Below are 57,671 nucleotides of genomic sequence, written 5' to 3' on the forward strand. Positions count from 1 at the left end.
GGGTTCCCGGCAGGCGCTCAGGCCGCGGCCGGCATGCATAAACAAGGCGAGCTCCGTGCCGTTGACGCCGGCAGGCTTGCCGCTTTGGCCCATTTTTGCAATCCGATGACCATCCTCGTTGTCATCGGAACCGGCCTGCTGCATAAACCGGAAGCCGGTTATCTGCTGCTGATCGTCCACTGGATATCCGGCCTGCTGGCCGCATGGACATTCAGTCTATTCAGCAAATCGCCCTCTGCAGAAGCCGGGAAGCAGGGCGCACCCGTCGATAATGACCGGATGAACGAATGGGCGAAGCGTCCGATTCTTCGACGGGCAGCCTCCGCCGCGCTGGACGCCCATCGACGGGATGGGCGAAGCTTCGGCAAACTCCTTGGCGAATCCGTTACCCGTTCGGTGCAGACCTTAATGATGACGGGCGGCTTTATCTTGTTCTTCGCCGTTCTTACTAGAGTATTGACCGGCCAGCTGCTGCCCCAGCTTCCATCCTATCTTGTGCCAGGGATATTGGAAGCCCATCTGGCCGCCCAATCGATCAGCTCCTCGGTGTTTCAAGCAGGGGCTCTGCAGCTGGCAGTCCTGTCCGCCGCACTGGCATGGAGCGGAATCAGCGCCCATCTGCAAAGCCTGTCGCTGATGCGGGAAGCCGGTCTCTCCTGGCGTTACTTTATGGCAAAGCGATTCCTGCATTCGATACTCGCCTTTGTCATTACATTGGCCATATGGAAACCGGTCAGCACCCTTTCCGCTGGCATCGTGCCGGCATTCCGAACGGAACCGATCGATCATGCCGATACGGAACAATTCTTCAATTTTTGGAGCGGACTGCCTTCTTTCCTGCAGGTTCAAGGCATGATCTGCTTGTTATTAATAGCGGCTTTCTGGCTGTGCTCCCGTTTTATCGGGCGTGATCCCCGCTGAATTTGCGGCGCAACGCCGCATCGACCTCGGGGCTGACCAAATCTGTAGTGTCGCCGTTAAAATGCGCGATTTCCTTCACAAGACTGGAACTCAAGAACGAATATTTCGGATGCGTCATCATAAAGATGGTCTCCGCATCCGGATTCAGCTTATGGTTGGTGGATGCCAGCTGAAGCTCATATTCAAAGTCGGTCACGGTCCGGATCCCGCGTACGATGACCTGGGCGTTCTTCTGACGGATATAGTTCGCCAAAAGGTCGCGGAAGCTGTCGATTTCCACATTCGGCAGATGCGCGGTCGCCTGTCTCAGAAGGTCCTTACGCTCGTCCACCGTGAAGAGCGGGTTCTTGCTTAAATTATTGAGAACGGCCACGATCAGCAGATCAAACTGCTTCGAAGCACGTGTGATGATGTCCATGTGTCCCATGGTGACCGGATCAAAACTTCCCGGGTATACGGCAACGCGGTATGTACTAGTATTCTCATTTGTCATCGTGTAATTCCTCCTCATCAAGCTCCGTCGCTTGATCTTGCGCTGTGTCATAACGGTATATCGATATGGCGGTTTCGCCGTATTTCGCGGTTCGGATACAATGAAAATCGCCAAATTCCTCAGCATAATTGTAACTTGATTCGTATTCCAATACCACCAAGGCTGAATCCTGCAGCAGCCCTCGCTCGGCCATATCCAGCATCAGTTCATCGCCGTTCTTGAACCTGTACGGCGGGTCCAAGAAGACCAGATCGAAGCCATAGCCTCGCTTTTCAAGCGCTTTAAGCGCCCGTGCCGCATCGTTGCGATATACCTCTGCGCTTTCCTCAAGCCGGGCCGCTTTCAAATTATCCTTGATCGTGCTAATGCTTTTCGGCTCCACATCAACAAAAACAGCACGATCCATCCCCCGGCTTAACGCCTCAATGCCAAGGCCTCCCGTGCCTGCGAACAGGTCAAGCGCGATTCCTCCCTCAAAGTAAGGGCCGATCATACTGAATATGGATTCTTTCACTTTATCCGTCGTCGGACGGGTGCTTGTACCCGGCACGCTTTTGAGCGGCCGGCCTTTTGCACTTCCGGATACTACTCTCACTGCTTCATTCACCCGTTTCATTATCTATAAATTAGATGCCCAGACAACGCCATGGACAGTGATTATCGTAACACAATCATCCCATATATGAAAAATGAAACGTAACAGCTCCCAACTTTTTTTCAGAGCAAGGTATATTTCTGCACCAGCCGGGCATCCTTGAAATATCGACATCAATGAATGTCGTAGACAACCGCGGAGAAGACTTACGTTTCCCCATAAGCTCTTCGTCCGGTTTCTCCTCTCCCATGAGGGAGTCACTTCGGTGGCTCCCGAACAAAAGCCCTGTAATATCAACATTCTGTTACGGGGCTTTTGTTCTTTTTTTATGTTCAGCCGCCAACCAAGTTGAGTGGCATTGTGTCATGTCAATCTGTTCCTTCCAATCAGACGAAGCACTTACCTGTGTAAAAAGCATAACCAATCCCTCTCAGCGAACGTTCTAACAATAAAGGGCATGGTGGGGGGAACACGTGATGAACCTGTTTTTATATGCAGGATTGGCTTGCCTGGCGATTGCAGGGCTTCTATCCGGAGCGTTTATTACTACGGATTACCAACAAAGAGACTACTTCTTTACTGAACCCCAGGACGACCGCGCATCCAGGGAGAAAGTATCCATGTGGTTCTTACTAGCGGGTTTTGTATTTCTTGCGGTCGCCGGTATTGTGTATTTGTTCCGCTAAGTTGACATTGTGAACATTTACTGCACTCTCCGCCGCGGACGAGTAAAGGCACAGAAGCATCTGTCTCTAGGGGAGGTTCTGATTCATGAATTTTTTTGTTAGCCATGAAGATACAGGAGTAGAACGAACGAAAATGAAATATGCCTTGATCGTTTTAATCTCGGTTCTTACGTTCAGGAAACTCGCCAAAATCGAAACGTTGAAGAATGATTTATATGCGGCTCTATTGCTGTTGAAGGGAACTGATCTTACTTAATCAAGTTTCTGCCACCTATATTCCCCTCGGTAGTCCCTTAACTAAACTCCATTAGGTCGAGACAGTTCATCGAACTATCGCGAATTCAACCGGACAAGACGTCCCCGGATATCGGTGGGCGTTTTTTTGTTCCTTTTTAATCAACGCTCCCCTAAATCTTGCAGGAATAACGCCTATTTTGTCGAAAACAATGAGGTTGTTTGAAAATTATTCCTATTTGTACAGTGAAGAGAGGTCATGTAAGTGAAAAGAACGTTGTATGTTCTCCTGTTGTTCAGCATGCTCGCAGGGCTTGGTTTTGCAGGGACGACGCAAGACATCGCTTCTGCCGACGGGGCCGAGCTCCGGATCCAAGACATTGCCGGAAGAAACACCTATCTGATGAGCGACGGCTCCATGTGGTCCCTGATTGACGGGCGCCACGCCATTCGAACACCAGGTAACGTCGCAGCCATCAGCGGTTATGAATACGGCGGCATCGGCATGACGCAGGAGGGCCGCTTAGTAGAGTGGGACATCGGCAAGGGGCCCCAGGTCGTTCCGGGAACAAGCGGCGTGAAGCAGATAGCCGGTTCCTACTGGCTGAAGTCGGACGGTACCGTATGGGCCGGCGATGAAAAAGCGAAGAACCTCAGCGGCATATCGCTGATCTCCAATGCGGATCAGGAATTCGCTGCATTATCCTCCAATGGAGAGCTGCTGCTCCAGGATAACTACAAAAAGGGGCAGTTCAAAAAGCTCGGGATCGTGGAAAACCCGGCAGCCGTCAAATCCATGACGGTACACAGCGGACGCGTTGCCCTGCTGCATGACAACGGCGACGTTGTCGTGTACGAAACGTCCAACTTCGACGATAACGGGCGGATCATACCGGTTACCGTGGCCCAGAATGCAGCTCATATCGTCTATGCATCGAGTGAGCCGACGGATCTTCTCATTGTAACGCTCCAGGACGGAAGCGTATGGACTACCGGCGAGTATAAAGACCGCTGGAAACTCAAAGAGCAGATTACCGGACTTAGCGGGATCGTAAAAACATCCATCTATGGGGATGCAAAGGATTTGTCGGAAGGCTTTTATGCGCAGCGGAGTGATGGGAGCTGGGTACATCATAAGGAGGGACAGAATAAGAACATCGATGTACCGGTAGTCAAGAATTTGTCCGTTGCCATATCCGATGCGACGCCTTATGTAGGAGAATCGCTGGAAGTGAGCATCCAGGAAACCTATACGAACGGGGCGAAAATCAAGGTACCGGTTAAAGACGCCGTCATCGATATCGAGAAGCCGTATTTGTTGAGTATGCAGAAGAATGGGATGCTGAAATCTGCCGGCGTTGGCAAAACGCAGATTACGGTAAGCTCCGGCGGCCAGTCCAAATCGGTGACGGTATCGTCCAGCCTGCGCAACAATTTGAAATATGCAAAACAGGTCAACGGCAACGTCATGATACCGTCTAAATCCGTCATCCAGGCACTGGGCGGCACCTACTCGGCTAAAAACGGAAGCGTGGAGGCGAAGTTCGGCCAGACCCTGCTTTCGTTCAAAGCAGGCAGCAACCAGGCCAAGCTGAATGAAAGCACCATCCGACTCAAAGCCGCACCCGTGAACGACAAGGGCGAGCTGCTCATTCCGGCCTCCGTGTTATCCGATGCTCTGGGAGCTAAAACCACCTGGGATGCCAAGTGGAAGCAAGCGCAAATCTCCCTCGGCGCGGATGCGGCCATGACCGTCGTCTCCAGCGAAACGGCTGGATTGATCAAAAAAGCGATGCAGGGCAATTTGGTTAAGTATATCGGCCGAACGTATTGGGTGAACGAATTCGAAGATTTGGAACGCTTCTCGAAATTGACCGTTACCGACATTTTGCCTGACGACAAGGGCGAATTCAACGTAATCTTCAAATCGGCAACGGGGAAAACTATAAAAAGTTATCCTATGCGGTCTTCGGAAGTGACGCAGCTGTTTGCGGACCGTTCCTCGTTACTAACTTACGATCCCTATAAAAAACACAAATGGTCCGCTTCCGTCTGGAAGCAGATCAAAGCCGGGCAGGTTTCCCTCGGCATGACGAAAGAGCAGGTACAGCTTTCATGGGGGAACCCGGCTGCCAAAGACATTACCTCCGGCGGCGGAAAAACCATTGAAACTTGGGGGTACTCCAATTTCAATATCGTATCTTTCGTAAACGGGAAAGCCATATTGATCATGATGTAGCATGAAGGAGACACAAATTAATAAAGCTCGTTATTCATAAAAAAGACCGTCCTAAGAAGCAGCAATGCCTCTTAGGGACGGTCTTTCCTTGTGACTGCTCATGGTGCCTGGTATTCTCTTATTGATTCATTGGTTTTGTTCGCTCAAAAGATGGATTAGATAAATGCGCGAGTAATGATCACCAACAAGATGAACAATACCAAAATAGCACCTACAGAAGAGCCATATCCATAGCCGCCGCCGTAGCCTTCTCCTACTCCGCTCACAACAATCCCTCCTTTTTTGAACATACCACATGTTATGTCGTTTCCGCTAAAATGAACTGGGCTGCCGCCTGTTCGCGATAAGAATAGTGAACCCGCCCAAATGCGCGCATCTGCGGGTCTCTATACGCCGATGTTCCATGATTCCCATATGAAAGAGGCGTGGTGGAACCGTCGTTCAACCACGCCTCACTATAATTACTGTATTTTCTGCAGCTGCGGAACCTGTACTTTCTCATTCCGTTCGTTGTCATGGTCTGGATGCACGATTCGTCTGCGGCGATCGACCAAGCCTTCTTCTCCCAGCTCCCGATATTTGCGCATCCACACTTTCAGCCGTCCGATGTCTGATATTTGTAAGGCGGATGCCACTTCTTTCTTCGTCATGCCTTCCAGCCGCATGGCGACTGCCTTTTTCTTTGTTTCGAAACTGTAATGATGGAATGTCTGTCCCTTTTTCGCCATGATTATCACCTCTTTACTACCTATATCGGTTATCACCTGGCTACTTTCAATACCTGCGACCTATTCCGACATGCGCATCCTTTTAAGGTCTATAGAACCGACTGCATTTCCCCCTAAATAAATCCATGATATGGTATAATTTGGGCTAATACATTACAAGGAAATAGAGGGATTTATTTGTTTAAACTCATTGTTTTCGGATTTTTGTTTTACATTTTCGGCAATCCGATAACGGCGATTCTGGTGCTGCTTCTTATCGTGTACGTGCTGGATCGCCGTTTTGTCGGGGTATTTCCCAGTGTGACGAAGCCGTTCAAGCGTGCAAGGGCTATATCCAAGCTGCGCAGACAGATTGCGGTCAGCCCCAGCGACGTATCATCCCGGCACGAGCTTGCCCGATTGCTGCTGGAGCGTCGCAAGTATGGAGAGGCCCTAAAGCTCCTGGAAACCATGGAATCCAGTTTAGAGGATTCCGCCGAATTCTGGGACGATATCGGAAGCGCGCGTCTGCATACCGGCAGCATCGCTCAGGGAGAGGCGGATATCGTCCGGGCCCTTCAAATCAATCCGAGGGTCAAATATGGCCGGCCTTACCTTAGGCTTGCCGAGGCGTTTCGGGATTCGGATCGTGAGAAGGCACTCCACTATTTGGAGCAGTTCCATGCCATCCACTCTTCCTCCAGCGAAGCCTTTTATTTGCTGGGGTATATGTATCAATCGCTGGGAAGGGCCGAAGATGCCAAGAAATCCTATCAGGAATCGATGGACGTGTATCGCTCGCTGCCCAAATACAAAAAACGGCAGGAACGCAAATGGGCGGTTCGAAGTTGGTTCAGGAACTTATTCTAAGCGTTAATAATGGCTTAAACCAAAAGGACGTCCGTTAGAGGTCATGGGACCCGGGGACGTCCTTTTTTTGATGAGAATTTCCGTTTCTTATGCAAGTGGCTTGTACCCAAGCCGGTTTAACTGTTCCGCGATCACCCGGTACCCTCGGCCATTCGGGTGTAAACCGTCCACCGACATCAGTTCCTTCTCTCGGCCAGAAAATTGTGCGTAAATATCCGCAACGCGAAAATAGCCGTCGCTCAACCCCATCAAATGCCGATTGAACCGAATCACGTATTCCGTTGCCTCCGTCCAGGCCGGATATGGATTATACAGACCGATAGCGCGAATAAAATAAGGCTTGCTGGCCGGTGACTTTATTTTGCGGATATGTTTGACGATATTAGCCACATGGTTCTGGCATCGATACAAGGCGGTGTCCAGCACCTCCCGATTCGGTCGACCTCCCGTGGACTTCACCGCACGAATCAGGTCATTGCCGCCGATCGACATCGTGATAATCTGGGCCTGCTGCAAATGATAGCGATACGTTGGAAGCTGAACGACCCGATCGTATAATTCATCCGAGGTTAATCCATTGACCCCGAGATTCTCATGGGCCACGAATTGGCGAAGCTTCTCCTCCGCCATCCGACGGTATAACGGAACAAAACCGCTGCCAGGCATCGCCCCAAACCCAAAGGTCAAGGAATCGCCGACAGCGGTATAATGGTACACCAACATGTTCACCCCCTGCCCCGCTCGTTACGACATTATATGAGGAATGCCTCCTGTGCGAAACGGGTATATGAACTTGAATGGCAATTTTAATTCCAATCGGAGACGCAACATGCATCCATAGGAATGACTATTCTTCGGATTCCTCCACCTCATAAATGCAGCGGAATCTTTCGACGCCCGGGTACTTCTCTCCCAGGCTGTAAACCTCGAAACCGATACTGCGGTAGAAGTTCACGGCCTCTTCGTCCGTTTCCGCAATGACTCGTTCCGGTTTAGGCTGCACCTCGAGGAGCAGCTCCAAAATCAACCCGCGTCCGTATCCCTTCCCCCGATTCTCCGGCAGGACCGCTAAATGCCGGATGATAAGCTCGTCCTCCATCACATCAAAACCGATGACTCCCAGAAGAAGTCCGTCCTCCTCGTAGCCGAACAACCGGCTGTCGCCGCCCTGATAAAATGCAGCTGCCTCGTCCACCGCCTCCGGATCAGGGAAAACCGAGTAACTGAGCAGCTCCTTGATTTCGGGCTGCGACGCTTGCATCGTTATATCTTTAAGCATACCTATCTCCAATCTAAACTCATGTAGGACTACAGCATCTTCTCTGCGCTGATCCCCAGCTTGCGCAGCAGCATGGCCGCCTGCGCTCTTTCCTCGTCAGACAATCCGCTAAGCACCTTCACCATCAATTCCTGATGCTGAGGAAAGATGGCTTCGAAGAATTCCTTCCCCTCTGCGGTCAGCTCGGCATAGATCACGCGGCGGTCCTCAGCGGAAGCCCGGCGAACAAGCAGGTTTTTCTTCTGAAGCTTATCGACCACGTATGTAATGTTACCGCTGGAGATAAGCACCTTCTCCCCTATTTTTTGCAGCGGCTGCGGACCTTTGTGGTACAGCACATCCAATACCCCAAATTCGGTGGAATTCAAACCGTGGCTGTTGATGCTTCGATGCGAATGCGTCATCACTGCGTTATAAGCTCTGGCCAGGACTACCAGCAAATGCAGCGGGTAATCCTCGTGTTCTTGAAAATCCGACATACTTCACCCTCCGAAAGATATCATGTATTTAAGGTTAATGAACGCCGGATCAACTGTCAAATGTATTCTTGGCCTGCATGCTCGCGGAATGCAATATCCGTACCGAACCGTCCCGGCAGCCGATAATCGCTTGGTCGGCCATGCCGATGAACAGACCATGTTCAACCACGCCGGGTACAGTGCCTAAACGGGAGCTCAATTCCTCCGGCCCCGAGATTTCCCGAAACCGGCAATCAGCAATATAATTCCCGTTATCCGTTACATACAACCCTTCATCCGGCTGACGGCGCAATTGGACCGAACAACCAAGCTGTGCCAGGGATCGAATCGTCCACTCATAGGCAAAAGGGACAATCTCAACCGGCAGCGGAAAAGCACCCAGTTGTGGTACCGCTTTTGCCTCATCCGCCACAATCACGAGCCGTTCGCTGTGATAAGCCGTGATCTTCTCGCGAAGAAGGGCTCCGCCTCCTCCCTTGATTAACCGCAGCTGATCATCCAGCTCGTCAGCCCCGTCGATCGTCAAATCCAGGCGATCGATCTGGTGTACGGGCGTCAGGGGTATTCCTTGTTCCATCGCCAGCTTCTCCGAAGCGTCAGAGGTAGCCACGGCCTGGATCGAGAGACCGGACCTGACCATCTCCCCGATTTTGAGAATGGCGTAATAGGCGGTGGAGCCTGTGCCCAGACCGATCTTCATCCCGTCCTGAACATACTTGGCGGCATGCTCAGCCGCTATTTTCTTCATATTCATTTCACTCGTCATAGGACCCGCTCCTTCGTCTTAAGCTGAATCAAATGTTATAATATGGGGTACAGTGATCATTTTCATGCCAAAGGAAAGGATTATGCCATGCGAACAGAGAACCAGATCAAATCCAAAATCAATGAACTTTCGATGCAAAAGAAAAAACTGCAAACCCGACTGGCAGCTCTCGAAGAGAACAGCCCTGAGCGCGCTTCCCTTCTCAATCAGGATGCCCGTCTTGACGACATGATTACCATGCTGGAATGGGTGCTGTTTGAACCAAGCGGTTCCTATCATATGTAATAAACGGCGAATAAACGGCAGGGGCGCACATTTGCGCCCCTGCTTTTTATTAAGGTTATAGAATACACCATGTTACAGCAGAGCTGAACACTTCTATAATCACAAGGTTTTTTCTTAAGATCTCAGAAAGTATAAACATCGAAGCATGGGCCTTCCTGATATCGCAAGAAAAACGTCCTATACATGCGGTCTGTCTTCTGAGAATGTACGTCGATAGAGGTTTTTCTTTAGATCTCAGAAAGTATGAACTTCGAAGCATGGGCCTTCCTGATATCGCAAGAAAAACGTCCTATACATGCGGTCTGTCTTCTCAGAATGTACGTCGATAGAGGTTTTTCTTATACTTGCGCCTCCTTCTCCTGCGTGAACCGCTCCAGCCAACGGACATAGAGCTCTTCATTCTCGGGAGAAAAGCAAACGAAATCAATCCGCTCCAGCCGGTTATCCGGCAGATCTTCCTCAAGCAGCTTCGTGACCGCCTTTAACGCCACGTCACATGCCGGAGCTTTAGGATACTCGTAGATACCCGTGCTTATATTAGGAAAGGCGATGCTTTTGGCACCGACCTCGATTGCAAGCAGGAGACTGTTGCGGTAGCATTCCGCCAGCGTATGCTCCTCGCGCCTTCCGCCGCCCTCCCAGATCGGGCCGACGGTATGAATGATATGCTGGGCAGGCAGCCGGCCTGCTCCTGTAATCACGGCGTTGCCTGGCGGGCAGCCGCCTTGCTGCTTGCGAATTTCCATGCACTGCTCCATGATCTCCGGCCCTCCGGCGCTATGAATCGCGCCATCCACGCCTTTTCCGCCCAGCAGTCCCGAATTTGCAGCATTGACGATAATGTCGCCCGTCCATGTCGTTATATCGCCTATAAAGACGGAGACCGATGTCCTTCCGATTTTAAATGTTTTCATTTCGGAAAATCTCCTTTCGGTCTTTTATTTCTCTATTACCCCGCAAGAGGGTGGATTGACCCGGTTCGACCTATTCTGTCCTCGCCTTTTTTTTCGCGGCTGCAGACAGACGGTCGGTTAAGCTCTTCTCCTCCGGCCCCTGCAGCGCTTCCTCCACGGTCCGATAAAACATCAGCGTGCCGGTGTCCCTGGCCTTGGTCAGATGATGAAGAAACACGTTGCCGGCTTGCTCCAGCTTCAAGTCTTCGGATTCATTTCTGACCCGGCAAAGATATACCTTCATCAAGCCTTGCGGATCGCGAAATTCCATGACGCCGATCGGACTCAGCGTCCTTTTGTCCTCCTCGGTGAATTGAGGCGTCATATAAACGGTATATTCCGAAGCAGGCGGAGGAATGTATGCTTCCCGCTTTTTATCCGCAATTAATTTGGAATTCATAAACGCGATGTAACCCGCTGCCGCGAACAATAGGATGCAGGCAGCGATTGCGATATTCTGCATGAATGTCTCTCCTTGTACATAATCAGTCCATGAGGCATCAACCTAAAAATCTTCTGTTATATAAACACCCGCAATACGGCAATAGCCAGTAAATGCAGCGGATAAAACGAACGCCATACCCAGCGGCTCACACGGACGGACTCCAGTTTTCTCCATACATGAGGGCCATAAGCTATCACGGCCGTCGGGATCACGCTCCACATCTGCAGCTCCCAATCATTAAGGAACCAGAACAGCAGGTTCAATAACATATGAAGCGGAACGAGCCAGCCGGCCTGAGCATATCGGAAAATCAAGATCAACAGCAAGCCGTAGGCTCCGTAATCAAACGGAAACTCACTCATCAACGCACAGGCTGCAACAACCACCATCCATGATAGCAGCCGGGAATCCGATCGTTCCAGCACATAAAGAACCAAGGCTCCGGCCAACAAGGTTACGACCACGTTCAGCCCTTCGGGATCCAGCGCAAGCTGGTACGGAATTTGGGAGACCGCTGCAATAACGGCCAGCCGTGCGATATACTTGGGTCTCGATGAAGTGTAGCGGTGTCCCTGCACGAGAGCGTAAACATAGATTGGAAATGCGATGCGGCCGATGATTCTCCACATCTCCTGATGCGGAAAAAACACAAGCCCGATATGATCAATCAGCATCGTCAGCATGGCGATCCACTGCATGATAACCCCCTCCTCGCGCGGTAAGATGAACATTCGTTATGTATGTGGAATCGATATATCTATTATGGGTTGCAAACAGGGGACTTGCAAGCGGAGAAAAGATGAAGAATTGGGTATCCGGCATCCATGTCCGATATCCTATATAATAAGAACAAAGGCAGCTTGAGGACGAAGGAAACGCTGGTTTGAATCCTAGTATCAACATCTTCTCAGATGGAGGTGACTGCCCGATGGAAAAGAAAAAAAACAACATGGCCTTAGGCATATGCATGGGGATCGGCGTGGGCGTGGCGATTGGAGTGGCAATGAATAATATTGCTATTGGCATAGCAATCGGTGTTGCCATCGGCATATCGTTCGGCTCCGCCATGACAAACAAGAACAAAAGGCCGCCCCAAGAATAAACGAAAACGCCAAAGAACAAGGAATAGACCACCCGGCTAGAATCGGGTGGTCTATTCGGTTTCCGTCAAACTTACCTCATGACTGCAAGAATGGACCGGATGTTTCCGTTACGGACTTCATGGGCCCACTTTCCCGTAAGGAGGGGGCCATCAACCTCGAAGGTGTCTCCTCCCGCCGTCGTCAAGGTGAACCGCTGAATCGCAACGCCGTCCTGTCCGAACGTATTTGCCGCGCGCTCGCTGCGATACGTTACCTTGACGGAACCGAGGAAGGTGAACGACACCTCCTGCCGCTCGTCAAACAGCCAAGCCGGAAGCACCGGGTTCAGATGAAGCTGAAGCTCGTTGTCCTCATAACGGAATACTCTTTTTCCGGCCATCATCATAATCCACATGCTTAAGAATTCGGCCGTCGATCCGCTCAGCCTTGCCACAAAACCGCGTCCGTGCACATGGGGATCCGGATTGACGCTGCTGGCGATGAACGATGAATTTTCCAGGGTGCTGCGTCCATAAACGGCCGGGTCCAGAAATGGGATAAGCGATGTTTTGATTTCCGAGAAAAACTCGTCGTACAGTCCCGCTTTTAATAAGGAAAGCAAGTATTTATAGGTCATATGCAAAAATACGGATTCCCGCTCCAGCCAGCCGGCCGTGAATGCGCGGATGCGTCCGATTTCATCGCCTTCCCCTTCCAGGCTGACGGACGTCTTATACATCCCCAGCGCGGCATCATATAAATCGGAAGCCTTGATCCGATCATACATCGCTCTCGCCTGGCCTTCATTGGCGAGCTTCATTCCACGGGCCGGGGCTTCGAGAAAATGCGGAAGCGCATATGCTTTGAATTCCAACACTTTGGCGGCAGGCAAGCCATAGCGGGTGATGACCGGGCTGCCCTCCGCATCCCGGATTTCTTCGAACCGCTCCGCTTCAAAGCGGAAGTACGTTGGAACGATTCCGCCTCCCAGCTGCTCGGCACGCTGAATCCCTTCTTCAATCTTGTCCAGGAAAGCCGCGTATATCCTCTTTACGTGTTTCACCGGAATCTCGACCTCCAGGCCGCTGATGCCGTATCGGACGGATGCCCGATAAGACTCGCGCTGCCCAGCTACCCGATCCCAATATCGGAAGGAGTCCAAAACGCCGGTTTGATATTGCTGCACGGCATCATATACGCCCTCTAAATAAGAGGCGATTTCCTCCGGCACCATCACCGTATGATGACCGAACCGCTCGGCAGCCTCCACAATGAATGCCACCATACGCTTCAATTCCATCGTTTCGCTCATCCCGGAGCCGAACAGACCCGGCAATCCGTTCATCGCGTCATTCCAGCCCGGCTTGTTTGCCTCCATCTCAACGCCCATCCCGTAAGGATCGAGCGTTGCCATTTTATTGAGGGATAACGAGATCATTTTGACAAACAGATTCGTACGGTAAATGTCGCCTTGTCCGCCATTCACCCGCAGCCATTCCGCCGCGTTCCGCTTTCTGCCGAGCTTATTCAGCTTCTCCTCGTCCTCCAGCAGCGCGCCGTACTGGCGAACCTTGCCCCGGCTGATCACGACCTTCTCGCTCCGTGGGAGCACATATACCGGGCTGTCAAAGAATGTATAGGCATTCTCGCCAAACAGCAGCTCTTCATATCGGTCGGGATAAATATCCAGGAAACCATCAACCAAATCCATGTTATAGGTCCAGTGGTCCGACCAGAAGCCTTCGCCGAACGAAGCCGCAAAATGCTGTTCGGATATCGTCAGCAATCCCGATAAGAACCGTTCCTCGTCGATCGCCAGCCGAATGCCTTGATCCGATATCGCGTTAATGATTTTGCCCGGGGTGAAATCCCCGGCGCATGCCTTCGCGAGCTTATCGTAATCCTCCCGAGCCGCGGAGGCTTGCAGCAACTTTTCCAATTCCCCCTCCATGCCTGGGGCTACTCGAAACCTCGTGCCTTCTACGCTAAGGGGATTATAACCGTCGGCTTGAATGAGGCTGAAGAACATCCGGATGTTGAACGTGCCCACCTTCGGATTGAAAAACACATCATTTCGGCGGTTCTGATTCATGTCCCGGAAATTGCCGTTCCCTTGTGAATAATATTCCGGGGCCAGCGAGAAAAAGTTATAGTCCCGCTCCGGATCCCCGTGCTTGCGGGAATAGAGGTGGACGACCGCGCCTTCTTTCCCGTTATCGAATATGAACGGATAACCGCCCCGCAGGAAATTGTCCAAATAGGACTGCCGGCTGTATTCATCAAATACAGGCAACCCTGTTTGGGTAGCTACGTCATCGGTTAATTCCCGGGTCAATGCCGATGCCTCCTTGCGTTTATCGAGGATATAGGCAGGCGAACACAAATCTTTCGAGCGTTTGTTGATTTTGCCGATATCGTTCACATGACCAACCAGCGTATACACCGTTGCCGTCTCCCCAGGCTCAAGCCGCGCCGATAATCCGCTGAAGCCGCATGGCACTTTGTTCACAGGATACGGCGTGGCTTGCGCCAAGGATTCGATCGAACCCGCGGCAAATCGATCGGGGTGGATCAATGAAGTGTTTCCGCCGAATATCAGCTCAAAATCTACGATCGGTTTGATCAAATTCCCGTGCTGATCAAACGACAGATAGAAATGGCCGTTCGTAACTTCGGTAACCTCCGCCTCATCATGCGTACTGGAGCGAACCTTATAGAATGGTATGCCCCGGTCCAGATTCTTCACTTCCATCCAGCTTCGCAGCAGATTGCCGACCTCCTTGTACCCGCTGTTCTCGACGCCGTAAGGCAGAATCTCCGGCATACCGTCCAGCAGTTCAAGCGATTCCGTCCGGGCCCCGATATTCGTCACGCTGACCTGGCGGACGAGCGCGGCAAAATCTTCACCGGGCAGCTGGAAATACGACACCGATGTTCGAAGCCCTTTATCTGCATGCTCCTCCTCGATGACCAGCTCATTCTGACGAATCAGCATCGTTCTCCGTGCCTTCGTGTCCGGCTGAAAGGATTGGAACGGCTCATATACGGCCGGCGTCCCGGCCATCTTGATAAACGTGCGGAAGCCGGTGGCGGATACGTTCTTATACGAGATATTGGCCGGCGAGAATTCCATGATCGGCGAATTCTTGTCGCGTATGCCGAAACTGCTTATCCCTTGGCCCCGATTGACGTAAAAGGTCCACATCGGTATCCCCTTCAATCCGGCAATCCCCGGCAGGAAGCTGGAAAACGGCTTGGCGAGATCATACTGCTCGATAACAAAGGCATCCTTCTCAAAACGATAATTGGACATGTTCAAATCCTCCTTAAATGAGTGCATCATTCGCTGAAATCAAGAATCCGCCCGTTTCGAAACCGGTTTCGAAACGGGTTAAAAATGAACCCTGCTCTTTAGGTTCACCTTAGGTGACCGGGCGGCAGGACTCCCGGATCATTAATTCGACTGGCAGCATAACCGACTTCACGGCGGTATCCCGCTCTTCGATTGAAGAAAGAAGGATCTCCGCGGCAACCTTGCCTAGCTGCTCCGTATCCTGGCGGACCGTCGTTAATGCAGGGGTAATGTAGCGGGACATTTCAATATCGTCAAATCCGATGACCGACACGTCTCCCGGCACGCTCAGGCCATGGTCCAGCACGGCTCGAATCGCTCCAAGCGCGAGCAAATCCCCAGCGGCGTAAACGGCTGTCGGCCGATCCGCGAGCGCAAGCAGCCTCTTCATGGCTTCGTATCCGCTCTCGGTGGAGTAAAAATCGCTGCCGGTTATGTACTCTTCCCTTAGGTTCAGATCCAGCTCACGCAGCGCTGTTTCATAGCCATGTTGGCGCTGCTCGCCTGCAAACGTATTCAATCCGCCCGAAATATGGGCAATGCTGCGATGTCCAAGCGAGTGCAAATACCGGATTGCCAGCATGCTGCCTCCGATATTGTCGGAGTAAACCGAATGCACGTGCTCCGGTGACGAATCCAGAATGACGCACGGAATGCCGCTATCCAGCAGCTCCTGGAAATCGGGATCATCATTGCTCGACAGGATGACCACAACGCCGTCGACGCACCTGATTTTGCAATGCTCCACGTAACTGCTTCTTCGGCCGCCGACATCCTTGGAAATGAACATCAGGTCATACCCTTTGGATACGGAGATTTTCTTAAAGCTTTCGATGACGGCTCCAAAATAGGGATGCCGAATTCCGGCTCCCGTGGCTTCAACAAAAAGAATGCCGATAGTCCAGGATCGCTTGGTCGTAAGTGACCTGGCATTGGCGTTTGGAAGATACCCCATTTCCTTCGCGGTTTCCAGGATCTTGACCCTCGTCTTTTCCCGGACGTCCGGATAATTGTTGAAGACTTTGGATACCGTCGTAGGCGAATAACCTGTTTTCTTCGCAATATCGTAAATCGTTGTCAACCTTGGAATCAGCTCCTGCCCTTCGCCGACATAATCTAAAACCATCTCTCTGGTATTAAATTCTACCTGTGCCGGCAGGCACTCGTCAATGTTATTCCGCACATCCGGGCAGGAGCTAAAACTCCCGGTTTTCCAAATGACAACGGCTAGGACAAGCTGGCGGAGGCGTTCTGCGATTTAGCGGAATGATCCGTTTCCTGATGCCGAATCATCAGCATGCAGATCAGCGCAAGCAGCATGCTGCCGGCGGCGCAATAAAACAGGATCGAATACCCCATTCCGTCAATAAGCTTGCCCAGCAGAGGCGGCGACGATATCGCCGCCAGCGAAGATACCAAATAGTACATTCCTGTCCGCGTTCCGATGCTGTCCTCCGATCCGGTCGATACGATGAAAGGGTAAGAATTGATATTGATGCAGGCCCAAAACAATCCGCCAACGGTCAGCAGTACGCGAAGCAGCAGCAGCGATTCTACCCATGGGACGAGCGCAAAGACAATCAGCAGCCCGCTGACGCCGATCAGGATCAGCCGTTTCTTCCCGAATTTACCGCCAAGCCATCCGCTGGGAATCGCAAACAGAACGAAGGCGAGCGAAAAAAACGTCAAGGAAAAGGACGCCTGCGATTCCGTCAGCCCCATCTCATTCTTCCCGTACAGCGTAAACAGCGTCTCAACCCCTTGGTACGCCACGAACCAGAAGAATATGGCCGCCAGCAGCAGCACCGTCGTTCGATTGATTTGGCTTTTAAAGGATATTTTGGCCCTGGCGGCCGTCTGGGCTTGATAGCCCGGAGCGTCGCGTTTCTCTTGGATGAACGTCTTCAGAATGAACAAAGAGACAAGCGTTACGCCGGCAGCTGCAATAAAAGGCAGCGACGCATGGGCGCTGTACAGCACCGAGCCCACGCCGAATGCCAATATGGACCCCAAGCCGCCCATAAAGTTAATGATGCCGTTGGCTCTGGTGCGCCGCTTCTCTTCCGTTATATCCGGCATCAATGAAACGGTTGGCGAACGGTACAGGCTCATGGCCAGGTTCATGAGGACCATGAACAGCAACAACGTCGCCATTCCGTTATGAAACGGAATTATGGCCGTAAACAAAGCGCCTAACGGCATTCCGATAAGCAGGTAAGGCATTCTTCTGCCGTACCGGGTGTGGGTACGGTCGCTTCGGCTTCCAATCCATGGCTGCAAGAACAAGGCAAAGTAATTGTCGATCGTCATAAAAAAACCGATCCATGCGACACTGGATATGTAATCCTCCAGAAAGTAGGGCACAAACGCATTGTACAGTGCCCAGGTAATGCTAATGCTGAAAAAGCCGAATCCCAGCAGCCATGTTTTCCTCACAAAGTCACGCTCCCTTGGTTTGCAGCAGTCCGTTCAGCACATCCGGATAATCCGTAATGATGCCCGCAACGCCCGCATCCATCAACTCTTTCATCCGTCCCTCGTCATTCACGGTCCACGGATGATAGGCGACGCCATGCTGCTTCGCTTCCGTTACCCACTCCGGCAGAACCGCCCGATGGTATGCGTGCAGGGCATCCGCTTTAGCCAATTTGGCGTATTCCCACGGCTGGTACAGCCCTTCGCCGTACAGCAGCCCGGTACGAATTTCTGGATCAATAAGTTTGCATTCCACCAGGGAATAATGATTGAAGCTCGAAATGACGATTTGCTCCGCCATGTTGTAATGCCTTACAGCCTCAATCACGCGCTTTTCCAGCTCGGGATATTGGATCGTTCCGTTCTTCAGCTCGATATTAACAATCGTGCCGCGGTTTTGGGTTAATTCCAGCAGCTCTTCCAGCAGCGGAATCCGTTCGCCTTGGAAATCGGCACCAAACCATGAGCCTGCGTCCAGCTTGGCCAGCTCGTCGTATGTATAATCCTTGACAAGCCCCTCGGCCCCCGTCGTGCGGGCGACGCTCTCGTCATGGATCAATACCAGCTTTCCGTCCTTCGTCATTTGGACGTCGGTTTCGATCCCGGTAGCTCCCTGCTCCAAGCCTTTGGCAAAGGCAGCCATCGTATTCTCGGGGCATATGGCCGATGACCCGCGGTGCGCGAAATTGATCAATTGTGACATTTGTACTTCCTCCTGAGTGATTAAGTTTTGGTTTTGTACTATAAATATAGCTCGCAAATGTTAGAGCTATGTTATCATTCCATTTTTCATATTCCACATCGGTTGATGAAACCCTGTCATGTCCTAATTAATTTTTCAAATGATTGACCAATTTGCATGTCAGGCATATAATTGTTTAGACAAGTATTTTTGAAAACCTGAAATGAAAGGTGTGACTTTTTCTTGAAAATACCTAAACGCAACCCTTCCATCGGTTTTCATCTGGGTTACACCTATCGGCGCGCATCCCAATTGTTTGCCAATGCCCTGAAGCCCTATGACATCACCCCCGAGCAATGGCTGGTTCTGTACCACATCGGCGAGCACGAGGGCCTGAATCAGAAGGAAGTTGCCGCCAAAGCGGACAAAGACCAACCCACGACAACCCGTATTCTGGACCTGCTCGAGAAAAAAGGATACACTCGCAAAGCCGTATCGGTTAACGACCGAAGAGCTTTTCAGCTCTTTTTGACAGATACAGGCAAGGAACTGATTGAAGCGACCACAGCCATCGAAAGTCAATGCGGAAGCCAATTAATCGAGGGCATTGACGAGAAGCAATTGGAGATGTTCTGGGACACACTCTCGCGCATCAATGCCAACATACACAACTTACACAACAACAGGAGAGATGTTCCACATGAATGATATCAACACGAAACAACCGCTATGGACCAAAGAATTCATCACGTTGATGGTCAGCAACCTTTTTCTGTTCCTGACCCTGCAGATGATGCTGACCACGCTGCCCGCATACGCCAAGGAGGCGTTCACGGCAAGCCCCTTGCAGGTGAGCCTCATAACCAGCCTGTTCGCCTTCAGTGCGATCGCGTCCCGCTTCGTATCAAGCAAAGCGCTGGAAAAAGGAAAGCTGAGGCTGCTGCTGTACGTCGGGCTGCTGATTTCCCTGGCAGCCACGCTCGGTTATTACTGGGCGAGCGGCATAGCCTTACTGCTGCTGATGCGCATATTGTTCGGCATCGGCTTTGGGATGACAAGCACCTCGTTTCCAACCATGGCATCGGATGTCATTCCAATCAAACGCTTGGGCGAGGGCATGGGGTATTTTGGGCTATCCACTACGCTTGCCATGTCGATCGGTCCCATGATCGGCTTGACGCTGCTGCAAAGCGGCGGTTTCACTCCGCTCGTGTTCATCACGGTCTTCATCAACCTTCTGATCTTCCCTCTCGCCTACCTCCTGACATCAAGAGCGGCTAAACGGAACGCGGAGCGCCCTGCAGCGGTTCAACCCCGAGTTGAGGATAAACCGAAGGGCTCCTTCAACAAAAAGCTGATCCTTCCCAGCGTCCTCAACTTTTTGATGTCGATTACGTACGGCGGATTGCTGAGCTTCATGGCATTGTTCGGAGCGGAGGCTCACCTCCGGAATCCCCAGTATTTTTTCTTGTTCAACGCCATTGCCATCATTCTCGTACGGCCGTTCTCCGGCAGAATTTATGACCGGTATGGACATAAGGCGCTTGTTATACCCGCTGCGATTCTGATGGTATCCGGTTTGCTCCTGCTTACCTTCGCCACATCGACGGGATCCATGCTGTTATCGGCACTTTGCTACGGCATAGGCTTTGGGGCGATGCAGCCGTCCATCCAGACCTGGATGATTCAGGAGGTTCATCCGCTGCAGCGCGGCATGGCCAACGGCATGTTCTTCAACTCCCTGGATTTCGGCGTGGCCATCGGCTCGATCGCGCTCGGCGCCATCGCCAAATCTACATCCTATGCCATCATGTACCGATACTCGGCGATTGCGCTCGTGCTGTTGATCCTGATTTATATCATCATGCAGGCAGCCGGCAAGTCGCGTTCCCAATCCACCACGGCAGTCGAGGACACCGAGGCTACCGCGGCAGGTTAACGAACAAAGCGATAACGAAAAAGCTTCGTCAGCTGGAATGCACGAAAACCGGGATGATGCTTGGCCATAAGGAAAGGGATCGGCCATCCAAACTGACCCGGCCATATGAGAAAAGGTCTTGTCCATTATTTATGGACAAGACCTTTCTTTTTCAATCCTTGCGGTTTCTTGAAATCGACCCGGTATGAATTCCCTCCGGAATCGTCCTCTTTTGCCTCCGGCTTCACCGCGAACAACGTAAGCAGGCCGCCTACAGCCGCCACAGCTGCCAGCGTGCCAAACATCACCCAGTGGTTCGCGCCCAGCAGGAGAGAAACGACCGGCGGCCCCAGCGATACCCCGATAAAACGCATGCTGCTGTAAAGCGAGGTGATGGTGCCGCGCTGCTCCTTCTCCACGCCTTCCGTCAGCAGCGTATCCATGCACGGCAGCACCATGCCGATCCCGATACCGCCAAGCGTCATCATTCCGACGACAAAATAGATCTGTTCGCTAAAGCCGGTGACGATCAGGGAAGCCGTCAAAATAACCATGCCGGCGAAACCGGTCCACTTCTTTGCCGCTTTGTTTTTGCCCGTAAATTTACCGGCTAAATAAGAAGATAGGCATAATAAAGCCAGTGGAATTGCAAGCACCAATCCTTTTACTACGCCATGTAATTTGTAAGTGCTTTCCAGCGTCTCCGACAAATAAAAAAGAACGCCGAATACGCCAAACATTGCGATGCCGCCGATGGCGAATATCGCATACAACCATCTTCCCTTCTCATGCAAAACCCCCTTGGTCGTTTTCAAAAACTCACGCAGAGATTGTTTATCATTGTTATTCGACTTTGGCGTCTTCACGAGAAAAATGACGAGCACGAGTGAAATCAGGCATAGAACCGGAATCGATATAAAGGGCAAGAACCAGATGAAGCTTCCCAGCAGCGCACCCAATATCGGACTGACAACCTTACCGAACGTGTTGGAGGTTTCAATGATTCCCAGGCTTTTGCTAACCTCTTCTTCCTCTTTGAACATGTCGCCGACAAGCGGGATGACGATCGGGAAGGCCCCCGCTGCGCCGATTCCCTGTAGAAACCGGCCGGCTAATATGACATAATACGCCCCTGTCCCGCTTAACAGCCAGGCAGCTACCGCGGACACAGCTCCGCCTAACGCCGCAATAATCAAGCTCGGGATGATGATCTTCTTTCTTCCATACCGATCCGACAAATACCCGGCGATCGGAATCAGCAAGATGGCTACAACAGCATATACCGTTATCAGCATACTCACTTTGAAGGAGCTGATCCCTAAAACTTTGGAAATTTGCGGCAAAATGGGAATCAGCATGGAATTGCCTAACGTCATGATGAGTGGTATGGATGCTAGGGCAACCAGATCCCATTTCTTGTTTTCCATGAGAGAAGACCACCTTTGCGTTATCTGTCATCCATATTGTAGGTTCTTTCGCCCAGAATATGCATGACGGCAAGGTGGCCGTTTTTTCCCATATGCAATTTTTCCTTAATTATACTTTAAAGCCGGACATCAACTGACGAAGCTTGCCAGACATCACGTTAAGATCTTCAACGGAATTTGTGATTTCTTCCATGGACGCCAGCTGCTCTTCCGTTGCGGCACTGACGCTTTGCGTACCGCCTGCCGTCGTCTCCGTGACCTCCTGGATTCGACGGATCGCGTGAACGAGCTCCCCGGCTCCCGAATTCATCTGTTCGGTTGCAGCGGTGACGCTTTGAATCTGCCCGTTCAATTCGCCGACCGACTGCTCGATCTCCTTAAAGGCTCGCTCGGCTCCTTGCGCCACGTTCATGCCTTCGGTTACTTCGCGGGTTCCCTGTTCCATCACGCCGGCCAGATTCACGATGTCTTGCTGCAGCTCGTGAACGAACTGTCTGATTTCGACGGAGGAGTTCGATGCCTGATCAGCCAAATTCCGGACCTCTGCGGCGACGACCGCAAAACCTCTGCCATGCTCGCCAGCCCGAGCGGCCTCAATGGAGGCATTCAAGGCAAGCAGTGAGGTCTGCTCCGCAATTTCGATGATGATCTGTCCCATCGCCCCGATGTTGGAGGCCTTCTCTCCGAGCGCACGCACGGATTGCGCAGATTGGTCCACGCTGGTACGGATGCCTTCCATCTGGGTTAGCGTATGTACAAGTGCCTGTTCCCCTTCAGCCGCAAGCTTGTTCGCCGCTGCCGCCAGCCCGGAAACGTCTTGGGCTGCAAGCGCGATATGCTTCATGCCTTCCGCCATATCCGTAACGGTCGCCGTAGTTTCCTCCGTATCCTGCAGCTGGTTCTCTACCCCGGCAGCCAGCTCTTCCATAATCCCGGACGTTTGGTGGGAAGCTTGACGGATTTCCTCTGTCGTCGAATGCAGCGTCGAAGCAGCGATACCCACTTTACCTGCAGTATCCTGCACTTGGACGACCAGCTCCCTGAAGCCATCGACCAATTTATTATAAGCATCGGCTACATCCCTGATTTCATCTTTCGTTGTAATGTGTAATCGGGTAACCAGATCACCCCCGCCTTCGGCAATCTTCAGAAGCTGACTGCTCATCTGGTTCAACGGACGGATCGAACGGGTCAGGAGATAGCCCTGTATGGCAAAATAAACGACGGCGGCCGCTCCGATCAGCATGATGATCAAATTCTGAAACCGGCTGCTGGCCGCAATCTGATCAGCCTGCTTCGCCAGGGTTTCATTTTTATGTACCGTAAACTTTGCGATCAGCTCGCTAAATGACTTGCGCACTTCCCGCTCCTTGTTAAAGGCAGCTTCGTACACCCGGAAAGGGACCGCCTTGTAAAAACCGGTGTCATACCCCAATTTGTTCAATACCTCGGCTATGGCCTCGGAGTATACGACATAACCGGCTTCAATCTCGTTAAATACCTTCTGGTCTTCTTCTGCCGTCATTAAGCCTTTGGTTTCGGCCATGAGTTTGACGACGGACTCCTGTTTCGATTTCAATGAATCTGCAAAGGTCGAATCACCGGTCAATAAGTAGCCCCGCTCATCATTGGAAACGCCAGTCAACAGGGTCTCCAATTGCGTCAGGTTATAAATGACCTTCTGGTCCTCTTCAATAATCTTGCTGAACCTCTTCTCCGTCATATTCGATGTGATAAACGCAATGATTACGATAACCGCCGTAACCGTCGCAAGTATCGTAGACGAAAGAATTAATTTTGTTTTTATCTTCATCCGCAAGCACCCGACCTTTGATATAAGTAATATACCCCCATTCCTTTTTTCGTCAAATTTGTGTCAAGAGTGAATAGGCAGGACTACCGTGAAATCGCTTAACTCGAAAATAATTGAAAAAAATTTATTAATCACCGGTCAAATGTTGATAACTCCCTCCTTATGGTATAACAAATGCCATAAATTTCTTACAATACTACATTCCATTTTTTACCTCCACTATGAAAACGGGTTTGACTTTCATATAGTCATCATGCAAAAAGAGGCCCGCCTGAGACGGGCTCAGGCAGACCTTTTTCCTTTAAGCTTGATCGGAGATAAAGTGACTCTTCTCCCCGATATGATAGACATGCAGTTTATGCATGGCACGCGTACATGCCGTGTAGAACAGCTTACGATCGCTTTCCCGGTGGTACACGTCCTCGGCGCCGTTATAGATAATCACCGCGTCAAACTCCACGCCTTTGGCCAAGTAGGCGGGAACCACCAGCGTTCCCTTTTCAAAGGCCGGCGTGGTTTTGGTGATTAAGCGGGCGGAGATATCCGCCGACAGCTGCTGATGTACGCGCCTGCTCTCCTCTTCTGTCCGGCAGATCACCGCAACGTATTGGAATCCCTGCTCATGAAGCTCGCGGATATCGGATACGATCGCGCCATGAAGTTCTTCTTCATCGTTCACCCGAACGGCTCGAGGAGCTTCGCCTTGACGGTTGAAAGGAACGATCCGCTCCCCGCCCGGTATCATTTGTCGCGTGAAGTTAACGATTTCATACGTCGACCGGTAGCTTTGGGTCAGATTAATGACCTCCGTATCCTCTTCGCCATACAGACTCACCAGATTCTCCAAGCTTCCGAGTGCCTCTCCATGAGCATAAATGGCTTGGTTGAGGTCCCCCAGCACCGTCATTTTGGCCCGCGGGAACAAACGCTTCAGGAACTCCAGCTGAAATGCGGAATAATCCTGAACTTCATCGACGATGACATGGCGTATCGACGTATTCGTACGGAACCCTTGCAGCAGTTCCTTCAAATAGAGAAACGGCGTGGCGTCTTCGTAAAGCAATGCTTTGTCGTCCAGGGACGCAACGGTAAGATTGCATATTTCATCCCAATGTTCCGGGAGCGTCTCCAAATTTCCCGCCGCCCGGCGGAATAAGGATTCGTCCGTGTACAATTTACGGTACATACCCTTGACGTCCACATACCGGAACCGCTTGATCCAGCGCCGAAGCGGCTTGAGCCGGCTGCTGACCACCATTTTCGCAAGGACGTCTTTTTCCTTATCGAAATCGTCAAACGTGTCTGCCTTCCGGTTTTGCTTGCGTCTCATCGTTTGAAAGGCCCGTTGGTAATCCTCCGTATCCAGCAGCTGAATTTGCTCTTCTACCCACGGGGCATCTTTCTCGGTCTGGGCAAACTCCGACAAGCGCTTAAGCATCCATTCCTTCATCAGATCAATGCGGCCAGCGAGCTTAACCGCCGAATCATAGCCATAGAACTGCGACGCCATCTCCTCCGAGCTGACAATCACCTTCCCCTGGAATACGACCGGCTTAAAGAGCATGCCTCCCTTTTCCAGCAGCTCCTTGTATCGTCTGATGGTGCCCAGATAAGCCCCCGAGGATTTATACGATATGCTCTCCAAGCGTGCCCGGTAACGCGGCGAATCATCCGCGTTCAACAGGGTTTCCGTCTGAGTGAACACGTCTTCGAGATCGAACTCCTTACCGAGCCGGTGCTCCAGATAGGACTGGAAGGTCGTCTGCTGCATATTGTCCTCGCCGAGCTCGGGAAGCACCGTGGACACATAGCTGTTGAACAGCGGATTCGGGGAGAACAGGATCATCTGGTCGGCCCGGAGCGTCTCCCGGTACTTGTACAGCAGATAAGCCACCCTTTGCAGTGCAGCCGAGGTCTTTCCGCTTCCGGCAGCCCCCTGCACGATCAGCATGCGGGTTTTGTCATTTCGGATGACCGCGTTTTGTTCCTTCTGAATTGTAGCCACGATACTCTTCATGCGGTCATCCGCGCTATGGCTGAGCACCTGCTGCAGCAGTTCATCTCCGATGGTCACGCCGGTATCGAACAGCACCTTGATCTCGCCGTTATGGATGACGAATTGGCGCTTAAGCAGCATTTCGCCCTTGACCGTACCCGAAGGCGTCTCATATTGGGCAGGGCCCGGCGCACCGTCGTAATACAGGCTCGAGATCGGTGCGCGCCAGTCGTAAACCAGAAACGTCTCCATCTTTTCGTCCAAAAAAGAACCTGTTCCCAAATAAATGGTTTCCGTCTCCGCAGTTCCATCCTCCTGAAAGTCAATGCGTCCGAAGTATGGGGATTCCACCAGCTTCCTGTACTTTTTAAGCAGCTTGCTGGACTGCAGATGAGCATGCTCGCGTTCGGCGAGCACCTGCGACTGCTGTCTCAGATTGGTGGACGTTTCGCCCAAATCGTCCGGGTTGCTGAAGTTTACCGTAACTTCGTCCCAGAAGTCCTTCCGCATGTCAATGACGACTTCACGGATATCGCCGACGCTCGCTTCCAGCTGGGATATTTTATTTCCGATTTTTGCTGTTACTTCCGTTACCCGCGCCTGTTCCTCTTTCCAATCTTGATCGCTGATAGCCATTTGTTCATCCCCCTAATATACCGGTTGACAGCGTTAGTTAATCGTGATAAAATACAATTGTGATATTCTAACCACATCTCAATAATTTAATGACAAAGCATTGTTAATTATAGCAAGCTGCCGTACATAATTCAACATGGAATTTCAGTAACCGACCCGCCGGGGCGGTTTTTTTTATGTTCATATACCATACCATTCCCGAGCCTCAAATGCCAAACTTGCTGCTTGCTGAGATGTATAAAAACAGCCGATCAAATGTGAAATCTTGATCGGCATCCTCATGGCGAGCTCCCTTATTTTCGCAGCCACGAGAACATGGCATCCTCTTGCTCCTTATCATCCACGACTCGGCTGATTTGATCCGCCACCCGATTCAACCGGTCAAGCTGATAGCCGTAGTCGTACATGGAGGCGGCCACCACCGCCAGCCGGAGTCCGCCGGGATTTGAGCCGGGCCCGCACATCACCTGCTCCATGAAAGCTTCATTGTTCTCCGCCATGGTCTCGGCCTCATCCTCGTTCGGCTTAAGTTTATCTTCGAATTTCCACAAAATATGCTCATGGTACTTCATTAACCGCTCCAGATTGTGATCAAACTGTTCGTCGATTTCATCGGATCGATCCGCCTGGAAATAGTGGTTCTCCACCGCATCCAGCACTTCATACCCCTTGCGAAGGGATTGGAGCAGCTGCTTATACACCACGAGCTGTCTTGCTTGACTGTATTTCGCCCGCTTCAGCTTCTTCTGCTCTTCCTCAAACAAATTGTATTTGTCGGACAACGATTTGATGGCCGATTCCAGTTCTTTCTTCTCCGCACGGTAGACCGAATCCTTCATTTCATGGGAGATCGCCGTGCGCAGCAGCAGCGACATTTTGCCAAATACAATATGAATCCGCGTGATGTACTGTTCCTTCGGTTTCGGTGGAAACACAAGAATATTGATGAGGAATGCAGATATGATGCCGATAATCGTCAGAATAAAGCGATTGAGGGCAAAGTCCCATTGTCCGGAAGCTTCCATCACGGATATGACCGTAACAAGCGTAAGTCCGATGGTCTCGCCCATTTTCAGCTTCATGCAAATCATGATCACTAGAATACAGACCAAACCGACGGAAATCGGTTGATTCGATAAAAAATACCCTCCGAGCATGGCCAGAATCGCACCGAGCGTACTGGTCTGCAGCTGGTCCAGAAAATATCTCCACGACCTGTATATCGATGGCTGCATCGCGAAAATCGCGGCGATGGCGGCTACGACAGGTGATTTAAAGTCAAACAGCATGGCTAAATAAAGAGCCAGCGTCACGGCTAGGCCGGTTTTGAACATTCTTGCTCCAAACGCCACGGACAGCCCTCCTTACGCAACCCAATTTCACGTCTATGCCTACACACCATGATACATACTCCTCCGTTTGAACCGCTATTACATGAATTACCCTTACGCTTCCAATGTTATGCAGTTTCTTCATTGACATCATCCGGGTCGGCCCGCTTCCCCATCCTTTTCTCGTAAGATCGGATCATGAACCCAAGCCAAGCGCAAGAAGCCAGGTATCCGCCAACGATGTCGCTCGGGTAATGGACGCCGAGATAGATCCGACTAAGTCCGATGCTTAGAATCATCGCGATGGAAACGGCAATCAACGTCCCTCTCCCCGCTCTGCTGTCAATATGTCTCCACAACAAGTAAGCGAGCACACTGTAGAACGAGAAGGCCCCCATCGAATGGCCGCTGGGATAGCTGTATCCCGTAATTTCGATCAGGCGGTTGATGTCCGGCCTTGCACGTTGAAACACCCATTTTAATAATAAATTCAGAATAGATGAACCGAAGACGACCACAATAAGGAGAAGAATCTCCTTGCGGTGGCCCAAAATCCAATATAGCACGGCGATCACGATCAGGCTTAACACGATCACCGGTCCGATGGAGCCTATGAATGACAGCCCGATGGCAATATCCGTAAGCAGCGGATGTTCAAGGGCTTGTACCGTCGTAATGATCGCCAAATCAAGCGCTGCCAGGCTTTCCCGCTTTACCAGGGCCGCCAGAATGACAAATCCGATGAAGCTGATCATCGATATGAGGAATATCCAGCGTTGTCTTCCTGAAGCAGGGTATATCTTCTCTCCGCTCAACTCTCTGTTCTCCTTTGACCTTGTTTCGAAACCGTGCGATTTGGTGAAAACAAGATAATATCATTTTCCTGTCATAAAGGAAAGTCCCAAAGGGATTACATGACAAATATCCCGTAGTCTATGTCAAAATCGCAGGGATTACTCTTTACGAGAATATATACCCAAAAGAAAAGGAGCATGTCATGATGAAGGTCCTAGTGGCCGGCGCGAACGGCCAGATTGGCAAACAGCTTACGTTTCTCCTGCATGAGCATGATGCCTATAGCGTAAAAGCCATGGTTCGGAGGGAGGAGCAGGCAGCCTATTATCGAGAAGCGGGAATAGAGTGCGTTATCGCGAATTTGGAAGGATCGGTCAAGGAACTGGCGGAAGCAGCACGAGATTGCCAGGCAGTGGTATTCGCGGCTGGTTCTGGCGGAGCAACCGGATACGACAAAACGCTGCTGATCGATCTGGACGGAGCCGTCAAGATGGTGGAAGCTGCCGAAGAGGCGAAGGTCCCGCGCTTTGTGATGGTTAGCGCGATTGGGGCCCATCATCGAGAATCTTGGAACGGGGACATCAAACCGTATTATGCCGCCAAGCATTACGCGGATCGAATGCTTCGTCACAGCAGCCTCTCCTATACGATCATTCGTCCGGGAGGACTTTTGAATGAGCCTGGTACCGGCCGCATTACGGCTGCGGAGAATATCAAGGGCGGCTCGATTCCGCGCGAGGATGTGGCGAAAACGATCTTGTTGGCGCTGGACGAAGAACATACCTACCGGCGTTCCTTCGACCTGATTTCAGGCGAAACGCCTATCTCGGAAGCTCTATCGTCACTCTAAGAGCATTTCATATTCAAAAGCAAAATCGCCCCTCAAGCAAAAGCGATACCTTCGTATCTGCTAATGCTTAAGGGGCGATCTATCGTTCTATTCGAATCAGGACCGGATCGCAAAATAAAGAGAAGACATAGTGGAACTCCTTCTCGTTACGCACTCAACCGATCCTGGCATTTACGCGCCTGTCTTGTGCAGCATTCGGCTTCGCAGTATGTCTTTTACGGCATCCACCGCTTCTTCTACCCGATCTACCGCCACAACGATAGGAGCGTTGTCCTCATATTGACTGAAGGAGTAATTATATTTGGGATCATAATAATGCTCAAGCAGCAGCTGTATTCCCTGAGCATACCTTCCCTCCTCCAAAGACTTGCCAATTTCCGCGGCGATCGGAGTGTGGATTCGGTTCTTGATTAATTGAAAGGCCGCCAAATATTGCTCTTTATAAGCCGCAGGGTTGTAATCCTCCAGTATCTGGCGAACACGCTCCGCCATCGGCAATTCCAACACGATGGCTGCCCCCGACTCCTTCTTCTTCATCAGGAAATCGGGAACGACGATTTTGCCGATCCGTTTGCTCTCGGCCTCAAATAACAAATAAGGCGAATTTTCCAATTGCTTCAGCCGTTCAACCAACTCCGCATCGAAAGTCTTCTGATTGTTGGACGGCAGTCCGATATGCCCGAAGATCGAGCCGCGGTGGCCTGCGAGCCCTTCCAGGTCCACGACGGGGTAGCCTTCCTGCTGAAGCTGCCTTAGCACTGCCGTCTTGCCCGTACCCGTCAATCCGTGAAGGACAAACGCTTCCGCATCCAGACTCTTCTGCTCAAGCGTATCCAGCACATACTTCCGGTAAGCCTTAATCCCGCCCGTAATCCGATTGACATGGATATCCATCAGGGACAGCACCGTTGCAGCCGTTCGGCTGCGCATGCCGCCGCGCCAGCAATAGACCGCCTTATCTCCTTCGATCTCTTTGAACTGCTTCACGAAGCTGGGTAGCTTGGCCGACATGATGGCGAGCCCCCGCTCTTTGGCCGCATCCACGCTCACCTGCTTGTAAATCGTCCCGATCTCCGCCCGTTCTTCATCATTGAAGACCGGAATGTTCAGACTCCCCGGAATGGTGGAGTCCTTGTATTCCGAAGGGGAACGGACATCAATCAAAGTAATCTTCTTGCTGTTTTGCAGTTCCAATAATTCTTTTACGGTGATGTCTTGAAACATGTCTGTTCGCTCCTTTATGGTTACACAAACAAAACCCGGCTCATGTTACGCCTCAACGACAATGCGATTCGGATGGTCATGTACGACTTCTCCGATTCTGCCGGCTTCCAGCCCGGCTTGGCGAAGCTCTGCCAGTAATGGTTCGGCCTGCGAGCCGTCAACGGCAATGAGGAGTCCCCCTGACGTCACGGCATCGCACAATATCCATTTATCGATCTGGTCCATGCTATCCGGGAAATCCACGTCGTCTTTCACGTGTTCATAATTGTTTTTGGTGCCGCCCGGAATGACGCCCCCGTCGGCCATTTCCCGAACCCGTTCCAGAACGGGAACGGAAGGCTTTGAAATCCGGATGCCCGTGCCGCTGCCTTTGGCCATTTCGAGTGCATGGCCAAGGAGACCGAACCCCGTCACGTCGGTGCAGGCATGCACATCGTAAGGCTCCATCGTCTCGGCAGCCGTTTTGTTCAGTGCCGCCATGACGGCGGTAACGCGGCGAATCTCATCTTCAGTTAACAGATCCTTCTTAATGGAGCTCGTCAGGATGCCCACGCCAATCGGCTTCGTCAGAATCAAGGCATCGCCCGGCTTGGCTCCGGCATTGGTTCTTACCCGGTCCGGGTGAACGGTCCCCGTTACGGCAAGGCCGAACTTCGGCTCTTTGTCATCGATGGAGTGTCCGCCAACCAGGGTAACCCCCGCTTCCTTCAATTTATCTCCTGCACCTCTCAAAATATCCGTCAAGACCTGCTTGTCCAGCGTCGAAATCGGGAATGCTACGATATTCAAGGCGGTCAGCGGTTTGCCGCCCATGGCATAGATATCGCTGATGGCATTCGCCGCGGCCACCTGACCGAAATCATAAGGGTCATCCACGATCGGCGTAAAGAAATCGACGGTCTGCACCATGGCCAGATCATCCGTGAGACGGTATACGCCCGCATCATCGCTGGTATCCAGACCAACCAATAAATTAGGATTCGGCTCGGCTTGCGGAAGCTCGCGGATGACCTGCGCCAGATCGGCAGGTCCGATCTTGCAGCCGCAGCCACCTTTGGAGGAATACGAGGTTAGTTTTATTTTGTCCGATTGACTCATCACGGATCTTCCCTTCGTCTTAAGAGTGATTTTAGGCAAAGCACATGCAACAACCCCGGCGTGGATGCTTGGATAACGTCTCATCTACACCGGGGATCATCTGATATTCATCCGTTTAGTTAACACTTGTTCAAGCACACAATATCTATATTATATGGAATCGGCTGCTTCAAGTCTAACGGTCTTCCTATTTCTTGCAATTACCGGGAATATCTTTCTGCAATCTGCCGACAATGTGATATACTATTTGATTGGATATGTAAATAATTTCACGATACATCAGGGGAGTACAGATTATGAATCACTCAAGCGACGGTGGAAGGGCCTTGAATCATACGGATCGCAGAAGAACCGTCTGGCTCATCACCATCTTCATCATCATAGCAGCAACAGGCCTTACCTATGTGAAGTGGTGGCCTTACTACGATAAAGCGCTCAAAGCTATTATGGAACACAGCATCGGCTCTTCCATATTAGGCATGGATCCGGCCGATGCCGCCCCTTCTTGGCAGGCAGCCTGGAATTATGCGCTCACCTATTTTAAAGCGGTTTGGAAAGCGGCGGTGCTCGGCATTCTGCTCGGGACTCTGGTCCAGTCGCTGCTGCCATCCCAATGGCTGCTTCGGGTCCTTGGCAAAACGACCTTCGGCAGCACGGCGATAGGAGGAATCGCCTCCATTCCGGGCATGATGTGCTCCTGCTGCGCCGCACCGATCGCGATCGGTCTGCGCAAGAAAAAGGTGTCGGTCGGCTCTGCTCTCGCGTTCTGGATCGGCAATCCAACCATCAATCCGGCAACGCTCGTCTTCATGACGTTTGTTTTATCATGGAAATTCACCATGCTGCGATTGATCTTCGGCATCCTGCTAACCTTCGGCGTCAGCTACCTGGCAAACCGCTTCGCCAAGGAAGCGGATCCCGTGGAGATCGATGCGCCTCAGAGCACGGATCAAACCGATGAGCGTCCGCTGTGGAAACGCTGGTTAACCAGCATCGGGCAGATGCTGGTTCGGGTGGTCCCGGCTTACTTTATAGCCGTTCTGCTCCTTGGGGCCATGCAGGCATGGATGTTCCCGCATTTGGGAGCGGCAGCGGGGAACACGCTCTTGGCCGTCATCTTCTTCTCCGTGATGGGAATGCTGTTCGTCATTCCGACCGCGGCGGAAATCCCGATCATCCAGGCCTTTATGGCAGCGGGCCTGGGGGCGGGTCCGGCCGCGGCGCTGCTTCTGACGCTGCCGGCTGTCAGTCTTCCGTCTCTGCTTATGGTGAGGCGTTCATTCCCTAAAAGAGTTTTGTGGTTTGTTACTGCCTCCGTCGTCCTGCTTGGGATTCTTTGCGGCGTGGCGGGAATGCTGATCCTGTAGGCAGGAACCACTTTTCCGTTTATATTTTCAATTTTTATTTTTTCTTAAGGTAAACCATAGGCTTATCTGGTAAAGTGATAAAAGAATGAACAACTCATTATTATATGCAGTCGAAGGGAGTCAATCATTACATGAAAGATAACGATTTGCAGCCAAACCATCCGGGACAGCCCGAGGATGATCAGGGACAAGCCCAAGAGAAAGAGAATAACCAACAAGATCAAGGCGGCTTGCCTCATGAAGAAGAAAGAATAGATTCCACCTATCCGGAGTCCGACGAGCTGTACAAGGATGAGAACGAACACCCAGCCGTTATGCATTCGGGAGATCAACCGCATTACGATGAACAGCCACCTGCAGATGGCGGCGGCAACGGAAGCAAAGGCTGGATGATCGCGTCGCTGGTTTTGGCGGCTGCCTTAATCGTCGTCCTGATCGTACCTCCGTTTGCCAAGGGATCCGGCAATGAAGCTATAGCTAAAGTCAACGACGTTAACATTACCAAGGATAATCTGTACGATGAGCTTGTCAGCGTAGGCGGCAAACAAACGCTGAATTCCATGATCACAGAGGAATTGATCCAGCAGGAACTGAAGAACAAGTCCATTACGGTGACCGATGCCGATGTGAATAAAGAAGTGGATGCGCTGAAGGCCTCCTTCCCTTCCGAGGAACAATTCAATATGGCTCTGCAGCAAAACGGCATGACGCTCGACAACCTGAAGGAGCAGACCAAAACCCAGGTTGAGCTTAAAAAGCTGATGGCCGACAAAATCAAGGTAACCGACGAAGAAGTCAAAGAAGTGTATGACCAAAACAAAGAAAGCTTCGCAACGCCTGAGCAGGTTCGCGCTTCCCACATCCTCGTTGAGACCAAGGAAGAAGCCGAAGCCATCGTGAAGCAGCTGAAGGAAGGCGCTGACTTCGCAACGATTGCTAAAGAGAAAAACCAGGATGCAACCAAGGATACCGGCGGCGACCTGAATTTCTTCGGACGCGGCGAAATGGACCCCGCATTTGAAGAAGCGGCGTTCAAACTGAAGAAAGATGAAATCAGCGAACCGGTGAAGAGCTCCTTCGGATACCACATCATCAAGGTTACCGATCGTAAGGAAGCAACGAATCCTACCTTGGAAGACAAGAAGGAAGAAATCCGCAGCCAGCTTGAGAACCAAAAGGTCTATGCCGAATCCACAGCCTACATTCAAGAGCTGAAGGATAAAGCTACCATCACGAATACCCTGGAAGAAGCTCCTGCTGAAGCTCCAGCAGAAGCACCGGCAGATGCTACAGAGACACCTTAACACCTGCTGCGCCTTGAACACCAGGCAAAGCCCCTACCCTCGCGGTACGGGGCTTTTTTTTCATGCAAAATAAAAAGTTCTTTAAACCCCAAGCAAAACATGTTAGAATGTAAGCGTTATCAAATGTTGATCTTGGAAAAGGGGGAAGCAGAATGATGAAGCACGTATCGGAATCCCGCAACATGTATGAGGACTTCGTGGTGGAGACAGACATTCTGTTCTTTAAAACCGGATCGCACGGTTTGGTCAGCTTTCACGGCAGGAACTATAATATTAAAAAGAGAATGACTGCCGAAAAAATCGCATCCCTGCTGTCCGGTAAACAGTTCTATCATGTCGGCGGCAACTGCTACGTCAACGTAGACAAAATAACTACGGTAGAGCAAGGCATCGTTTATTTCGGGGAAAAGGCGCCTTCCGCTAAACATCTTCGCATTCCCAGATGGAAGCAGGAATCGCTGAAGCGCCTGGTTGCTGAAGTCAAACAGCCGGTTTGAGCGAGCAGCGGCGTATACCTTGAATCTGGCGCAGGACAAGAGAAGATCCCGTATCCGTTACATTCGGAGGCGGGATCTTCTTGCGTTGGCATGATTTTAGCAGCCTTTTTGTTCTTGGCGTCTGTTCTACATAGATACGTTAGCGACGCGGACGATTTCCTTCCCCAACGCGCTTCGGGTATATATGAACAACCCACATTATGGTAATATCGAATAAAATCTTATGTACATTCAAAAAGGAGTGGTCATGCATCGAATCCTATTTTGATCCGCAATACCCGGAAGCGTTTGCTGCCTTTTCCGTTGAACATTGGATAGCCATTGGCATATGCATCATCCTTGGCCTGCTGCTGTACCTGTTCAGGACTGCCATCGCCTCCAAGCCTTCTCTGCAAAAGACCGTAAGATGGGGCCTGCTCGCTGCCCTTGCGTTGCCAGAAGCTTCCCTTCATGTCTGGTATGTGTCAACGGGAATATGGGATCCAGCCACTTCGCTTCCCTTGGAGTTGTGCAGTCTGACCCTGTTCCTCTCCATCGCCATCCTGCTTACGGATAAACGCCGCTTATACCCGCTGGTTTACTTTGCGGGAATCGGGGGAGCCCTGCAAGCTGTATTAACCCCTAATTTGGGATACCCTTTTCCGCACTTCCGGTTCTTTCATTTCTTTGTTGTCCATATCGCGATCATCATGACGGCATTGTATATGACATGGGTTCGGGGGTACCGTCCCACCTGGAAATCCATCGCCTGGACGATGGTCTTTCTTAACGTGTCCGCACTTTTAGTCGGTCTGGTCAACCTCGCTGTCGGTTCGAACTATATGTTCCTGATGCGCAAGCCGGATACGGCTTCGCTGCTCGATCTGCTGGGGCCGCATCCCGTTTATATTGTTGTAGAAGAACTTATCGCGCTATCGCTGTTTATCCTCATGCATCTCGCCTTCTTCGTCATCCCGGATCGGATGAGGCGCAGCCGCCGACGCAAACACGAGCGGGCTTCCTTGTCTTCGACAGGCGGTTGAACAAGGCATCATACAAACATAAAGCGTATGGATCGTTAACACCCCTGTCGTTTCGGGTGCTTCCATCCATACGCTTTTTTAAGGAAGGGGTCCTTCCCCTAATTCTTAAGATACAAACGGGAGCTTGCCTCCCAAATCTCGCCCGGCGCCAAACCGAACAAACCGATCTCGTCCGCAGGCAAGTCCGTGTTCGGTGCATTAACCAGGTTGATCTGCGGTTCAGGACAGAAAAATTTGCGGGACGCTTTGCTGTTCCATACCATCCACTGCTTATACGAGTTGCCGACATCGTAAACGAATGTTTTGCCTAGCTTGGTATCCGTCAGCTCCATGCGGTTTCTGCCGTTTTGCGGAACGGCCGTATAATGGTTGTCCATCGAATCGAAATAGGGATTCACGCCGCTCGTGCGAAGCAGCTTTTCCTCTGCCGTCAGCGCTTGGAACTTGCCGGTCGGCAGCATCCGGTCGCTCATCTCCCACCGCTCGCCAATGGTGATTCTCACGACGCAATCATCCGCCGTGCTTTCCGGGGCAAAGGGAGCATTGATCGCCGTATGGAAGGCTAGCAGGCACGGCATGCTGCTGGTACCCTGATTCCGTATAAACACATGCTGGGCCAAGCCGTCCTGATTCAGCGTGTAGCGAAGCCGGAAGGTGAAGCGATGCGGAAGCATGGCGTACATCGGATGATGCTCGTCAACCGTGACGGAGACCACCACATAACTCTCGGTCTCGCTGCTGCCATAATCCTCGACACTCCAAGGGGTCGTATGTAAAAAACCATGGAGGTGATTGCCCGTCTCTACTTCATTTACCGGGAATTGATAGGTTTGTCCGTTCCAAGGAAACCGTCCGTCCTCATATCGGTTAGGCGGAAACAGAACAGGAATGCCGTGAACGCCCGGACTGGCTTTGAACGCTTCCATTTCGTTCTCTTCCGGCTCGCGCAGGAACCGGTAACCGCTTACGTTATCCCTGAAAGCGATGAGATTGCCTCCGATTTCAGGCAATATCGCCGCTTCATAAGGGCCATGCTGGAGCCAAACCGCACGCTCTCCCTGATACGATCCTTCATACGCTTTGTGGTTCATCGGGTGATCTCTCCTCTCAAGTGTGAACGTATATAGATTATCATACCAGTGCCCTTACTTCTATATGTTCGGGGTAGATGGGCTGACCCATCCCCCCTCTCACGGCCGGCCGGTTAAGACGAAAGTTTGGCCTTTGAAGCGTTTGGCGGAATCGGTGCCTGGGCCGGCGGTTCGTTAGCGGCCGGCTGCGCGGCCGAAGCCAGCTCCTCATCCAGTTCCCTGGTGTACTCGGTTCTCTGCTGTTCGCTCCAGCCCAGTACGGTAGCCATATAATTGATCACGGGCACCTTCCATTTTCTCGTCCAGTCGATTTGAAACAAGAGAGACCCCGTGCGGCGGATAAAAAAGTCGGCCGGCTTCGATGCCATCTCATGCTCAATGGCATACATCAGCGGAACCAATACCGACACCGGAAGCGCCGATGCCTCCGCCTGATCGGAGCCTTCCTTGGCCAAGCGGAACAATTCCGCTGCGTTTGAGCCGTACATTCGCGCCCAGTGCTCGGCAAGCTTACGGTCAATTCCTTGCGCCGCGCCGATCTCCGTCTGCTTGCGGACAAAATCCGGGAATTGGCTGGAACCGCCAACCTGACCGCCGGAAATCGGCAGATTTTTCGTTACGCTGGCGCCATAAGCCTTCCCGCCGCTTTCTTGAATCCGTTTCGCTACCAGGTCAACGACGGTGTCCGCCATTTTCCGATACCCGGTCAGCTTCCCTCCCGCAATGGTGATCAGGCCGGAGGGGGATTCCCAAATTTCATCCTTTCGGGAAATTTCGGACGGGCTCTTGCCTTCCTCCAGAATCAGGGGCCGGACCCCGGCCCATCCCGATTCAACGTCTGCCGGACTTAGCTTTACGCCCGGAAACATGTAATGGATGGCCTTCAAAATATAATCCCGGTCTTCCACCGTGATCAAGGGACGTACGGGATCCGCCTTATAAACCGTGTCGGTTGTGCCGACATAGGTTTTCCCGTCCCGGGGAATGGCAAACACCATCCTGCCGTCGGGCGTATCGAAGTAGACCGCCTGGCGAAGCGGGAACCTGGATTGGTCGATGACCAGATGAACCCCTTTGGTCAGCTGAAGCATTTTTCCCTTCCTGGACTTATCCATTTCGCGCACTTGGTCCACCCAAGGCCCGGCCGCATTTACGATTTTGGTGCCGGAGACGGACTTCACAGCACCGCCGAGCATATCCCGTACCGTAACCCCGGTAATCCGCCCATTCGCATCATAATTCAGCGACTCCGCCTTGGCGTAGTTAAACAGAACCGCCCCTCTGGCGGCCGCCTCCTTCATGACCTCCAGCGTCAGCCTGGCGTCGTCCGTCCGGTATTCCACGTAATAGCCGCCGCCCTTCAGGCCCTCCTGCTTCAGAAGCGGCTCCCGCTTTAACGTCTCGGAGGCGGACAGCATGGATCGCCGTTCTCCCCGCTTCACGCCGGCCAGGAAATCATACACCATCAAACCGATGGAGGTGCTAAACTTCCCGAAGGTGCCGCCCTGGTGTATCGGCAGCAGCATCCATTCCGGGGTCGTTACGTGCGGCCCGTTCTCGTACACCACGGCCCGTTCTTTGCCTACCTCCGCCACCATGCCGACTTCAAACTGCTTCAAATACCGCAGCCCGCCATGCACCAGCTTGGTGGAACGGCTGCTCGTTCCCGCGGCAAAATCCTGCATTTCCACCAGCAGCACCGACATGCCGCGCGTGACCGCATCCAGTGCAATCCCCGCTCCGGTGATTCCGCCGCCGATCACGATCAGATCGTAGGTGTCCTCTGCTATTCTTTGAAATCGATGCCCGCGGTCCAAACTTGAAAACGACTGTGACTGCTCCACATTGAATCCCTCCCAGTATGCTTTACCCTGTTTTTATCTATCGTTACCTTTCCCATGAAAAAAGACAGCAAAAAAAGAGACCACGAAACACGCGGTAACAACCCCATAACATGAGGTATCCGCGCCTAGTGGTCTCTCCAAGTCTCCAGACATCTATTCACTTATTGATCATTATACCATATAAAATGCTAATGAAAAGCCATTGCCGCATAAACGGCTTTTTTCCAGCCGCTGTATAATTGCTCCCTTGCGCTTTCCTCCATGGTTGGTTTGAAGCTTTGCCCCATGCTCCACTTGCTGCATATCTCCTCCTGATCCTTCCAGAAGCCGACTGCGAGCCCTGCCAGGTAAGCTGCACCGAGCGCCGTTGTCTCCGTAATGTCCGGCACTTCCACCGGGACGTTCAGGATGTCGCTTTGGAATTCCATAAGAAAGGTGTTGGACACCGCTCCTCCATCCACCCGCAGGGATTCGATATGAAAGCCCGAATCCTCTTCCATCACGGATAGCACATCGCGCGTTTGATATGCAAGCGACTCGAGGGTTGCACGGATGAAATGCTCCTTCGACGTGCCTCGCGTCAGGCCGAAGACCGCCCCCCGCACATCGCTGTTCCAATACGGACTGCCAAGACCGACAAAAGCCGGCACCACATAGACGCCTTCGGTGGATTGGACCCGTCTTGCATAGGGCTCGCTGTCCTTGGCTTCGCGGAACATTCGAAGCCCGTCGCGCAGCCACTGTATCGCGGAGCCCGCCACGAAGACGCTGCCCTCAAGCGCGTATTGTACGCGGCCATCCAGTCCCCAGGCGATCGTGGTGATCAGCCCATGCTCGGATTGAACCGGCTTATCGCCGGTATTCATCAGCATAAAGCTGCCTGTTCCGTAGGTCGTCTTCACCATGCCTTCGGAGAAGCAGGTCTGGCCGAACAGCGCCGCTTGCTGATCGCCGGCCGCTCCGGCAATCGGAACCTCTCGCCCGAAGAAGTGATAGGATGCCGTATTGGAATATATTTCGGATGACGGCCTGACCTCAGGCAGCATGGCCTTGGGGATGTCCAGCAGCTGCAGCAGCTCCTCATCCCATTTCAATTCGTGGATGTTATAGAGCATCGTACGCGATGCGTTGGAATAATCGGTTACATGCACCTGGCCGCCCGACAGCTTCCAGATCAGCCAGGTGTCGATGGTCCCGAATATAATCTCTCCTCGCTTGGCCCGTTCGCGCGCACCGTCCACATGATCGAGGATCCATTTGATCTTCGTTCCCGAGAAATAGGGATCGATCAGAAGTCCCGTCTTCTCCCTAACCGTCGCGTCATGGCCTGCTGCAATGAGCTCCTCGCATATGCCGGCCGTCTGGCGAGATTGCCATACGATGGCGGGATAGATCGGTTCACCGCTCTTGCGGTCCCATACCACCGCGGTCTCCCGCTGATTCGTAATTCCGATGCCGGCAATCTGCTCCGTCTTCACGCCCGCTTCGGATAAGCAAGTCGCAATGACCGCCAGAATCGAGCCCCATATTTCGTTGGCATTCTGCTCCACCCAACCGGGCTTCGGAAAATACTGCGGAAATTCCCTTTGAGCGGAGTGAACGATTTGCCCTTCGCGGTTAAACAGGATCGCGCGCGAGCTTGTCGTTCCTTGGTCAAGCGCCAGAATGTACTTCTCCAAGCATCTTCTCCCCTTTCTGCTTATGCATTTAACCAAAGATAACGTGCAGATGGAAACGTTGTCAAATCCATTATTCCATCAAAGAGAAGCCCAGCAGGTCCTGCAGCAGGACCGAAGCCGCACCCATCAGCTTGTCCTCCTCGCCCAGGGAAGCCAAGCCGAAAACCATGTCATCCTTCAGAATCGGCATCGCATGCCGGTCGATATATGCGCTGACCATGTCCAGCAATTCCGGATTACCATGCGCCAAATCCCCGCCTAATATCAACGCCTCGGGATTAAACATGTTCACCAGGTTGACGATGGCCGCCCCCAAGTGTTCGGCCACTTCTTCATTCAGATCCCTCGCCAGCTTGTCCCCCTTGCGAAGGGCTTCCTTGAATACGGACGGAACAATTTTACTGTAATCCCCTCCGCTCAGCTCCTGGATCAGCGTCGGCCTTCCCGTTGCGATTGCCGTAATAATGCGGGAATACACGGCAATCCAACTGATATAGCTGTCGAGGCAGCCTGCATTGCCGCATTCGCAGCGGATTCCGCTGCGATTCACGCTCGTATGCCCGAACTCCCCGGCACCGCCATGCTTGCCTCTTAGGAGATGATCGTTAATCAAAATACCGGAACCAAGCCCGTCCCCGATGGATATATAGATCAGATTCGCGAACGCGTAATCGCCGAACCGGCGTTCGGCAAGCACAACGGAATTCATGTCATTCTCAACCCAGGTCCGCATTGCGTAGCGGTCTTCAAATATCCGTTTCAATGGAACATTCGTCATCCGCAGTTTCGTGTTATAGTGCACGACGCCCTGGCTGTCGCTCACAATGCCGGGGACGTTAATGGAAATACCGACGCACCGTTCCAGATCCTCTTGACCTGCCATGAAATCATCCATCAGCTGCAGTAGCCGTTCGATAACCGCTTCTCCCTGGAGTCCGGCTATAGGGTGCGTTTCCTTCGCGAGCACCTTCGCCTCCAGATTCATCCGGGCCAGGATCATGACCGAATTCGTTATGCTTACGGCTAACAGGAAGTGATTATCCGGATTGAATTTAAGCAGTATGGGTTTTCTACCGCCGCTGGAGGAGCCTGTTCCAATTTCCGAAACGTAGCCTTCCCTGATCAGTTCTTGAACGGCCGATGCCACCGTGGAGGGACTCAGCTTGTTTTTTTTGGCCAGTTCGATTCTGGATATAGGGCCTTCCGTACGGATCTTGTTCAGCACCTTGGACCGGTTTAGCGCCTGGATCAGCTTGTGATTGCCTTTTTTCATATTGTTCAAGCAAGTTCAACCTTTCTATGGGTTCTTCATTGTAGTGCGACTTTCTGTATCGGAAAAATGAGGTTAGAACCACTATAACATTTTCAACAAGCGGATATAAACTTATTCCATCCATCGAAATAACATACGGCGTAAGATTTGATAATGACTCTCTCATATTGTGAAAAAAAGAATTTAAAAGGATTTGAAATCGCTATCTTGAAAAATAAACAAGGTAATTATATAATCTTTCGCAATAGAAGCTGGTTATTCTGTCAAGATAGATAGCATATGGATGTTAACTTTTTTCGACAATTGGAATAACTATCGCTTTTTATACTCAAACACAAAGGGGGCGCTTTGGGGGATCGATTCACTTCGAACAAGCCACACGACCATCAACGCTTGATCAAAAACCATGTGAATTCAAGGAGGGTTATTTGATGAAAAAAAGAATGTCTGTCCTGATTTCGGTACTGTTCGTGTTCTCCGCCCTGCTGTCCGCCTGCGGGGGCGGCAATGCCTCCGGAGGAGATAACGGCAAGAAGGTCATCAACGTTGCCCTGTGGGACGAAAATGTGCGGGACACGCTGGACAAATCCATCAAAATTTTCAATGAGAAGCACCCCAATGTACAGGTGAAGGTGACCTACACCCCATGGGCGGATTATTGGACCAAGCTGAAAACCAGCCTCGCCGGCAACAGCGGACCCGACGTCTACTGGATGAACGGACCCAACTTTCACTCGTATGCCTCCTCCGGTCTGATCAAAGACCTGTCCCCCCTGATCGAGCAAAGCGGGCTCGACACCTCGGTTTATACCGAAGCGCTCGTCGATATGTACACCTATCAAGGCAAGCTTCACGGACTTCCTTACTTCCAGGATTCCGTAGGACTTTTCTACAACAAAGAATTGTTTGACAAGGCCGGGCTGCCCTATCCGGACGATACCTGGACCTGGGAAACGGTAGAAGAGAACGCAGCCAAGCTGACGGATAAATCGAACGGAATCTACGGCTACATTACGCCGATCGACAGTCAAATCGGTTATTACAACTATATTGCCCAGGCCGGCGGATTCGTGATATCCGACGATAAAAAAACGTCCGGTTACGATACGCCGGAAGCTCTTTCGGCATTCAAATGGCAGCAGAGCCTGATTGAAAAAGGCTACTCTCCGAATGCGCAGCAGCAGCTTGAAACCAAGTCGCGCCAGCTGTTCGGATCGGGCAAAGCCGCCATGTTCCCGGGAATCTCCGTCAACTCTCCGGAACTGCACAAGCTGCTTGGCGACAAGCTGGGCGTCGCGGTTCTGCCCGCCGGAAAGGAAAAGGCGTCCATCGTCCATGGGCTCAGCTGGGCCATCAACGGCAAAACCAAGGTCGAGCAGGAGTCCTGGGAATTGATACAGATTCTATCCGGCAAGGAAGGACAGGAATTGCTGGCCGACTCGGGCTTCTCGATGCCTGCTTACAAAGGCACGGAGGGAGGATGGCTGAAATCCATTCCTTCGCTTGATCTGCAAGTGTTCGTCGACAGCCTGGAGTTTGCCGTCCCGTATCCCGTATCCCAAAAAACCGCAGAGTGGCAGGACGCGGAAGTGAAGGAAATCCAGGCCGCTTTCCTCGGCAAGAAAACGTTTGAAGAGGCGTTGAAAAATGCGGGTGAGCAGATGAATGCCATCCTTGCGACGGAAACCAATTAACGAACAGCCCCTTCCAATACGGAACCTAAGAAAGGACGGTGCAGCCTGTGAGCTCTCCCATCACTGTGACCACGAAACCTCCTGAAACGACGGCCAAGCGAAAGGTCGGGAAACTTGCCTTTCACGAAGCCATGTGGGGATACATCTTCATTCTGCCTGTCGTGCTGGGCCTCGGTCTGTTCTACATGGCACCTTCCGCCGCCTCCTTGTTTCTGTCGTTCACTTCCTGGGACGGATTGACTGCCCCCCAATTCATCGGGCTCGATAACTTCGCGAATTTGATGAAGGACGACAAATTCACCGGCTCCATGCTGAACACGACGCTGTATACCATCGGTACGGTACCGTTATCCGTTGCACTGGCAACGGTGCTGGCGGTGCTGCTGAACCAGAAAATCAAAGGTATGGTCTTCTATCGCACGTTCTATTTCATTCCCGTCATCACCATGCCGATCGCGGTCGGCATGGTGTGGAAATGGTTGTACAATTCCGAATTCGGATTAATCAACCATGTGCTGGGCGTCATGAACCTGCCGCAGCCCAACTGGCTGTTTGACGAGAAATTCGCCTTGTTCTCCATCGTGCTTGTCAGCGTGTGGAGCAGCATCGGTTATAACGCCGTCATTCTGCTCTCGGGTCTGCAGGGCATCTCCGGCAGCTACTATGAAGCGGCTTCGCTTGACGGAGCGGGGACGCTGTATAAGTTCTTCCGGATTACACTGCCTCTGCTCACGCCCAGTTTGTTCTTTGTTTTGGTCATGTCCTTCATCAATTCGTTCCAGGTGTTCGACCTGATCTTCATCATGATGGATCAGCAGACCACGATGCTCGAGTCCACCCGGACGGTGGTATACAGCATCTGGGAAGACGGATTCAAATACTTCAACATGGGGTACGCTTCGGCGCAAGCCTTCATTCTCTTCGTGGTCATTCTGATCATCACCATGGTTCAGATGTACATTCAGAAGCGCTGGGTCCATTACCAATAACAGGAGGTGCGTAGACGTGACTACTTCAACCCAAGCTGAAAAAGCAAGCCGCCTGGCGGTACACATCCTGTTAGCCGTCGGGGCGCTGCTCATGATCATGCCGTTTCTGTGGATGATCTCGACATCCTTCAAGTCCTTTGCCGACTCCATGTCCGTTCCGCCGAAATGGCTGCCTGTGGAATGGCATCCGGACAACTACCTTCGTGTCATCCAAACCATTGATTTCGGCACTTATTATTTGAACACCGTCATCGTGACGGTGGGTCGCACCGCGGGCCAGCTCATTCTGTGCTCGCTGGCAGCCTATGCATTCGCCAGCTTGAGGTTCCCGTTCAAGAATGCCATTTTTCTCGCCCTCCTGGCCGTATTGATGGTACCTTCCCAAGTCGTTATGATTCCGAGCTTTGTCATCATGCGCGAGTTCAACTGGCTCGACACGTTTTACGTGCTCATCGTACCCGGCATATTCAGCGCCTTCGGCACGTTCTTGCTAAGACAGTTCTTCATGACGCTGCCGAAGGATCTGGAGGAGGCTGCCAAAATCGACGGCTGCAGTTATTTCCGAATTTACTGGAATATCTACTTGCCGTTATCCAAGGCCGCACTCGTCTCGTTGGCGATTTTCACCATCTTAGCTTCATGGAACGATCTGCTGTGGCCGCTCATTATGACGAGCTCCGAGGAGATGCGCGTCCTTTCGATCGGGATATCCAGCTTCCAGGGGCAGCATTCCACCGATTATCCGCTGCTGATGGCCGGGGCCTTGATGGCCACCCTTCCCATCATCATCCTGTTCATCTTCCTTCAGCGGTATTTCATTGAAGGCATAGCCATGAATGGGATCAAAGGATAACGGCTGAATCAGCCCACCAAGTAAAAAAGGAGTGTACGATAAATGTTACACGTGTTAGTCATTGGGGCAGGCGCCATGGGAAAAACCCATGCCGCCGCCTATGCTTCGATGCCGGGAGTCAAGCTTGCCGGCATCGCCGATATCCGGCTGGAGAAAGCGAGGCACCTTGCGGACGAATATGAAGCAGGCGCCTATCGTTCGTTCGAAGCCGCGGTAGAGGATTTGGGTGCAGGGCAGATTGATGTCATCGACGTCTGCCTGCCAACACCACTTCACAAGGACTACGTTGTCAAAGCGGCGGACATCGGCAAGCATGTCATATGCGAGAAACCGCTGGCAAGAACCGAAGAAGACGCGCGATTCATGATCAACTACTGCCGTGATAAGGGCGTACGCTTGTTTGTCGGTCATGTGCTGCGCTTCTTCCCGGAATACGTGAAGGCCAAGTCGCTGCTCGATCAAGGCAGCATCGGGAGGCCTGCCGTCATCCGGGCTGGCCGCGGCGGCGGTTATCCGATCGGCTGGAACCATTGGTACAGCGATTTTGGAGCGAGCGGCGGCATTACGCTGGATGCGATGATCCATGATTTTGATTACCTGCGCTGGTGCTTCGGAGAAGTTGAGCGCGTCTATGCCAAGGGGCTGAACGGCCGCCTCCAGGCTCAGCTGGATTATTCGCTGGTGACCCTTCGCTTCCGCAGCGGCGTCATCGCTCATGTGGAGGGCACCTGGGCCCATGACGGCTTCTCCATGAATTTGGAGATGGCGGGCACCAGCGGCATCATTGACTACGATAGTGCCAAGGACAGCCCGCTTCTCTTCAAATCGCGGAGCAGTGCCGCGACGATTCCCGGCGTCGCCGTTCCGGAAAGTCCGCTTGAACGAAGTCCCTATTACCGGGAACTGGAACACTTTATGTCGTGCATCCGCGACGGCAGCGAACCGCTGGTTTCCGCCGAAGACGCATATGAAGCGCTTCGCATCGCACTTGCCGCTCTAGCCTCCATGGCTGCAGGCGAGCCGGTGGTTGTCGGGGACGCTGCGCTTACCCTCGCCTCGACATGAAATAAACGCGATCGATGTATTATCTGGAGAGCCCGCATCCTGCAGATTTTGTTGCTGGATAAGGAGGGCAAGCCTCTGCGGGATATACTTTCATATCACTAAACAAGGAGAGAAAGCCATGAAATTGGGAGTGATCAGCTTTGCGCATATGCATGCGTTCAGTTATGCCAAAGCCCTTCTCGGGATTGAAGGCGTGGAGCTTGCCGGCATCGCCGACCCTGTAGAGGAGCGCGGCCGGAAATACGCCGAGCATTTCGAAACCGCCTATTATCGGGATTATCGCGAGCTGCTGGACCAAGGCTTGGACGGCGTCATCGTGACGTCCGAGAACGCGCATCATAAGGAGCACGTGCTGGCCGCCGCTGCAGCCGGGGTTCATGTGCTCTGCGAAAAACCGCTCTCGACCAACATACAGGATGCACAGGACATGATTGATGCCTGCAAAGCAAACGGCGTGCTGCTGCAAACGGCGTTCCCGGTGCGTTACAATACGACGGTCGTGCGGGCCAAGCAGATGATCGATGAGGGAAAACTAGGCCGCATTCTGGCCATGAAGGGAACCAACCGCGGACGCAATCCCGGCGGTTGGTTCATCGATCCGGAGCTCTCCGGCGGAGGAGCCGTCATTGACCATACCGTGCACGTCGCCGATATTATGCGCTGGATCACCGGTGCCGAGGTCAAGGAAGTGTACGCCGAGGTCGACCATCTCATCTCGGAAGCTCCGATTGATGACAGCGGCATCCTGACCATGGAATTCGACAATGGCGTATTTGCTACGCTGGATTGCAGCTGGTCCCGCAACAAGGAGTTCCCGACCTGGGGCGACGTCACCTTGGAAATCGTCGGTTCCGCCGGGACCCTTAGCGTCAATGCCACCAGTCAGAAGCTGCACGTATACACCGATGAATCCGGATACCGCCATCAGGCTTGGGGTGACAGCATGGATGCCAGCCTGATCAGGGATTTCGTGGATGCCATCTCCTCCGGCGCCGCGGAGGCATCCGTTACCGGCGAGGACGGGCTTCATGCGCTGGCCGTGGCCCTAGCCGCCTACCGATCGTCCGCGGACAAGCGGACGATCGCGATGTCGGAGCTGTGATTCGATAACCGGCACAGAAGTCGTTTTCTCGTCGTATACGAGAAGGCCTTCTGTGCTTTTTCTCATAGCGGATCCGTGAATCCGGGCCCAAATGAATGCTTGAATAATATGGATGGCGGGGCTATAATCACGTGTGAGTAATCGAGTTACCGGAACTTGGAGCCAACATTTATACGATCGGGAGTGAAGCAACCTATGATTAAAGCAGGCGTGATGGGAGCGGGCGGCATGGGCGCCGTCCACATTAAAAATCTTCACGGGAACGAACATGTCCAGCTGGCCGCGATATGCGATACGAATGAAGCGTTAGCCAAACAGCAGGCCGAGCTTTACGGTGCGGCCTATTATACGGACGGCAGCACGATGCTGGAGCAGGAGCCGCTCGATGTGCTGTATGTCTGCATCCCGCCCTTCTGCCATGGCGACATTGAAGAGCAGGCAGCTGCCAAGGGCATTCACCTGATGGTGGAGAAGCCGCTGGGACTGGACGTCGAGTCCGTTCGCCATAAAGCCAAAGTCATTGCTGAAAGCGGAATCATCGCCGCCTCCGGTTACTGCCTGCGGTACCTGGATACGGTGGCGATCGCCAAGGATTTTCTCAAGGACAAAAAAATCGGCATGGTCCGCGCCCACTACATCACAACGCCTGTGCCGACTCCATGGTGGCGCAAAAAGGCATTGTCCGGCGGGCAGCTGGTTGAGCAATCCACGCATACCATGGACTTGGTCCGTTACCTGTGCGGCGACATCACCCGCCTGTATGCCGATATGAAACTGCTGCTGGTCAATGACATCCCGGATCTGGACATTCCGGATGTGGGCGCCATCCAATTCGTCCTGGATTCCGGAGCCGTCGGCCATATGCAAACCGGGTTTATCCAGTTCGATCACCGCAGCGGCATCGAGATTATGGGCCGGGATTTCCGGGTCGTCCTGGACGGAACCACGCTCTCCATCGTAGACAAGGAGAAGGAAGTGGTGTACCGCAGCAAGACGGACTTTTACAAAAATCTTACCAATGCCTTTATTGACGCCATTCGGAGCAATGACCCGAGCCTGGTGCTGGCATCCTACGAAGACGGCTTCAAGACGCTGGAATTGACGCTGGCGGCCAATGAATCCGCCGAGACCGGCCAACCTGTAACGATTCAGCCATAATGCAATAAGGGCGTTCTCGCGGTCTGCAGACTTTGAGGACGCCCTTTTACTTTTCGTTTAACAACAAGTTTCGTTCTGTTCATGCAGCGCAGTAAGCTGCCGCTTCCCTGTCAGAGGCTTCTTTCCGCTTGCGCTATCACTGGGAGCGTGAAGATGCCGGGTTCCACTCTTATAATCCAAGCGAAATGTATTTTACCTCCAGGAACTCCTCCATTCCGTAATGTCCGCCTTCCCGGCCGAGCCCGCTCTCCTTAAAGCCGCCGAACGGCGCTTGCGCTGTCGAAGGCACCGGATCATTCACGCCTACAATCCCGTAATCCAACGATTCGGCAATGCGTACCGCTTCACCCAGATTTTGCGTAAATACATAGGCGGCCAAGCCATACGGACTGTTATTGGCACGCTGCACGGCTTCGTCTATCGTTTCGAAAGTGGTAATCGGCGCAAGGGGGCCGAAGGTCTCCTCGTTCATGCACTCCATGTCGTCCGTAGCGTTCATGATGACCGTGGGCTCCACATAATTGCGGCCAAGCTCGGGCAGGGCTTGACCGCCTGCCAAGACGATGCCGCCTTTCTCTTTCGCATCCTTGATCTGTCGTACGACTTTATCCACGGCTTCCCGATTAATCAAGGGACCGATATCGACCCCCTTCTCCATTCCGCTGCCCACCTTCAATTGCTTGACAAGCTCAGTAAACTTCGCAGCGAATTTCTCCGCGATCCCTGCCTGAACATAAACCCGGTTGGCACATACGCAGGTCTGTCCCCCGTTGCGGAACTTGGAAGAAATCAATCCCGCAGCCGCTTGATCCAAGTCCGCCTGATCGGTCACGATAAACGGGGCATGGCCGCCAAGCTCCAGCGATATTTTCTTGACGTTGGCCGACGCGCCGGCCATCAGCTGCTTCCCTACTTCGGTGGATCCCGTAAAAGACAGCTTTCTAACCCGGCAGTCCTCTTGCCACACGCCGGAAATGTCGCTTGAAGACCCGGTTACGATGTTAATGACCCCGGCTGGAATGCCGGCTTGATCCGCTAGCTCCACTAGCTTGATCGCCGTAAACGGCGTCTCGCCGGATGGTTTGATCACCACGGTGCACCCCGCCGCCAAGGCCGGCGCTACCTTACGTGTAATCATGGAGGCCGGGAAATTCCATGGCGTGATGGCGGCAACGACGCCAACAGGCTGCTTCGTTACAATGATGCGCTGGCGGCTGGATGATCCGGGGATGGTCTCGCCGTAGATTCGCTTGCCTTCTTCCGCGTACCATGCCACGAAACTGTTGGCATATTGAATCTCGCCCGCCGCTTCCTTCAGCGGTTTCCCCTGCTCCGTGGTCATAATCCTTGCCAATTCGTCCGTATGTTCCGCGATCAGCTCATGCCAGCGGCGCAGCAGCTCTCCCCGCTCGTTCGCCGTTCTGCGGGACCATGCCGGAAAAGCATCGGCGGCCGCATCGACGGCAAGCCGGGCTTCCTTCTTTCCGCCTTTGGATACGGTACCGATAACCGTGCCGTCCGCCGGGTTATATACATCCATCTGCTCCTCGGTCTGAATCCATTTTCCGGCGATATAGATTTGATTTTGAAACATAAGAATGACCTCCTAATCGATTCTTCTAAGCTGCGATTATTCGATATCATGATTGACTAACATCTATTTAACGTTAGGGTCTGTCAGCCTATTATCCGATATCCACTTACCCTAATGCAAAAAAATAAAACACCGGAGCTTCGTCAAGAAACTCCAGTGCTTCCATATTCATAGCTTAGCGTCCGTCTATTTAACGGCTGCGTCTACTTCCGTGATCATTTCGGATACGGATGTCAATCCGCCGCCGGACAGATACCAGAAGTCAGGGTTCAAATACACGATGTTGCCCTCTTTCGCGGCATTGGTTGTGTTTACAAGTTCGTTCTCGACAACCGCTTTGGCGCCTGATTCTCCTTCACCCGTGGCTACCGCTGCACCGCGGTCCACAACAAAGAGATAATCCGGGTTCATCTCAACGATGTATTCATTGGAAATATCTTTACCATGCGTACTCACTTCAATGTTAGGATCGACGGCACCGAAACCGAACACGTCATGCAGAATGCCGAAACGGGAGCCTGGGCCGTATGCGCTGATTTTGCCTTCGTTCGCCAGAATGATCAGGGCTTTCTTGCCGGTTGCAGTAGCTTTCTCATTCAAAGCCTTGATGTTTTCGTCGATCGCGGCAAGCTCTTTTTCAACTTCGGCTTCTTTACCGAAAATTTGACCCAGCGTATTCATGTTCTCTTTGAAGGATTCCATGTATTTGCTTGTGTCCACGCCAAGGAAGATCGTCGGGGCAATTTTGCTGAGTTCCTCGTATGCATCCTGCTGTCTGCCGGAAATAATGATCAGATCCGGATCGATGCTGTTGATTTTCTCAAAGTCAGGCTCTTTCAGGCTGCCCACATTCTCATATTTCTTGTCTTCGAATTTGGACAGGTATGCCGGGATATTCGCTTGCGGAACGCCCAAAACCTCAACGCCCAATTTATCCACGGAATCCAGAATGCCAAAATCGAATACGACGACGCGGGAAGGATTTTTCTTGACAGGCGTTTCGCCCAGCTTATGGGTAATCGTGATTTCTTCGGACGAAGGCGGCGTTTCTCCCGCAGCGTCGCCTCCACCCGCACCGCTAGTTTTATCGTCCTGCCCACAAGCCGCGAGCACAAGCGTGAATACCATAAATAAAGCCAACCATTTTTTCATTCCTAACACCCCATTTTTTATATTTAAAATCTTTATGATTCAACATATATTTGAATTTATGGTTGAATATGTAATTCAATTTGGACAGAGGAAACCATGCCGTCCTTTGACCAAGGCGGCCTAGTCCTTGTGCAGGGAGTGAAGCTCGCACGCTTCATCAGCATCTCCCGGAGTCCATATCATATTTTCGAATCTCGCTTATCGATTAACCGTAGTATACGCACACCCGATTGTCGTTAATCTCTTCGATCTCGATGTCCATGTCGTAGATGCCCCGAAGAACATTGCTCTGAATGATGTTCTCGGTTTTCCCTTCGCTTTCAATCGCTCCGTCCTTCAATGCCACGATGTAATCCGAATAGAAGGAAGCGAAGTTGATGTCATGAATCACGATCACGATCGTTTTGTTCAGGTCGGCGACAAGCTTTCGGAGAATCTTCATAATCTGTACGGAGTGTTTCATGTCCAGATTGTTCAGAGGTTCATCCAGCAGGATATACTCCGTGTTCTGGGCGATGACCATCGCGATATAAGCACGCTGGGTCTGACCGCCGCTGAGCTGATGAAGATATTTATGCTGCATATCCTCAAGCTCCATATAGGAGATGGCTTCATCCACGAATTTCTCGTCTTCCGCGTTCAATCGGCCTTGGGAGTATGGAAAACGCCCGAAGGATACAAGCTCGCGCACCGTCAGGCGGAGGCTGATATGGTTCGATTGCTTCAGAATCGAAACCTTCTTCGCCAGGTCCCCGCTTTTCCATTGGCTGACCTCTTTGCCGTCCACCGTAATTTGACCGCTGTCCTTGCCCGTTAGTCTGCTTATCATGGACAGCAAAGTACTCTTACCGGCGCCGTTCGGGCCGATAAAGGACGTAATTTGACCTTTCGGGATCGTAACCGACACGTTATCAACGACTTTTTTGCCGCCATAGACTTTCGATACGTTCGTAACCTGGATCATGCTTTACTCTCCTTTAGTAGCAGGTATATGAAGTAAACGCCGCCGATGAAGTTGATGATGACGCTTAGCGTAGTAGAGAACGTAAACACCCGCTCTACCACCAGTTGACCGCCCACCAAGGCGATAATGCTAATCAGAATGGACGCCGTGATTAAGTGTGAATGCCGGTATGTTTTCATGAATTCATAAGCGACGTTGACCACAAGCAGTCCAAGGAACGTGATCGGTCCTACCAATGCGGTGGCCACCGAAATGAGAACCGCGACAACGATCAGAAGCCTCTTCACAACGTAATCATAGTTTACGCCAAGGTTGATCGCCTGATCACGACCCAGCGACAGCACGTTCAAGTACTTGGCAAACCGGGCAAAATACAGCAGGGTCAGCGCAACGACAATGACGGACAGGATGAGAAGCTCGGTCTTCACATTGTTGAAGCTGGCAAACATCTTGTCGGACACGTACTGGAACTCGTTCGGATCGATCAGCACTTCCATAAAGGAAGACATGCTGGAGAACAGGGTTCCAAATATCATGCCGATCAGCAGCAGGAAGTAAATATTATTTCCTTCCCTCTGAAACAAAATCTTATATAGGATCCCGGCGAACAGGATCATCGCGCCGACATTGATCAAAAAGTTAACATTGCTGCCCAGTTTATACAGCGTGAAGGAGCCGAAGACAAAGATCACGGTCGTCTGGATCAGGATATACAAGGAATCCAATCCCATCACGCTTGGCGTCAGTATCCGGTTATTCGTGACCGTTTGAAACACCGTGGTAGACAGAGCGATCGCCCCGCCGGTCAGAATAATGGCAAGAACCTTCTTGATTCGTCTTGGAAGGGCGTAATCCCAATTGCCGCCAAGATCAATGAACAGAAAGACTGCCACCAGGATGATTGCCGCCGCGGCCAACAGGCCGAGTTTGGCTTTATAAGTCATAAGCCTTTCTCCTCATCAGTAAGAAAATGAATATACCGCTTCCGAGTACGCCCACGGTCAGACTAATCGGAATTTCATAGGGATAAATGATGATCCGGCCAAGGATGTCACAGAACAGTACGAACCCGGCCCCCAGCAGCGCGGTATGCGAAAGGCTTTTTTTCAAGTGGTCCCCTAAGTACAGACTGACAATATTAGGTATGATCAGACCAAGGAACGGAATCACGCCGACGGTCAGCACAACGGAAGCCGTAACCAGCGCAACGATGACCAATCCCAGGTTCACGACTCGCCGATAATGAAGTCCCAGGTTGGTTGCGAATTCCTCTCCCATTCCGGCTACCGTAAACTTGTTGGCAAACAGGTAAGCCAGAATCACAAGCGGGATACTGAGATACAGCATTTCATATTGGCCCTTCATGATCATGGAGAAATCGCCCTGCAGCCAAGCCGACATATTCTGTATAAGATCATATTTGTAGGCAAAGAAGGTCGCGACCGAGCTGACGATGTTACCGAACATAAGCCCTACCAGCGGGATGAAGATCGCGTCCTTGAACTTGATCCGATCCAGTATCTTCATGAAGATAAAGGTTCCTGCCAGTGCGAATACGAATGCCACGAGCATTTTGATAAGCGGGCCGCTTGTCGTAAAGACGAGCATGGCAACCAAGATCCCCAATCTGGCGGAGTCCATAGTGCCCGCCGTCGTCGGCGATACGAACTTGTTGCGGCTGAGCTGCTGCATGATCAATCCGCAGATACTCATGCTGACTCCAGCCAAGATGAGGCTGACAAGCCGTGGAATCCGGCTTACAAGCATAATATGCTGTTGTTGTTCTGTCATCGAGAACAGTTCCAGTGGCGAGATATCTTTAACTCCAATAAATAACGAGATTATGGAGAGTACCACAACGGCTGCGAATAAGTATCTAATCTTCATGGTTCTTCCTTCTATGCGTATGTCTGTCGAAACTCCGGCAGTCAGCAATTCCCCAACCATTCTCATTGAGATTGATTATCAATTGCGTTCTGATATGGATTATATCATTCTCATTCTCAGTCGACAAGTATAATTGAGAATCAAAATCATTTAATTTGTTCATCCAAGTATCATTTGTTCATGATTTGTTCATAATATGGAGTTTCGCAGAGATAAACTTTATATCACCGAGGCTGAGCCGCTTGGATTCGCGGTTCCCGAAATACATACGTATGTAGAAGCTGATTTAATTCTCAGTAACCGGGTATAAAAAATATAAATTAACTTTCCTTCGAAGCGTTGACAATCCCTCTAAGTTATATTAATATGCTAACATAATTATTATTTCTAACTAAACGTAAGTTAATGTGGAATGATAATTCAACGACAGCAATTCAACTCAACATGCATATTTGCTTGAATTAAAGGACATCTTTGTTATCAGGCTTATGCAAACATGATTACATCAGGAGGTTTTTTTCAATGTCTAAAGATTTTTCAGCAGCACTTAAGCATCGCCGTTCCCATTATGCCATCAGCAAAGACCCGGTCATTTCCGACGAACGCATCCAGGAGATTGTTAATGAAGCCGTTAAATATACTCCGTCTTCTTTCAACTCCCAAAGCGCACGCGTCGTTGTACTGCTTGGCGAACAGCATGACAAACTGTGGAACCTGACCGAAGGCATTCTGAAAGAGGTTGTCGGAGACGAAGAGGCTTTCAAATCCACAGCTGAAAAAATGGGTGCATTCCGTGCTGGATACGGCACTGTTCTCTTCTTCGAGGACAATAACGTAGTTGCCGACCTGCAGCAAAAGTTCGCGCTGTATGCCGACAATTTCCCTGTTTGGTCGAACCAATCCAACGGCATGCTGCAATTCGTGGTATGGACGTCCCTCGAGGCAGAAGGCCTGGGCGCATCCCTCCAGCATTACAACCCGTTGATCGACGAGAAAGTGAAGTCCGAATGGAACATTCCGGAAAACTGGAAGCTGATCGCTCAAATGCCTTTCGGCAAACCGGTTGCAGATCCGGGCGAAAAAGAATTTGCGCCGCTTGAAGATCGCGTGAAGGTATACAAGTAAGCCATAGCCGGCCTAAGCCGCCTACCCAAGCCCTGAGGATTGGAATAGGCGGCTTTTTTATGGTGCCCTGCCATTGAAAACCTGCCGGCAAAACGATACAATAACACAGGAAGCAGGCCTTTCGCCTTCTGATCTTCGGAAGTTCTTGGAGCCGGCTTGATACCAACTGCATATTTGATGTTTGGCTGTACTAGGGGTGCCATGTGCTGAGAGACGGCGGACCGCCGTTAACCCTTATCACCCGATCTAGATCATACTAGCGTGGGGAAGTGTAGCATTTATGTTTATTTCTTTGCGTAGGCATAACTGCACTTCTTCATGGGGTGCGGTTTTTTTGCGTGGACTTATACAATGGGGAGGAAAAAAATTTATGAATGAGCTTGTATGCGGAACCAGCCGGATCGTGGGTTGCCGGTTCTCGGTATTTCCCATGACGGATCGGTTCGTGGAAGTGATCACGGATGCGCTTCGTTCCGTGGATTCGGAAAAGGTCTGGATCCAAACGGATGATGTAAGCACTTGTATTCGCGGACGTGCGGAGCATGTGTTTGATGTGACGAGAGCAGTATTCGCTCATGCCGCGGCTAGCGGCGTGCACACGGTGTTTAACGGTACTTATTCTATCGGCTGCCCAGGCGATACGGATGCCGATGCGTATATGAATGAGGATTCGACCCGCTTAAACCACGATATCGGGGAACGCGCCGATATCGAAACGGCCTGCCAATTCGCGCTTTACCCGATGGGTAGCGCCAATTACATGGATGTCATTTACGCAGAAGTGGATCGTGCGAAGGCAGCGGGCACATTCGGTGGAAGCGTTCATTACGCCAGCCGATTGGACGGGGCGTTGTCCCGGGTGTTCGGATCACTCGAAGACGCGTTCCAACATGCGATTCAATCCGACAGCAGCCATCTGGTCATGACCGCGGTGGTTTCGGCCCACAGCCCATCCCCCAAAGCCAAAGCTTAAGGTCCCTTTCCAACAGATAAAGGCCCGGCACGCGCCGGGCCTTTATCAATTGCAGGCAAGAATATTGAAGGTGTTTAAACCCAAGCACTCAAGATGATTACGAGCAGGATAAAGAGAACCAATATAGTTCCTACTGAATTGCCCCATGCGCCGCCGTATGCTCCGCTCATGAAGATCCCTCCTGGATTTAAAAGAATGACGTGAGTTAATCACGTTATTATTTTATTGCTTATGGCGGGCGAGCGTCACGGCTAATGTACCCCCCTCCTTTTTTATGCAGGGCTTATTTATTCCTCATAACCGACCAGCAGCCTGCCTCCGTACGGCCTGAGCGCTTCCTCCGTCACTGCAATAAGGTCCGCAGGATCGTCCTCCCGATAAATCGCCAGAAGCGCTGCCTCCAGTCGATCCCCCATAGCTGGGCTATAGCGGTTGAATAAACGAAACAGCATCTTCCCTTCACCAGTCCACTCCCGGTTTGCCCTCAGCACGAATTCGCATAGAGTCGACGCTATTTTGTGTACAGTAAACCATTTTTCGCCTTCCCTGCGGGGACTTGTCAAGTCCAGCAAAAACTCGGTCAGGATGTAGCGGTATTCGGCAATATCGCTCGACGACAAGGGCATGGGGCCGAAATTCAAATCATTCCGGGCATCCGCCCGCACCTCTTCTCCCTCAGGCAACGAACGCAGCACCGTACCTTCGGCGACCATCCGCTGCAAAGACGGATTCGCCGCCAGCACTCCCTCGTCGAAATATTCGCGATAGGAGGATAAAGACAATATGAATATTTCCGCGATCCAGCCATGCGCCTCGATCGTCTTCCTGCTGAAGTCATATCCGTCCCGTTCAATGACGATGATGTCCAGATCGGATTGTTCATTATATTCACCACTGCTCGCGCTGCCGCCAAGTACGGCAAGCAAGCAGTCGGGATAATTTCGTTGCATGACGCGTATCGCTGCCTCCGTCGGTTCCAGTCTCATGGCCGTTTCCTCCAGTAATTCTCTCATCCGCCACAAAAAAGGGCTCAAAATATTAAATTCAACGAAAACCCCAAACGTACCTGAATCATATGGTAAATAAACGATTACCCGCATTGACGATAAGGAAGAAGGGATAGATGAGATGAATTACATTCACATGCTCTCCAGATTAGGCATGGGCAGTGCCCACCCGGGAGGATTCGAGGCAACCCTCAGAATGCTGAAGAATTATCCCATTCAACCGGGCAGCCGCATTTTGGAGGTAGGGTGCGGAACCGGCAGAACCGCCTGTCATCTTTCGGAGATGGGTTATCAAGTGACCGCCATTGACCTGAACGAAAATATGATCAAAAAAGCCCGCGCAAGAGCCGAAGCCATGGGTATGGACGTGGAGTTCCTGCAGGCGGATGTATGCGCGCTG

Annotated in this window: 56 protein-coding genes and 1 riboswitch (2 of these 57 cut by a window edge); of the genes, 23 read left to right on the forward strand and 33 right to left on the reverse strand. The window is 51.8% G+C overall.

Annotated elements, in window-relative coordinates:
* Nucleotides 1–921, forward strand: partial view of a nucleoside recognition domain-containing protein gene (locus RB297_RS09770; protein WP_192571251.1) — the 3' portion only. 309 nt of this gene lie to the left of the window's left edge; only the last 921 of its 1,230 coding nucleotides appear in the window; the start codon falls outside the window, past its left edge; the stop codon is at nucleotides 919–921.
* Here RB297_RS09770 and coaD read toward each other — a convergent pair.
* Together coaD and rsmD are read right to left on the reverse strand one after the other, a co-directional pair.
* Nucleotides 899–1,414: a pantetheine-phosphate adenylyltransferase gene (coaD, locus tag RB297_RS09775; protein WP_009595333.1), complete on the reverse strand. Its 516-nt coding sequence runs from the start codon at nucleotides 1,412–1,414 to the stop codon at nucleotides 899–901. The two genes, RB297_RS09770 and coaD, sit on opposite strands and share 23 nt — an antisense overlap.
* The gene (rsmD, locus tag RB297_RS09780; protein ID WP_096776727.1) at nucleotides 1,404–2,009 is read right to left on the reverse strand and encodes a 16S rRNA (guanine(966)-N(2))-methyltransferase RsmD; all 606 of its coding nucleotides are present in this window, start codon (nucleotides 2,007–2,009) and stop codon (nucleotides 1,404–1,406) included. The genes coaD and rsmD overlap by 11 nt, the downstream gene beginning before the upstream one ends.
* A gap of 476 nt (nucleotides 2,010–2,485) precedes the next feature.
* On the opposite strand from rsmD, the gene RB297_RS09785 reads away from it, so the two are divergent.
* The 3 genes from RB297_RS09785 (at nucleotide 2,486) to RB297_RS09795 (ending at nucleotide 5,168) form a co-directional block, all read left to right on the forward strand.
* On the forward strand, nucleotides 2,486–2,695 hold the full coding sequence (locus RB297_RS09785; protein ID WP_277746412.1) for a DUF5316 family protein: 210 nt from the start codon (nucleotides 2,486–2,488) through the stop codon (nucleotides 2,693–2,695).
* Between the two features lie 85 nt (nucleotides 2,696–2,780).
* The gene (locus tag RB297_RS09790) at nucleotides 2,781–2,951 is read left to right on the forward strand and encodes a hypothetical protein (protein ID WP_192571248.1); all 171 of its coding nucleotides are present in this window, start codon (nucleotides 2,781–2,783) and stop codon (nucleotides 2,949–2,951) included.
* Nucleotides 2,952–3,194: 243 nt separating this feature from the next.
* Complete coding sequence (locus RB297_RS09795; protein ID WP_375120326.1) at nucleotides 3,195–5,168, forward strand: stalk domain-containing protein; 1,974 nt, start codon at nucleotides 3,195–3,197, stop codon at nucleotides 5,166–5,168.
* 155 nt (nucleotides 5,169–5,323) lie between these two features.
* On the opposite strand, the gene RB297_RS09800 is transcribed toward RB297_RS09795, so the two are convergent.
* The gene (locus tag RB297_RS09800; RefSeq protein ID WP_015736381.1) at nucleotides 5,324–5,434 is read right to left on the reverse strand and encodes a hypothetical protein; all 111 of its coding nucleotides are present in this window, start codon (nucleotides 5,432–5,434) and stop codon (nucleotides 5,324–5,326) included.
* 195 nt (nucleotides 5,435–5,629) lie between these two features.
* Entirely contained in the window at nucleotides 5,630–5,896 is a 267-nt protein-coding gene (locus tag RB297_RS09805; RefSeq protein ID WP_015736382.1) for a helix-turn-helix domain-containing protein, read from the reverse strand.
* A 177-nt stretch (nucleotides 5,897–6,073) separates the two neighbouring features.
* On the opposite strand from RB297_RS09805, the gene RB297_RS09810 reads away from it, so the two are divergent.
* Nucleotides 6,074–6,745 carry a tetratricopeptide repeat protein gene (locus RB297_RS09810; RefSeq protein ID WP_096776731.1) on the forward strand — a complete coding sequence of 224 codons (672 nt, stop codon included), beginning with the start codon at nucleotides 6,074–6,076 and terminating at the stop codon, nucleotides 6,743–6,745.
* Nucleotides 6,746–6,832: 87 nt separating this feature from the next.
* On the opposite strand, the gene RB297_RS09815 is transcribed toward RB297_RS09810, so the two are convergent.
* The 4 genes from RB297_RS09815 to rpiA all read right to left on the reverse strand — a co-directional run bounded on the left by RB297_RS09815 (nucleotide 6,833) and on the right by rpiA (nucleotide 9,269).
* On the reverse strand, nucleotides 6,833–7,468 hold the full coding sequence (locus RB297_RS09815; protein WP_009595336.1) for a GDSL-type esterase/lipase family protein: 636 nt from the start codon (nucleotides 7,466–7,468) through the stop codon (nucleotides 6,833–6,835).
* 124 nt (nucleotides 7,469–7,592) lie between these two features.
* Nucleotides 7,593–8,024 carry a GNAT family N-acetyltransferase gene (locus tag RB297_RS09820; protein WP_090908142.1) on the reverse strand — a complete coding sequence of 144 codons (432 nt, stop codon included), beginning with the start codon at nucleotides 8,022–8,024 and terminating at the stop codon, nucleotides 7,593–7,595.
* 29 nt (nucleotides 8,025–8,053) lie between these two features.
* Nucleotides 8,054–8,503, reverse strand: a complete 450-nt coding sequence (locus RB297_RS09825) for a MarR family winged helix-turn-helix transcriptional regulator (protein WP_096776733.1) — start codon at nucleotides 8,501–8,503, stop codon at nucleotides 8,054–8,056.
* Nucleotides 8,504–8,552: 49 nt separating this feature from the next.
* Complete coding sequence (gene rpiA / locus RB297_RS09830; protein WP_375120327.1) at nucleotides 8,553–9,269, reverse strand: ribose 5-phosphate isomerase A; 717 nt, start codon at nucleotides 9,267–9,269, stop codon at nucleotides 8,553–8,555.
* 87 nt (nucleotides 9,270–9,356) lie between these two features.
* On the opposite strand from rpiA, the gene RB297_RS09835 reads away from it, so the two are divergent.
* The gene (locus RB297_RS09835; protein ID WP_015736388.1) at nucleotides 9,357–9,554 is read left to right on the forward strand and encodes a hypothetical protein; all 198 of its coding nucleotides are present in this window, start codon (nucleotides 9,357–9,359) and stop codon (nucleotides 9,552–9,554) included.
* 338 nt (nucleotides 9,555–9,892) lie between these two features.
* Here RB297_RS09835 and RB297_RS09840 read toward each other — a convergent pair whose 3' ends face one another.
* The 3 genes from RB297_RS09840 to RB297_RS09850 all read right to left on the reverse strand — a co-directional run bounded on the left by RB297_RS09840 (nucleotide 9,893) and on the right by RB297_RS09850 (nucleotide 11,650).
* On the reverse strand, nucleotides 9,893–10,468 hold the full coding sequence (locus RB297_RS09840) for a macro domain-containing protein (protein ID WP_375120328.1): 576 nt from the start codon (nucleotides 10,466–10,468) through the stop codon (nucleotides 9,893–9,895).
* A 70-nt stretch (nucleotides 10,469–10,538) separates the two neighbouring features.
* Nucleotides 10,539–10,970: a hypothetical protein gene (locus RB297_RS09845; RefSeq protein ID WP_096776735.1), complete on the reverse strand. Its 432-nt coding sequence runs from the start codon at nucleotides 10,968–10,970 to the stop codon at nucleotides 10,539–10,541.
* A gap of 56 nt (nucleotides 10,971–11,026) precedes the next feature.
* On the reverse strand, nucleotides 11,027–11,650 hold the full coding sequence (locus tag RB297_RS09850) for a TraX family protein (protein WP_009592213.1): 624 nt from the start codon (nucleotides 11,648–11,650) through the stop codon (nucleotides 11,027–11,029).
* 230 nt (nucleotides 11,651–11,880) lie between these two features.
* On the opposite strand from RB297_RS09850, the gene RB297_RS09855 reads away from it, so the two are divergent.
* The gene (locus tag RB297_RS09855; protein ID WP_015736392.1) at nucleotides 11,881–12,054 is read left to right on the forward strand and encodes a glycine zipper domain-containing protein; all 174 of its coding nucleotides are present in this window, start codon (nucleotides 11,881–11,883) and stop codon (nucleotides 12,052–12,054) included.
* A gap of 71 nt (nucleotides 12,055–12,125) precedes the next feature.
* Here RB297_RS09855 and RB297_RS09860 read toward each other — a convergent pair whose 3' ends face one another.
* The 4 genes from RB297_RS09860 to RB297_RS09875 form a co-directional block, all read right to left on the reverse strand.
* On the reverse strand, nucleotides 12,126–15,347 hold the full coding sequence (locus RB297_RS09860; RefSeq protein WP_375120329.1) for a cellobiose phosphorylase: 3,222 nt from the start codon (nucleotides 15,345–15,347) through the stop codon (nucleotides 12,126–12,128).
* Between the two features lie 109 nt (nucleotides 15,348–15,456).
* Complete coding sequence (locus tag RB297_RS09865) at nucleotides 15,457–16,467, reverse strand: LacI family DNA-binding transcriptional regulator (RefSeq protein ID WP_375120330.1); 1,011 nt, start codon at nucleotides 16,465–16,467, stop codon at nucleotides 15,457–15,459.
* 146 nt (nucleotides 16,468–16,613) lie between these two features.
* On the reverse strand, nucleotides 16,614–17,822 hold the full coding sequence (locus RB297_RS09870; RefSeq protein WP_375120331.1) for an SLC45 family MFS transporter: 1,209 nt from the start codon (nucleotides 17,820–17,822) through the stop codon (nucleotides 16,614–16,616).
* A gap of 4 nt (nucleotides 17,823–17,826) precedes the next feature.
* Entirely contained in the window at nucleotides 17,827–18,564 is a 738-nt protein-coding gene (locus RB297_RS09875) for a glycerophosphodiester phosphodiesterase (RefSeq protein ID WP_096776738.1), read from the reverse strand.
* A gap of 222 nt (nucleotides 18,565–18,786) precedes the next feature.
* On the opposite strand from RB297_RS09875, the gene RB297_RS09880 reads away from it, so the two are divergent.
* On the forward strand, nucleotides 18,787–19,251 hold the full coding sequence (locus tag RB297_RS09880) for a MarR family winged helix-turn-helix transcriptional regulator (RefSeq protein ID WP_036663997.1): 465 nt from the start codon (nucleotides 18,787–18,789) through the stop codon (nucleotides 19,249–19,251).
* On the forward strand, nucleotides 19,244–20,482 hold the full coding sequence (locus tag RB297_RS09885; protein WP_375120332.1) for an MFS transporter: 1,239 nt from the start codon (nucleotides 19,244–19,246) through the stop codon (nucleotides 20,480–20,482). The genes RB297_RS09880 and RB297_RS09885 overlap by 8 nt, the downstream gene beginning before the upstream one ends.
* A gap of 125 nt (nucleotides 20,483–20,607) precedes the next feature.
* Here RB297_RS09885 and bcbE read toward each other — a convergent pair whose 3' ends face one another.
* The 5 genes from bcbE to RB297_RS09910 all read right to left on the reverse strand — a co-directional run bounded on the left by bcbE (nucleotide 20,608) and on the right by RB297_RS09910 (nucleotide 28,479).
* Nucleotides 20,608–21,912, reverse strand: coding sequence for a bacillibactin exporter BcbE (bcbE, locus tag RB297_RS09890; RefSeq protein ID WP_306436892.1), 1,305 nt, complete (start codon nucleotides 21,910–21,912; stop codon nucleotides 20,608–20,610).
* 85 nt (nucleotides 21,913–21,997) lie between these two features.
* Nucleotides 21,998–23,701 (reverse strand): methyl-accepting chemotaxis protein, encoded by a 1,704-nt coding sequence (locus RB297_RS09895; RefSeq protein ID WP_036664013.1) that lies wholly within the window; start codon nucleotides 23,699–23,701, stop codon nucleotides 21,998–22,000.
* Nucleotides 23,702–24,002: 301 nt separating this feature from the next.
* Nucleotides 24,003–26,333 (reverse strand): RNA polymerase recycling motor HelD, encoded by a 2,331-nt coding sequence (gene helD, locus RB297_RS09900; RefSeq protein ID WP_375120333.1) that lies wholly within the window; start codon nucleotides 26,331–26,333, stop codon nucleotides 24,003–24,005.
* Between the two features lie 293 nt (nucleotides 26,334–26,626).
* A complete protein-coding gene (locus RB297_RS09905) occupies nucleotides 26,627–27,685 on the reverse strand; it encodes an FUSC family protein (protein ID WP_015736402.1) in 1,059 nt (352 codons plus the stop codon).
* A gap of 107 nt (nucleotides 27,686–27,792) precedes the next feature.
* Entirely contained in the window at nucleotides 27,793–28,479 is a 687-nt protein-coding gene (locus tag RB297_RS09910; protein ID WP_375120334.1) for a phosphatase PAP2 family protein, read from the reverse strand.
* A gap of 185 nt (nucleotides 28,480–28,664) precedes the next feature.
* Here RB297_RS09910 and RB297_RS09915 point away from each other — a divergent pair, with 185 nt between their 5' ends.
* Complete coding sequence (locus RB297_RS09915) at nucleotides 28,665–29,309, forward strand: SDR family oxidoreductase (protein ID WP_375120588.1); 645 nt, start codon at nucleotides 28,665–28,667, stop codon at nucleotides 29,307–29,309.
* A gap of 171 nt (nucleotides 29,310–29,480) precedes the next feature.
* Here RB297_RS09915 and mnmH read toward each other — a convergent pair whose 3' ends face one another.
* Together mnmH and selD are read right to left on the reverse strand one after the other, a co-directional pair.
* On the reverse strand, nucleotides 29,481–30,533 hold the full coding sequence (gene mnmH / locus RB297_RS09920; RefSeq protein ID WP_096776746.1) for a tRNA 2-selenouridine(34) synthase MnmH: 1,053 nt from the start codon (nucleotides 30,531–30,533) through the stop codon (nucleotides 29,481–29,483).
* Nucleotides 30,534–30,578: 45 nt separating this feature from the next.
* Nucleotides 30,579–31,631 (reverse strand): selenide, water dikinase SelD, encoded by a 1,053-nt coding sequence (gene selD, locus RB297_RS09925; protein WP_375120335.1) that lies wholly within the window; start codon nucleotides 31,629–31,631, stop codon nucleotides 30,579–30,581.
* Nucleotides 31,632–31,927: 296 nt separating this feature from the next.
* Between selD and RB297_RS09930 the strand changes: the two genes are divergently transcribed.
* The 4 genes from RB297_RS09930 (at nucleotide 31,928) to RB297_RS09945 (ending at nucleotide 35,821) form a co-directional block, all read left to right on the forward strand.
* A complete protein-coding gene (locus tag RB297_RS09930; RefSeq protein WP_375120336.1) occupies nucleotides 31,928–32,998 on the forward strand; it encodes a permease in 1,071 nt (356 codons plus the stop codon).
* 131 nt (nucleotides 32,999–33,129) lie between these two features.
* On the forward strand, nucleotides 33,130–34,302 hold the full coding sequence (locus RB297_RS09935) for a peptidyl-prolyl cis-trans isomerase (protein WP_015736408.1): 1,173 nt from the start codon (nucleotides 33,130–33,132) through the stop codon (nucleotides 34,300–34,302).
* Between the two features lie 152 nt (nucleotides 34,303–34,454).
* Nucleotides 34,455–34,799 carry a LytTR family transcriptional regulator DNA-binding domain-containing protein gene (locus tag RB297_RS09940; RefSeq protein WP_009590070.1) on the forward strand — a complete coding sequence of 115 codons (345 nt, stop codon included), beginning with the start codon at nucleotides 34,455–34,457 and terminating at the stop codon, nucleotides 34,797–34,799.
* 200 nt (nucleotides 34,800–34,999) lie between these two features.
* Nucleotides 35,000–35,821: a YwaF family protein gene (locus RB297_RS09945; RefSeq protein ID WP_096776749.1), complete on the forward strand. Its 822-nt coding sequence runs from the start codon at nucleotides 35,000–35,002 to the stop codon at nucleotides 35,819–35,821.
* Nucleotides 35,822–35,919: 98 nt separating this feature from the next.
* On the opposite strand, the gene RB297_RS09950 is transcribed toward RB297_RS09945, so the two are convergent.
* The 4 genes from RB297_RS09950 to RB297_RS09965 form a co-directional block, all read right to left on the reverse strand.
* On the reverse strand, nucleotides 35,920–36,912 hold the full coding sequence (locus RB297_RS09950; protein WP_375120337.1) for an aldose 1-epimerase: 993 nt from the start codon (nucleotides 36,910–36,912) through the stop codon (nucleotides 35,920–35,922).
* 113 nt (nucleotides 36,913–37,025) lie between these two features.
* On the reverse strand, nucleotides 37,026–38,756 hold the full coding sequence (locus RB297_RS09955) for a glycerol-3-phosphate dehydrogenase/oxidase (RefSeq protein WP_375120338.1): 1,731 nt from the start codon (nucleotides 38,754–38,756) through the stop codon (nucleotides 37,026–37,028).
* A gap of 188 nt (nucleotides 38,757–38,944) precedes the next feature.
* Complete coding sequence (gene glpK, locus RB297_RS09960) at nucleotides 38,945–40,435, reverse strand: glycerol kinase GlpK (RefSeq protein ID WP_096776752.1); 1,491 nt, start codon at nucleotides 40,433–40,435, stop codon at nucleotides 38,945–38,947.
* Between the two features lie 70 nt (nucleotides 40,436–40,505).
* On the reverse strand, nucleotides 40,506–41,708 hold the full coding sequence (locus tag RB297_RS09965) for an ROK family transcriptional regulator (protein ID WP_375120589.1): 1,203 nt from the start codon (nucleotides 41,706–41,708) through the stop codon (nucleotides 40,506–40,508).
* Nucleotides 41,709–42,139: 431 nt separating this feature from the next.
* Between RB297_RS09965 and RB297_RS09970 the strand changes: the two genes are divergently transcribed.
* From RB297_RS09970 to RB297_RS09995, 6 genes are all read left to right on the forward strand, one after another.
* The gene (locus RB297_RS09970; protein WP_015736414.1) at nucleotides 42,140–43,402 is read left to right on the forward strand and encodes an ABC transporter substrate-binding protein; all 1,263 of its coding nucleotides are present in this window, start codon (nucleotides 42,140–42,142) and stop codon (nucleotides 43,400–43,402) included.
* A 47-nt stretch (nucleotides 43,403–43,449) separates the two neighbouring features.
* Nucleotides 43,450–44,391 (forward strand): carbohydrate ABC transporter permease, encoded by a 942-nt coding sequence (locus RB297_RS09975; RefSeq protein ID WP_375120339.1) that lies wholly within the window; start codon nucleotides 43,450–43,452, stop codon nucleotides 44,389–44,391.
* 16 nt (nucleotides 44,392–44,407) lie between these two features.
* On the forward strand, nucleotides 44,408–45,244 hold the full coding sequence (locus tag RB297_RS09980) for a carbohydrate ABC transporter permease (protein WP_009589889.1): 837 nt from the start codon (nucleotides 44,408–44,410) through the stop codon (nucleotides 45,242–45,244).
* Between the two features lie 42 nt (nucleotides 45,245–45,286).
* The gene (locus RB297_RS09985; protein ID WP_375120340.1) at nucleotides 45,287–46,309 is read left to right on the forward strand and encodes a Gfo/Idh/MocA family protein; all 1,023 of its coding nucleotides are present in this window, start codon (nucleotides 45,287–45,289) and stop codon (nucleotides 46,307–46,309) included.
* Between the two features lie 118 nt (nucleotides 46,310–46,427).
* Entirely contained in the window at nucleotides 46,428–47,411 is a 984-nt protein-coding gene (locus RB297_RS09990) for a Gfo/Idh/MocA family protein (RefSeq protein WP_375120341.1), read from the forward strand.
* A 195-nt stretch (nucleotides 47,412–47,606) separates the two neighbouring features.
* A complete protein-coding gene (locus RB297_RS09995; protein WP_375120342.1) occupies nucleotides 47,607–48,569 on the forward strand; it encodes a Gfo/Idh/MocA family protein in 963 nt (320 codons plus the stop codon).
* 169 nt (nucleotides 48,570–48,738) lie between these two features.
* Here the strand turns inward: RB297_RS09995 and RB297_RS10000 are convergent, their stop codons facing one another.
* From RB297_RS10000 to RB297_RS10020, 5 genes are all read right to left on the reverse strand, one after another.
* Nucleotides 48,739–50,163: an NAD-dependent succinate-semialdehyde dehydrogenase gene (locus RB297_RS10000; protein WP_375120343.1), complete on the reverse strand. Its 1,425-nt coding sequence runs from the start codon at nucleotides 50,161–50,163 to the stop codon at nucleotides 48,739–48,741.
* A gap of 186 nt (nucleotides 50,164–50,349) precedes the next feature.
* On the reverse strand, nucleotides 50,350–51,315 hold the full coding sequence (locus tag RB297_RS10005; RefSeq protein WP_375120344.1) for a siderophore ABC transporter substrate-binding protein: 966 nt from the start codon (nucleotides 51,313–51,315) through the stop codon (nucleotides 50,350–50,352).
* 205 nt (nucleotides 51,316–51,520) lie between these two features.
* A complete protein-coding gene (locus tag RB297_RS10010; protein WP_009589818.1) occupies nucleotides 51,521–52,279 on the reverse strand; it encodes an iron ABC transporter ATP-binding protein in 759 nt (252 codons plus the stop codon).
* Nucleotides 52,276–53,223: an iron chelate uptake ABC transporter family permease subunit gene (locus tag RB297_RS10015; RefSeq protein ID WP_009589942.1), complete on the reverse strand. Its 948-nt coding sequence runs from the start codon at nucleotides 53,221–53,223 to the stop codon at nucleotides 52,276–52,278. Before RB297_RS10015 ends, RB297_RS10010 begins: the two co-directional genes overlap by 4 nt.
* Nucleotides 53,213–54,166, reverse strand: coding sequence for an ABC transporter permease (locus RB297_RS10020; protein WP_015736422.1), 954 nt, complete (start codon nucleotides 54,164–54,166; stop codon nucleotides 53,213–53,215). The genes RB297_RS10015 and RB297_RS10020 overlap by 11 nt, the downstream gene beginning before the upstream one ends.
* A 522-nt stretch (nucleotides 54,167–54,688) precedes the next feature.
* Here RB297_RS10020 and RB297_RS10025 point away from each other — a divergent pair.
* Together RB297_RS10025 and RB297_RS10030 are read left to right on the forward strand one after the other, a co-directional pair.
* Nucleotides 54,689–55,291, forward strand: a complete 603-nt coding sequence (locus RB297_RS10025; RefSeq protein WP_009589776.1) for a nitroreductase family protein — start codon at nucleotides 54,689–54,691, stop codon at nucleotides 55,289–55,291.
* Nucleotides 55,292–55,473: 182 nt separating this feature from the next.
* Nucleotides 55,474–55,576: riboswitch (TPP riboswitch) on the forward strand.
* An 85-nt stretch (nucleotides 55,577–55,661) separates the two neighbouring features.
* A complete protein-coding gene (locus RB297_RS10030) occupies nucleotides 55,662–56,264 on the forward strand; it encodes a YkoF family thiamine/hydroxymethylpyrimidine-binding protein (protein ID WP_375120345.1) in 603 nt (200 codons plus the stop codon).
* Nucleotides 56,265–56,338: 74 nt separating this feature from the next.
* Here RB297_RS10030 and RB297_RS10035 read toward each other — a convergent pair whose 3' ends face one another.
* Together RB297_RS10035 and RB297_RS10040 are read right to left on the reverse strand one after the other, a co-directional pair.
* Complete coding sequence (locus RB297_RS10035) at nucleotides 56,339–56,434, reverse strand: hypothetical protein (RefSeq protein WP_015736424.1); 96 nt, start codon at nucleotides 56,432–56,434, stop codon at nucleotides 56,339–56,341.
* A gap of 117 nt (nucleotides 56,435–56,551) precedes the next feature.
* Nucleotides 56,552–57,250, reverse strand: coding sequence for a nucleotidyltransferase domain-containing protein (locus tag RB297_RS10040; protein ID WP_375120346.1), 699 nt, complete (start codon nucleotides 57,248–57,250; stop codon nucleotides 56,552–56,554).
* Nucleotides 57,251–57,392: 142 nt separating this feature from the next.
* On the opposite strand from RB297_RS10040, the gene RB297_RS10045 reads away from it, so the two are divergent.
* Nucleotides 57,393–57,671 carry the start of a class I SAM-dependent methyltransferase gene (locus RB297_RS10045; RefSeq protein ID WP_096776762.1) on the forward strand. It continues 444 nt past the right edge of the window, so only the first 279 of its 723 coding nucleotides appear in the window; the start codon lies at nucleotides 57,393–57,395; its stop codon lies off the right edge, out of view.

The sequence above is a fragment of the Paenibacillus sp. CR_12 genome, from assembly GCF_041953985.1.
Classification (GTDB): Bacteria; Bacillota; Bacilli; order Paenibacillales; family Paenibacillaceae; genus Paenibacillus_AQ; species Paenibacillus_AQ lautus_A.

Bases quoted from the DNA above. Each gene is read 5' to 3' on its own strand.
- selD (WP_375120335.1), bottom strand. From the start codon at position 31,631: ATGAGTCAATCGGACAAAATAAAACTAACCTCGTATTCCTCCAAAGGT.
- RB297_RS09930 (WP_375120336.1), top strand. From the start codon at position 31,928: ATGAATCACTCAAGCGACGGTGGAAGGGCCTTGAATCATACGGATCGC.
- mnmH (WP_096776746.1), bottom strand. From the start codon at position 30,533: ATGTTTCAAGACATCACCGTAAAAGAATTATTGGAACTGCAAAACAGC.
- coaD (WP_009595333.1), bottom strand. From the start codon at position 1,414: ATGACAAATGAGAATACTAGTACATACCGCGTTGCCGTATACCCGGGA.
- RB297_RS10025 (WP_009589776.1), top strand. From the start codon at position 54,689: ATGTCTAAAGATTTTTCAGCAGCACTTAAGCATCGCCGTTCCCATTAT.
- RB297_RS09970 (WP_015736414.1), top strand. From the start codon at position 42,140: ATGAAAAAAAGAATGTCTGTCCTGATTTCGGTACTGTTCGTGTTCTCC.
- RB297_RS09815 (WP_009595336.1), bottom strand. From the start codon at position 7,468: ATGTTGGTGTACCATTATACCGCTGTCGGCGATTCCTTGACCTTTGGG.
- RB297_RS10010 (WP_009589818.1), bottom strand. From the start codon at position 52,279: ATGATCCAGGTTACGAACGTATCGAAAGTCTATGGCGGCAAAAAAGTC.
- RB297_RS09935 (WP_015736408.1), top strand. From the start codon at position 33,130: ATGAAAGATAACGATTTGCAGCCAAACCATCCGGGACAGCCCGAGGAT.
- RB297_RS10040 (WP_375120346.1), bottom strand. From the start codon at position 57,250: ATGAGACTGGAACCGACGGAGGCAGCGATACGCGTCATGCAACGAAAT.
- RB297_RS09825 (WP_096776733.1), bottom strand. From the start codon at position 8,503: ATGTCGGATTTTCAAGAACACGAGGATTACCCGCTGCATTTGCTGGTA.
- RB297_RS09845 (WP_096776735.1), bottom strand. From the start codon at position 10,970: ATGCAGAATATCGCAATCGCTGCCTGCATCCTATTGTTCGCGGCAGCG.
- RB297_RS09895 (WP_036664013.1), bottom strand. From the start codon at position 23,701: ATGAAGATAAAAACAAAATTAATTCTTTCGTCTACGATACTTGCGACG.
- RB297_RS09990 (WP_375120341.1), top strand. From the start codon at position 46,428: ATGAAATTGGGAGTGATCAGCTTTGCGCATATGCATGCGTTCAGTTAT.
- rpiA (WP_375120327.1), bottom strand. From the start codon at position 9,269: ATGACGAGTGAAATGAATATGAAGAAAATAGCGGCTGAGCATGCCGCC.
- RB297_RS09785 (WP_277746412.1), top strand. From the start codon at position 2,486: ATGAACCTGTTTTTATATGCAGGATTGGCTTGCCTGGCGATTGCAGGG.
- RB297_RS10005 (WP_375120344.1), bottom strand. From the start codon at position 51,315: ATGAAAAAATGGTTGGCTTTATTTATGGTATTCACGCTTGTGCTCGCG.
- RB297_RS09915 (WP_375120588.1), top strand. From the start codon at position 28,665: ATGAAGGTCCTAGTGGCCGGCGCGAACGGCCAGATTGGCAAACAGCTT.
- RB297_RS10020 (WP_015736422.1), bottom strand. From the start codon at position 54,166: ATGAAGATTAGATACTTATTCGCAGCCGTTGTGGTACTCTCCATAATC.
- RB297_RS09940 (WP_009590070.1), top strand. From the start codon at position 34,455: ATGATGAAGCACGTATCGGAATCCCGCAACATGTATGAGGACTTCGTG.
- RB297_RS09965 (WP_375120589.1), bottom strand. From the start codon at position 41,708: ATGAAAAAAGGCAATCACAAGCTGATCCAGGCGCTAAACCGGTCCAAG.
- RB297_RS09850 (WP_009592213.1), bottom strand. From the start codon at position 11,650: ATGCAGTGGATCGCCATGCTGACGATGCTGATTGATCATATCGGGCTT.
- RB297_RS09860 (WP_375120329.1), bottom strand. From the start codon at position 15,347: ATGTCCAATTATCGTTTTGAGAAGGATGCCTTTGTTATCGAGCAGTAT.
- RB297_RS09885 (WP_375120332.1), top strand. From the start codon at position 19,244: ATGAATGATATCAACACGAAACAACCGCTATGGACCAAAGAATTCATC.
- RB297_RS10035 (WP_015736424.1), bottom strand. From the start codon at position 56,434: ATGAGCGGAGCATACGGCGGCGCATGGGGCAATTCAGTAGGAACTATA.
- RB297_RS09945 (WP_096776749.1), top strand. From the start codon at position 35,000: ATGGTAATATCGAATAAAATCTTATGTACATTCAAAAAGGAGTGGTCA.
- RB297_RS09995 (WP_375120342.1), top strand. From the start codon at position 47,607: ATGATTAAAGCAGGCGTGATGGGAGCGGGCGGCATGGGCGCCGTCCAC.
- RB297_RS09840 (WP_375120328.1), bottom strand. From the start codon at position 10,468: ATGAAAACATTTAAAATCGGAAGGACATCGGTCTCCGTCTTTATAGGC.
- RB297_RS09820 (WP_090908142.1), bottom strand. From the start codon at position 8,024: ATGCTTAAAGATATAACGATGCAAGCGTCGCAGCCCGAAATCAAGGAG.
- RB297_RS10030 (WP_375120345.1), top strand. From the start codon at position 55,662: ATGAATGAGCTTGTATGCGGAACCAGCCGGATCGTGGGTTGCCGGTTC.
- RB297_RS09835 (WP_015736388.1), top strand. From the start codon at position 9,357: ATGCGAACAGAGAACCAGATCAAATCCAAAATCAATGAACTTTCGATG.
- RB297_RS09790 (WP_192571248.1), top strand. From the start codon at position 2,781: ATGAATTTTTTTGTTAGCCATGAAGATACAGGAGTAGAACGAACGAAA.
- RB297_RS09855 (WP_015736392.1), top strand. From the start codon at position 11,881: ATGGAAAAGAAAAAAAACAACATGGCCTTAGGCATATGCATGGGGATC.
- RB297_RS09950 (WP_375120337.1), bottom strand. From the start codon at position 36,912: ATGAACCACAAAGCGTATGAAGGATCGTATCAGGGAGAGCGTGCGGTT.
- RB297_RS09805 (WP_015736382.1), bottom strand. From the start codon at position 5,896: ATGGCGAAAAAGGGACAGACATTCCATCATTACAGTTTCGAAACAAAG.
- RB297_RS09875 (WP_096776738.1), bottom strand. From the start codon at position 18,564: ATGTCACAATTGATCAATTTCGCGCACCGCGGGTCATCGGCCATATGC.
- RB297_RS09985 (WP_375120340.1), top strand. From the start codon at position 45,287: ATGTTACACGTGTTAGTCATTGGGGCAGGCGCCATGGGAAAAACCCAT.
- RB297_RS10015 (WP_009589942.1), bottom strand. From the start codon at position 53,223: ATGACTTATAAAGCCAAACTCGGCCTGTTGGCCGCGGCGGCAATCATC.
- RB297_RS10000 (WP_375120343.1), bottom strand. From the start codon at position 50,163: ATGTTTCAAAATCAAATCTATATCGCCGGAAAATGGATTCAGACCGAG.
- helD (WP_375120333.1), bottom strand. From the start codon at position 26,333: ATGGCTATCAGCGATCAAGATTGGAAAGAGGAACAGGCGCGGGTAACG.